General features: G+C 39.9%; 40 protein-coding genes and 4 tRNA genes. 24 read left to right on the forward strand and 20 right to left on the reverse strand.

The window, feature by feature from the left end; genetic code table 11:
- A partial coding sequence (locus tag HR060_RS16350; protein ID WP_174198709.1) for an integrase core domain-containing protein occupies window positions 1-209 on the forward strand: 209 nt, incomplete at its 5' end.
- Window positions 210-634: 425 nt separating this feature from the next.
- On the opposite strand, the gene HR060_RS16355 is transcribed toward HR060_RS16350, so the two are convergent.
- Window positions 635-790, reverse strand: a complete 156-nt coding sequence (locus HR060_RS16355) for a hypothetical protein (protein WP_174201366.1) — start codon at window positions 788-790, stop codon at window positions 635-637.
- 86 nt (window positions 791-876) lie between these two features.
- Entirely contained in the window at window positions 877-1,635 is a 759-nt protein-coding gene (locus tag HR060_RS16360; protein ID WP_174201367.1) for a sulfite exporter TauE/SafE family protein, read from the reverse strand.
- A 114-nt stretch (window positions 1,636-1,749) separates the two neighbouring features.
- Between HR060_RS16360 and smrA the strand changes: the two genes are divergently transcribed.
- Complete coding sequence (gene smrA, locus HR060_RS16365) at window positions 1,750-2,337, forward strand: DNA endonuclease SmrA (protein WP_174201368.1); 588 nt, start codon at window positions 1,750-1,752, stop codon at window positions 2,335-2,337.
- Window positions 2,338-2,527: 190 nt separating this feature from the next.
- On the opposite strand, the gene HR060_RS16370 is transcribed toward smrA, so the two are convergent.
- The 4 genes from HR060_RS16370 to HR060_RS16385 form a co-directional block, all read right to left on the reverse strand.
- Window positions 2,528-3,091: a hypothetical protein gene (locus HR060_RS16370; RefSeq protein WP_174201369.1), complete on the reverse strand. Its 564-nt coding sequence runs from the start codon at window positions 3,089-3,091 to the stop codon at window positions 2,528-2,530.
- A 279-nt stretch (window positions 3,092-3,370) separates the two neighbouring features.
- Window positions 3,371-3,754, reverse strand: coding sequence for a DUF2237 family protein (locus HR060_RS16375; RefSeq protein ID WP_343044260.1), 384 nt, complete (start codon window positions 3,752-3,754; stop codon window positions 3,371-3,373).
- A 281-nt stretch (window positions 3,755-4,035) separates the two neighbouring features.
- Window positions 4,036-4,707 (reverse strand): hypothetical protein, encoded by a 672-nt coding sequence (locus tag HR060_RS16380; protein WP_174201370.1) that lies wholly within the window; start codon window positions 4,705-4,707, stop codon window positions 4,036-4,038.
- A 314-nt stretch (window positions 4,708-5,021) separates the two neighbouring features.
- Window positions 5,022-5,165, reverse strand: a complete 144-nt coding sequence (locus tag HR060_RS16385) for a hypothetical protein (RefSeq protein WP_174201371.1) — start codon at window positions 5,163-5,165, stop codon at window positions 5,022-5,024.
- 224 nt (window positions 5,166-5,389) lie between these two features.
- Here HR060_RS16385 and HR060_RS16390 point away from each other — a divergent pair, with 224 nt between their 5' ends.
- Both HR060_RS16390 and HR060_RS16395 read left to right on the forward strand, forming a co-directional pair.
- Entirely contained in the window at window positions 5,390-6,766 is a 1,377-nt protein-coding gene (locus HR060_RS16390) for an alkaline phosphatase (protein ID WP_174201372.1), read from the forward strand.
- Window positions 6,767-6,872: 106 nt separating this feature from the next.
- The gene (locus tag HR060_RS16395; protein WP_174201373.1) at window positions 6,873-9,557 is read left to right on the forward strand and encodes a bifunctional acetate--CoA ligase family protein/GNAT family N-acetyltransferase; all 2,685 of its coding nucleotides are present in this window, start codon (window positions 6,873-6,875) and stop codon (window positions 9,555-9,557) included.
- Window positions 9,558-9,611: 54 nt separating this feature from the next.
- On the opposite strand, the gene tyrA is transcribed toward HR060_RS16395, so the two are convergent.
- Window positions 9,612-10,586, reverse strand: coding sequence for a bifunctional chorismate mutase/prephenate dehydrogenase (tyrA, locus tag HR060_RS16400; RefSeq protein ID WP_174201374.1), 975 nt, complete (start codon window positions 10,584-10,586; stop codon window positions 9,612-9,614).
- A 133-nt stretch (window positions 10,587-10,719) separates the two neighbouring features.
- Window positions 10,720-11,790, reverse strand: a complete 1,071-nt coding sequence (locus HR060_RS16405; protein ID WP_174201375.1) for a 3-deoxy-7-phosphoheptulonate synthase — start codon at window positions 11,788-11,790, stop codon at window positions 10,720-10,722.
- A gap of 351 nt (window positions 11,791-12,141) precedes the next feature.
- On the opposite strand from HR060_RS16405, the gene HR060_RS19515 reads away from it, so the two are divergent.
- Both HR060_RS19515 and HR060_RS16415 read left to right on the forward strand, forming a co-directional pair.
- A complete protein-coding gene (locus HR060_RS19515) occupies window positions 12,142-12,516 on the forward strand; it encodes a VanZ family protein (protein ID WP_174201376.1) in 375 nt (124 codons plus the stop codon).
- On the forward strand, window positions 12,506-13,411 hold the full coding sequence (locus HR060_RS16415) for a ketopantoate reductase family protein (protein WP_174201377.1): 906 nt from the start codon (window positions 12,506-12,508) through the stop codon (window positions 13,409-13,411). The genes HR060_RS19515 and HR060_RS16415 overlap by 11 nt, the downstream gene beginning before the upstream one ends.
- On the opposite strand, the gene HR060_RS16420 is transcribed toward HR060_RS16415, so the two are convergent.
- On the reverse strand, window positions 13,408-14,190 hold the full coding sequence (locus HR060_RS16420) for an ABC transporter ATP-binding protein (protein WP_174201378.1): 783 nt from the start codon (window positions 14,188-14,190) through the stop codon (window positions 13,408-13,410). The two genes, HR060_RS16415 and HR060_RS16420, sit on opposite strands and share 4 nt — an antisense overlap.
- A gap of 81 nt (window positions 14,191-14,271) precedes the next feature.
- Here HR060_RS16420 and HR060_RS16425 point away from each other — a divergent pair, with 81 nt between their 5' ends.
- A complete protein-coding gene (locus HR060_RS16425) occupies window positions 14,272-14,961 on the forward strand; it encodes a YIP1 family protein (RefSeq protein ID WP_174201379.1) in 690 nt (229 codons plus the stop codon).
- A complete protein-coding gene (locus tag HR060_RS16430; RefSeq protein ID WP_174201380.1) occupies window positions 14,962-15,855 on the forward strand; it encodes a DMT family transporter in 894 nt (297 codons plus the stop codon).
- Here the strand turns inward: HR060_RS16430 and HR060_RS16435 are convergent.
- Genes HR060_RS16435 through gshA form a run of 3 tightly spaced genes read right to left on the reverse strand, consistent with a single transcriptional unit; the run spans window position 15,852 to window position 18,783 of the window.
- Window positions 15,852-16,532, reverse strand: coding sequence for a hypothetical protein (locus HR060_RS16435; protein WP_174201381.1), 681 nt, complete (start codon window positions 16,530-16,532; stop codon window positions 15,852-15,854). The two genes, HR060_RS16430 and HR060_RS16435, sit on opposite strands and share 4 nt — an antisense overlap.
- A 35-nt stretch (window positions 16,533-16,567) precedes the next feature.
- The gene (locus tag HR060_RS16440) at window positions 16,568-17,185 is read right to left on the reverse strand and encodes a transglycosylase SLT domain-containing protein (protein ID WP_174201382.1); all 618 of its coding nucleotides are present in this window, start codon (window positions 17,183-17,185) and stop codon (window positions 16,568-16,570) included.
- A gap of 20 nt (window positions 17,186-17,205) precedes the next feature.
- On the reverse strand, window positions 17,206-18,783 hold the full coding sequence (gene gshA, locus HR060_RS16445) for a glutamate--cysteine ligase (protein WP_217434958.1): 1,578 nt from the start codon (window positions 18,781-18,783) through the stop codon (window positions 17,206-17,208).
- A 209-nt stretch (window positions 18,784-18,992) separates the two neighbouring features.
- Between gshA and HR060_RS16450 the strand changes: the two genes are divergently transcribed.
- Window positions 18,993-23,276, forward strand: coding sequence for a response regulator (locus tag HR060_RS16450; protein WP_174201383.1), 4,284 nt, complete (start codon window positions 18,993-18,995; stop codon window positions 23,274-23,276).
- Window positions 23,277-23,291: 15 nt separating this feature from the next.
- On the opposite strand, the gene HR060_RS16455 is transcribed toward HR060_RS16450, so the two are convergent.
- The 6 genes from HR060_RS16455 to HR060_RS16480 form a co-directional block, all read right to left on the reverse strand.
- Window positions 23,292-24,254, reverse strand: coding sequence for an NADP-dependent oxidoreductase (locus HR060_RS16455; RefSeq protein ID WP_174201384.1), 963 nt, complete (start codon window positions 24,252-24,254; stop codon window positions 23,292-23,294).
- A gap of 9 nt (window positions 24,255-24,263) precedes the next feature.
- Entirely contained in the window at window positions 24,264-25,187 is a 924-nt protein-coding gene (locus tag HR060_RS16460; protein ID WP_174201385.1) for an alpha/beta fold hydrolase, read from the reverse strand.
- Window positions 25,188-25,221: 34 nt separating this feature from the next.
- Window positions 25,222-25,914: a M50 family metallopeptidase gene (locus HR060_RS16465; RefSeq protein WP_174201386.1), complete on the reverse strand. Its 693-nt coding sequence runs from the start codon at window positions 25,912-25,914 to the stop codon at window positions 25,222-25,224.
- 1 nt (window position 25,915) lies between these two features.
- Window positions 25,916-26,608, reverse strand: a complete 693-nt coding sequence (gene tsaB / locus HR060_RS16470) for a tRNA (adenosine(37)-N6)-threonylcarbamoyltransferase complex dimerization subunit type 1 TsaB (protein WP_174201387.1) — start codon at window positions 26,606-26,608, stop codon at window positions 25,916-25,918.
- Between the two features lie 15 nt (window positions 26,609-26,623).
- The gene (yoaA, locus tag HR060_RS16475; RefSeq protein WP_343044261.1) at window positions 26,624-28,528 is read right to left on the reverse strand and encodes a DNA repair helicase YoaA; all 1,905 of its coding nucleotides are present in this window, start codon (window positions 28,526-28,528) and stop codon (window positions 26,624-26,626) included.
- A gap of 80 nt (window positions 28,529-28,608) precedes the next feature.
- Window positions 28,609-28,863, reverse strand: coding sequence for a hypothetical protein (locus tag HR060_RS16480; protein WP_174201388.1), 255 nt, complete (start codon window positions 28,861-28,863; stop codon window positions 28,609-28,611).
- Between the two features lie 276 nt (window positions 28,864-29,139).
- Between HR060_RS16480 and HR060_RS16485 the strand changes: the two genes are divergently transcribed.
- The gene (locus tag HR060_RS16485; RefSeq protein ID WP_174201389.1) at window positions 29,140-29,364 is read left to right on the forward strand and encodes a hypothetical protein; all 225 of its coding nucleotides are present in this window, start codon (window positions 29,140-29,142) and stop codon (window positions 29,362-29,364) included.
- Between the two features lie 45 nt (window positions 29,365-29,409).
- On the opposite strand, the gene uvrB is transcribed toward HR060_RS16485, so the two are convergent.
- Together uvrB and HR060_RS16495 are read right to left on the reverse strand one after the other, a co-directional pair.
- Window positions 29,410-31,431: an excinuclease ABC subunit UvrB gene (uvrB, locus tag HR060_RS16490; RefSeq protein ID WP_174201390.1), complete on the reverse strand. Its 2,022-nt coding sequence runs from the start codon at window positions 31,429-31,431 to the stop codon at window positions 29,410-29,412.
- A 14-nt stretch (window positions 31,432-31,445) separates the two neighbouring features.
- Window positions 31,446-32,834, reverse strand: coding sequence for an MATE family efflux transporter (locus tag HR060_RS16495; protein WP_174201391.1), 1,389 nt, complete (start codon window positions 32,832-32,834; stop codon window positions 31,446-31,448).
- A 1,912-nt stretch (window positions 32,835-34,746) separates the two neighbouring features.
- On the opposite strand from HR060_RS16495, the gene HR060_RS16500 reads away from it, so the two are divergent.
- The 14 genes from HR060_RS16500 to HR060_RS16565 all read left to right on the forward strand — a co-directional run bounded on the left by HR060_RS16500 (window position 34,747) and on the right by HR060_RS16565 (window position 45,733).
- Window positions 34,747-34,823: transfer RNA gene (locus HR060_RS16500), tRNA-Asn, on the forward strand.
- A gap of 25 nt (window positions 34,824-34,848) precedes the next feature.
- Window positions 34,849-34,925, forward strand: a tRNA-Asn gene (locus HR060_RS16505).
- A gap of 25 nt (window positions 34,926-34,950) precedes the next feature.
- Window positions 34,951-35,027: transfer RNA gene (locus HR060_RS16510), tRNA-Asn, on the forward strand.
- Between the two features lie 25 nt (window positions 35,028-35,052).
- Window positions 35,053-35,129, forward strand: a tRNA-Asn gene (locus HR060_RS16515).
- 250 nt (window positions 35,130-35,379) lie between these two features.
- Window positions 35,380-37,302, forward strand: a complete 1,923-nt coding sequence (locus tag HR060_RS16520; protein WP_174201392.1) for an EAL domain-containing protein — start codon at window positions 35,380-35,382, stop codon at window positions 37,300-37,302.
- A 148-nt stretch (window positions 37,303-37,450) separates the two neighbouring features.
- A complete protein-coding gene (gene rsxA / locus HR060_RS16525; RefSeq protein WP_174201393.1) occupies window positions 37,451-38,035 on the forward strand; it encodes an electron transport complex subunit RsxA in 585 nt (194 codons plus the stop codon).
- Window positions 38,032-38,595 (forward strand): electron transport complex subunit RsxB, encoded by a 564-nt coding sequence (gene rsxB / locus HR060_RS16530; protein ID WP_174201394.1) that lies wholly within the window; start codon window positions 38,032-38,034, stop codon window positions 38,593-38,595. Before rsxA ends, rsxB begins: the two co-directional genes overlap by 4 nt.
- 9 nt (window positions 38,596-38,604) lie before the next feature.
- Window positions 38,605-41,208 (forward strand): electron transport complex subunit RsxC, encoded by a 2,604-nt coding sequence (gene rsxC / locus HR060_RS16535; protein ID WP_174201395.1) that lies wholly within the window; start codon window positions 38,605-38,607, stop codon window positions 41,206-41,208.
- A complete protein-coding gene (gene rsxD / locus HR060_RS16540; protein ID WP_174201396.1) occupies window positions 41,208-42,269 on the forward strand; it encodes an electron transport complex subunit RsxD in 1,062 nt (353 codons plus the stop codon). The genes rsxC and rsxD overlap by 1 nt, the downstream gene beginning before the upstream one ends.
- Window positions 42,266-42,883: an electron transport complex subunit RsxG gene (gene rsxG / locus HR060_RS16545; protein WP_174201397.1), complete on the forward strand. Its 618-nt coding sequence runs from the start codon at window positions 42,266-42,268 to the stop codon at window positions 42,881-42,883. The genes rsxD and rsxG overlap by 4 nt, the downstream gene beginning before the upstream one ends.
- 1 nt (window position 42,884) lies before the next feature.
- The gene (locus HR060_RS16550; protein WP_174201398.1) at window positions 42,885-43,592 is read left to right on the forward strand and encodes an electron transport complex subunit E; all 708 of its coding nucleotides are present in this window, start codon (window positions 42,885-42,887) and stop codon (window positions 43,590-43,592) included.
- Window positions 43,593-43,651: 59 nt separating this feature from the next.
- Window positions 43,652-44,332, forward strand: coding sequence for an endonuclease III domain-containing protein (locus HR060_RS16555; protein WP_174201399.1), 681 nt, complete (start codon window positions 43,652-43,654; stop codon window positions 44,330-44,332).
- Window positions 44,333-44,400: 68 nt separating this feature from the next.
- Window positions 44,401-44,790 (forward strand): lactoylglutathione lyase, encoded by a 390-nt coding sequence (gloA, locus tag HR060_RS16560; protein WP_217434960.1) that lies wholly within the window; start codon window positions 44,401-44,403, stop codon window positions 44,788-44,790.
- A 58-nt stretch (window positions 44,791-44,848) separates the two neighbouring features.
- Entirely contained in the window at window positions 44,849-45,733 is an 885-nt protein-coding gene (locus HR060_RS16565) for a TIGR01777 family oxidoreductase (protein ID WP_174201401.1), read from the forward strand.
- The last annotated feature ends 409 nt before the right edge of the window (window positions 45,734-46,142 follow it).

Here is a 46,142-nt window from a genome sequence, read left to right on the forward strand (position 1 = left end):
GTTCAATGACAGATGGTTATGACTGCTATCAAAATGCACTGGCTGAGAGAGTAAACGGTATTCTTAAAAACGAATACTTGTTAATGAAACCAAATAACCTAAATGAGGCAAGGGAAATGGTAAAACAATCAGTCGATTTATATAATCAACAAAGGCCACATTCGGCCTTAAAATACAAAACGCCCGATGAAATTCATCAGGCGTTTTAATCAAAAAAGTGTCAACCCATACTAGGATGGGTCAACAACTGACTTTGCTGCGACCTATTCCTCTTATTTTACTTCATTTTCCCCTCGACAAGCACTGAATGAAGAGTGGCTTTTACTTTGAGGCTATAAACTATTTTTTTACTAACAAGCTACTGATTTTATTAACAAGAGAGTGATCGAACACAGTCGCTCATTGCGTAATCATGTACGTCAATAGACAGCTTGTTGATTTTGTGGGGATAAAGCGACTTCCTCAGCATAAGCTAAGCCGATTATTAGGCTTAGCTTTTTTTTAATCGCAACACAGGCAAGCCCAAACAAACAGCCACAACACTCGTTATTCAGCATTGGTAAATGCTGAAACCGCATCAAAAGCGTTATCTCTTAAATCCTTTTTAAATGGCGAGCTTTAGCGCTTAGACCAATTAAGTTTCGTTGTAGTTTTTTAATAACTCTTCAACATCTTTTTCCATTTTTCGGATCATGACGACCAATTTATCCACCGCTTCTGCATCAAGTGATTGATTTGACGATTGAAATTGACCATCAACTTGATCTAACTGAATGGGTTTATCAAACATACATTAACTCTTAAAGTAATTGTCTCTAATCACTTTATCGGAATGTATTAAACAAACTTAACCTAAGTTACCAAAGAGAAACACTTTTATGTAAATGCTTTGAACAACAAGCCAATACCCACACTTATGGTCATCACCTCAAAGCTGCGCTTAACGAGTTTATTGCCTTTTGCCAGCGCAAGGTGAGCACCGAGATAACCGCCAAGTAAAGATCCTAAAATTAAAGCCGGTAACCAATCCCATTTTACTGACTCTAAAAGAGCCAGTGTTAATGCCCCAGTACCATTCCAAAGTATGCCCACCATGACTAAGGTGTAAGATACGGCGCGGGTATAGCCCATACCAAACCAATAAATCAGCCACATAGTGACAAAAAGCCCGGTGCCGGACGTCAGCGAGCCGTTTAAAACGCCAATAATAAATAAACCCAGCGCCCCAATTAGGTAACCCTTTACGTGCCTGTTTTTATCCTGCTCAGTCATGCCAAGTTCGGGTTTCAAAATAGAGTAAACACCTAAACCTATGGTTAATATGCCCAAGCTAATAAGTGCGACATTGGTTGGAATAGACAAAATAACACTGGCGCCTAACACCACGCCTGGCAAAGCGCCAGCAATCATAATGGTCACCAATTGCCATTGATAGCCACCATTTTTTAAGTGTTTAACCGATGCGCCTAACCCCAAAGCTACTGAGGCTATTTTGTGCGTGGCCAATGCCACGCCAAATGGCAGGCCCATAAAAATAATGGCTGGTAATTGCAACAAGCCTGCACCGCCACCTGCAAGCGAACTCAAGGTGTTAGCAATTAAGCTTATGATAAAAAGAAATAGATGTTCGAACATGAATGTATTGTTTATTTTTGTTAGCTTTGTCTAGTTTACATGAGCCAAAAGCTTGAAAATAGCGTTTAAAGACCTTATGTAGACAGTTATAGGCAATTTTGATTAGAAGTTATCATGTCTGATACACAAGATGAATGGGCACTCTTTCAACAAGAGATGGCCGATGTCAAACCACTCACCCAAGACAAACAAAATTTAACCAACAAAACAGAGCCCAGCTTAGCGCAACAAGCGCGAAAGGAAGCGGCCGAACAAGAGCTGGAAGACGACCCTAATAATTTATCAACGGAATACATCGAACCGGTCGACCCTTTTGATGTTATTGAATACAAAAAAAGTGGTGTACAAGAAGGTGTATACCGCAAACTTAGGTTGGGCCAATACCAAATTGATGCCAACTTAAACCTGCACCACTTTAGTGTGAGAGAAGCAAGAAGGGAGCTGTTTAACTTTATTCAAGAAAGCTACCAAAAAAGTATTCGTAGCTTATTGATTGTTCACGGAGTCGGCAAAGATTCAAAACCCTACCCCGCCGTACTAAAAAGCCATGTAAACAAATGGCTAACCGAAATGGACTGTGTTTTAGCTTTTCACACCGCAATAAAAGCCCATGGCGGCTATGGTGCAACTTATGTGTTGCTTAGAAAAAGCGAAGAGAAAAAGCGTGAAAACAGAGAGCGCCATTTAAAAAGAAGAGCTTAACAAGCGACCAAAAGCACTATGCCTTTCAAACCTCAAACAGAATGCCTCTGTAACCTATAAGTATTCTGTTTCCTCTAAATACCACACGATGACTGATGCTAGACTAAAAAAGCAAACATATATCAAACTTCAGTATCGTGCTTATGTAACCAGACTCTTCAAAACCAGATTTAAGCACCGCTCTCGGATGCTAGCACTCAGTCTCAAGCTTAGTTATGATAATTGACAATGGTGACGGTGTCACAGAATTATCCAGTTTACCCAAAGAGTCAACGTAAACATCTTGTACATATTGCACTTTGATATTCTGCCCAACGGTTAACGGTTTAAGTCCTAAATGTCTATTAATAAGCCCTTGTTTTGGGTCTCCGTCTCCATAATATAATTGGGTTTGATCAATTATGAATTCAGTATATCTACCACCTAAAACGATATGCTTTACACTCCCTGCTACCATTTTATATTCTCCGGCGTTTAATTTATCCAAAATTAATTGAAAGTTGGCTTTTGGACGCGGAATACTGTCGAAGTATATTGCAAAATTAACACCCCAAAACATTAAACAAAATATAGGTAGTCCCGACCAAGGTAGATTGCTCCCTCTCATTTTGTAAACCAAATAGAATACTGGAAAAGACACTAACACAATTGCAATAACCATATATTCAAATTGATTTTGCAATGGCCAAGTCATAGAGTTCATACCTGCATTTTGAATGTCATACAGTGTGCAGAAATTATCAATCTTTCTCATTTTTACTTACTTAAAAACTATGAAAAATAACTTAGAGTCAGGTCTTGAAACTTGCATTATTTAACAGCCCAATAAGTTAGTCTAATCTTTACCAACGCAATTTCTTCACTCGTATTTTTTGCTCGAAAGCAATAATGGGATTTAAAGGCCTGAATGAAAAAGCACTACAGAGCTTAAATCGACCATCACCATCGCGCTGGTGCCTAAAAGAGAATTTAAAAAGAAATGGTGCAAAATGAAAGACCTGATCTTAGAGTTTTCGTGTTACTTAAAATATTGCTAGTTCTTTCTGGCGCAGGCGATAAGCATTTCTAAATCAACGATTTTTAACGACTCAAAAGCAGTGGCTTCTAAAATAACTTGTGGAGCTTTGCCCGCTTCATAAGCTTCTAACCATCGCAATGCGCATAAGCACCATTTATCACCGGCTTTTAAGCCGGGGAAATCATAGTCAGGCATAGGCGTGATCAAATCGTTACCTTTACTTTTGGAAAATGCGAGGAATTCATCAGTCATGATTGCGCAGATTACATGACGGCCTTGATCGTATTTATCTGTTCGACAAAAACCGTCACGATAAAAGCCCGTTTTAGGTTCAAAACAACAAGGTATTAAATCATCACCTAACACATTTTTATTCATAATATCTGGATATGTGGACATTAGATTAAACAATGATAGATGATTAAAAGAGCAGCTAATACATACTAAATCTAATGTTTTTACCTACAAGGTCTGAAGATAACCCCATTTCTCTTTTCATGTTTTAGGTAATTACTGGCGATGTACCAGATGGCGAATAGTGCTAATCAAAGGTGATGGTACTACTGGTATAAAAGAGGCGGATAGCTTTTTAAAAGCCAGCGCAATTCTACACAAGTCAGCATCAACCATTAACCAATCCAACATTCATGCAAAATGAAAGACCTGACACCAGAGTTTTTTTATTGCCCTAAGTGATAAAGCTCTATGCAATCTTTTGCCTTACCGCCATTTTCAGGTAATGGACCAACCCAACCACCCGGCATCCCCCCAAGTCGATAACAATCGAGCACTCTTTGACAGATCGGGGAATGTTCTAGCCCACCAAACACAGCAGCCTTCACAAGCAATAATATATGCTCTTGAACAACATTAGGGACAACAAGCTTAAAGATATAATTAACGTTATTTTCGGTTAGGTTGAATTTATTCTGTAAAGAAACACTGTAATCACTATAACGTTTCATAAGTTTGAGTATCTGATTATTAACAGGAGTTTCCGTTTTATCTGCAACCCCTTTTATTAATTCCCAATACAGCTCCTTAACTTCAAGAACTTCGTTATATGAAGGGAAAACCCCTTCATACATAATTCTAGATTCTTCTTCACCTAAAATATTAGATAGATCTCGAAAGCTCCACTTTTCAGGATCATCATAATAGTACCCAGGTGTTTGAATTCTCATATCGAGATTTATTGGATCGGAAAAGATACGAAAGCCTTCGGTATTTTCAGGTATCTGGCTTTCTACAAATAATCCTTGTAAAAAAGCAGAGCTATCAATAACCGCTTGAATTTCAGTTAATTCAGTTTTTAACTTAACATCATCAATTGTTTGAAAATCTAACAGCATTGCGGCTTCCTCCTATCTATTGCAGGGAACAATACTTCTATCCAACTATCAGTTGAAGCAAAACTACGGGTGCTGGTCTTTTATTTTGCTGCGCTGCTTCTTCTACTTCTTATTGAATAACTCACACAAATAAACGCTTAGCTTTCCACATTATTAAAAACCCAAAAGCACTGATTTTGTGATTAATGTTTTGCTAAAAAAGCGTAAAGAGAAATAACAAGAAAATCGAGATGGGTGTTAAAAAGTGTAAGTTCAGTGCTTTTAACGTCCTAGAAATGAAAAAACCAGCTCAATTGAGCTGGTTTTTAAATTTTTTACTTACTTTTCGCATCATCCTGATGCACAACTACTTGCGCTTCCAAGTCGGCATTCGCGGTATTAAATAACGCAGATACAGCCATAACCAACACGATAAACGCTACAGTTGAGAGTTTAGTCCCAGGTGAAGCTTTGTTCATGGTAGCACCGTACTTCTTTGTTCTTTTTATTATTTTTTACTGCAATTCAAATTGACGTGTGCCAACTCGAATTAAAATGATGTTAAAAGAAGTTACAAAAAATGACAATACGTTATATTTAATATTTTTAAGTTTTTTCGCAAAAATGTCGTACAATTTCGTCGAAAATGCACTGTTCAGACCAGTAACTGACTAGAACCCGTAAAAACAAACAACTTAGACACATGAATTTAACATTTTTAAAACATTTAACGGTATTGACCTTAATTTTCAGTTTCATCAGCCAAAGCGCTTTAGCCCAAGAAAAACCGAAAAATATTATTTATCTCATTGGTGATGGTATGGGCCCAGGTTATATCAGTGCTTATCGCTATTACAAAAACCAGGTAGCTGATCAGACACTATCCCCCACCCTGTTTGATCAATATCTTGTCGGCACCGCTTCAACTCGACCAAAAGACGAAACTTGGGTTACCGATTCAGCGGCAAGTGCAACGGCATTATCGACAGGGATAAAAACTTATAATGGCGCAGTAGCAGTCGATGCTGAGCAGCAACCATTAAAGACGCTTTTTGAACTCGCCAAAGAACAACAAATGCGCACAGGTTTAGCCGTGACATCATCTGTCACTCACGCTACACCGGCAAGCTTTTATGCTCATCAAAAAAGTAGAAGGCAAGCAGAAGAAATTGCCACTTGGTTAATTGATAATTCTTTTGCTAAAAAAGGCGCACCTATTGTCGATGTTGTACTAGGTGGAGGTGAAAAGTACTTTAACTTACCACAAAGGCATTTATTGAATGAGCTAAAAGCCCTTGGCTTTTCACATGTCAGCCAATTACCTCAGTTATCAGAGGTTAAACAGCCACCGGTTATTGGCTTATTTGCCGAAAATGGTTTGCCATCGGCGCTTAATTCAAGCACCGCATTTTTAGCTGATATGACAACTTCAGCTTTAACGCTACTTAATACTGATAATAAAAATGGCTTTGTTTTATTAGTTGAAGGTTCACAAATTGACTGGTGCGGTCATGCTAATGATATTGCGTGTACCATGGCTGAGATGCAATCGTTTGAGAACGCTTTTGAAGTTGCACTGAATTTTGCCAAACAAGATAAACAAACGTTAGTGGTATTAACGGCAGATCACGATACTGGCGGTTTATCGGTAGGACGAGAGAAAAAGTACGAATGGCACTCAGATAAAGTCGCTAAAGTAAAAATGACGGCAAGAGCATTCACCGAGCTAAACCTAAAAGCAGATTATAGTGAATCAACCACGGGCCAATTAATTGAGCAAGCGTGGAATGAGCATATTCAGCTACCTTTAACACGTGACGAGCTGACGCCGCTGGTTAAAGCGTATGCAGATTTTAACAAGGCCCAAGACAAACAAGATAAGTCACTGGCCTATAAGCAGTTTAACGATCATGTAAAACACGTTATCAACCGCCAAACCAATACAGGCTGGACAACGCGCGGACATACCGCTAATGATGTCGGCGTTTTTGCTTTTGGACCTACGAGTCAGATCTTTGTTGGTCATCAAGACAACACAGATATCGCAAAAAAACTACATTCTCTTGTTTTAGCGCAATAAAGGCCCATTCTTAACTGGTTTATCCAGGTTAACTTGTCTAAAATTTTCAATAACTTGTATTTTTTAGTGAGCCTTATTGGCTCACTATCGCTTGAATGAGATCCTAATGAGCTTAAAACAAATTGACAGTCTTCTTCGCCCAAGCTCTGTAGCCATCATTGGTGCATCAAATAAGCCTTATCGCCCTGGTTTTACCGTGATGCGAAACTTACTCAAAGGTGAGTTTGATGGCCCTATTATGCCTGTTTCTCCCAAATACAAAGCGGTCAATGGTGTGCTGGCTTATCAATCTATTGCCGACTTACCTTTAACACCCGATCTTGCCATTATCTGTACTAAAGGCGAAAAGGTACCTGGCATTATCGATGAGCTTGGCCAAATTGGTGCTAAAAATGCGATTGTGATCGCCGCAGGCATGGGAGAAACTTTTCTCGAAGATGGCACTAACGCCTTAGTTGTGACACTTAAAAAAGCTAAAGAATACAAGATGAGTATTCTAGGCCCTCATTGCTTGGGTATTATCGTGCCTGATTTAGGCTTAAATGCTAGTTATGCCCACGTACCGGCTGCTCAGGGCAAAATTGCTTTTGTTTCTCAGTCTGCCGCTATCTGTAATTCCATATTAGATTGGGCGCAACAACGCAAAATTGGCTTTAGCTATTTTGTTTCACTCGGTGATGCGAGCGATATCGACTTTGCCAGCTTAATTGATTTTCTCGGCCGAGACCCTAAAACCCAATCTATCTTGCTATACGTGGATAGTATCAAACAAGGCCGTAACTTTATGTCAGCGGCACGAGCGGCCTCTTTCACCAAACCGCTTTTGACCATCAAAGGCGGTCGATACCTGCATTATATCGAGCAAGAAGCCACGCGAAAGCAGACTCCAGATGTCATTTACGATGCAGCCTTTAGACGTGCGGGCATGTTACGCGTAGAAGCCTTACAAGAGCTTTTCGCTGCGGTAGAGACACTCGCCCATGGTAAGCCCCTTCGCGGTGAACGTCTCGCTGTGCTGGGCAATGGTTTTGGTCCTAATGCGATGGCGATTGATACGTTAGTCAAACGCGGTGGTCGATTAGCTAAATTAGAAGATGAAACAAAACAAGCGTTATCGGAGTTAGTACCCGCATCTTTTACCGCCGGTAACCCGATGACTTTGCTGGGCGATTCGATGCCAGCTATCTATGAAAAGGCAGTCGAGATCCTGATTAAAGATGCTAATGTTGATAATTTACTCATTCTTCACTCACCCAGTGCACTTAACCCAGCAGAAGTTTACGCTGACCATATTATCTCTGCGGTCAAACGGTCCAAGAGTGCTCGGGTCAATGTATTAGTCAGTTGGATTGGTGAAACATCAACGGTAAAGGTCAGAGAAAAGTTCTCTCGGGCACGTATTCCCTCATTTCGATCGCCCGAAGGTGCAGTCGGTGCATTTATGCACATGGTGCAATACAGACGTAACCAAAAGCTCCTATCGGAAACGCCTGAGTCTATTCCATCTCAAATGAGCTCAAGCCCTAAAAAAGCCAACGAGCTTATTCAAGAGTCGTTAACACAAGGTTTGATCTCACTTGAAACCGATGAAGCGGCGCCAATTTTATCTGCATACGGCATTCGAACGGTTTCTACAAAAATGGCAACAACCAAAGAAGGCGCACTCAATATTGCCGATAGTTTTGGTTACCCCATTGCGTTGAAAATTTCTTGCCCAGACTTACCACATAAATCAAAAGCTGGTGGTGTGGCACTGAACCTTGAATCAAAAGATGAAGTGAGCCTTGCGGCTGATAGTATGTTGCAACACGTTAAAGACAATGAGCCAGATGCTAAAGTAGAAGGTTTTATTGTACAACGTATGCTTAGACGCGCCGGAGCGCATGAATTGCGTATTGTGGTTAAAAGTGACCCGGTATTTGGCCCTGTCATTTTACTTGGCGAAGGTGGCCAAAACTGGGATATTCACCGCGATGCCGTTGTTGCTTTACCACCACTGAATATGTCTTTAGCGAGATACCAAGTCATACAAGGGCTGGCAGAAGGTAAGCTACGTGATCGCCACATGGCTAAACCATTAGATAGGCAAGCACTTTCACTCTTCTTGACACAAGTCAGCCATATGATCGTCGATAACCCAGAGATCATCGAACTTGATATTAACCCAGTACTTGTTCGAGACGACACGTTAACCGTACTTGATATGTCGATGCGTTTAACGGGCGACCCTAGTAACTTTATGCCGTTAGCGATTCGCCCTTATCCTAAAGAGCTGGAAGAAAAGTTTGAATTAAAAACGGGCAAAAAAGTACAGCTGCGCCCTATTCTGCCAGAAGATGAGAAGAACCATGAAGCGTTTGATGCATCACTTAGCAAAGAAGATAGATACAAACGCTATTTTGGAGAGGTGCCGACCTTCTCGCACGAGCAGCTAGCTAAACTCACCCAGATTGACTACGACCGTGAAATGGCTTTTATCGCCGTTGCCGATAAAGACGATGGTACCAGTGAAACCTTAGGTGTTGTGCGTGCGCAAATGGACCCGGACAATATTGAAGCCGAATTTGCCATTGTTGTGCGTTCAGACATGAAAGGTACTGGCTTAGGTAAAAAGCTAATGGTTAAAATTATTGATTATTGCCGTGCCCATCAAACTAAGATGCTGACAGGTATTACCATGTTAGAGAACAATGATATGGCGGGTTTAGCTAAGCACTTAGGCTTTAAAATCAAGCGTGATTTTGAAGAAGGTGTCATTAACATGACGTTAGTTTTCGAAGAAGAAAACTAATTGAATTGGATAACAAGCCAGTGCTTAACACTGGCTTGTCATTTTAAAAGATACTTATTTATTCACTCGGTTGTGAGCCGCCTCTAACATCAAACGACTTTCTTCTAAGAAGTGGCCAGCAAAATCACCAAACCAAGCTCTGACATTGGCAAATTGCTGTTTAAATTCATCTTTACTGCTGATTTCCAATAACTGAATACCTTCTTGATACCTATCGGTATAGCGCTTTAACAGCGCAAAGTTATCTGGATTTGAGAAAATAATATCGGCGTATAACTGAGAATCCTGCGCAAATAACCGCCCTACCATCGCCAGTTCGAGTCGATAAATAGGCGAACTAATTGCGATCAGCTCTTTCAAACATGGATCTTCTTCTTCTAAATGCAAACCATAAACAAACGTTGAGAAGTGGCGCATAACTTGGATAAACGCCATGGCTTTATCATGTGAAGCGGCCGTTGTTTCGTGCAATTTAGCTTGTTGTAAAGAAAGCTCTTCAAGTAACCATTGATAAGCTTCTGGTTGACGGCCGTGACAATAAACCACCACTTGATCATGGATATCGCCCACATCAGGACCAAACATGGGGTGTAAACCAACTACCGGGCCTGTGTGACATTTCATCATTGCCTGAAGGGGTTTGTCTTTGATACTGGTGAGATCAGTTAACACCGCATCTTTAGCAATATACGGCACTACTTGCTCGATGACTTGTTCAGTAAGGTTAATCGGTACGGATATAACAACCAGCTCTGCTTGTGCCAGACCTTGGTGAGTCGCTAAATCATCGCCTTGCTCAACAATACTGACTTCATGACCGTGTTGCTTAAACAAGCGAACAAATAAACTACCTAAGCGACCACCACCACCGACAACTGCAATGCGTTTGTGCAGTTTCTTTGCTTTTAATTGTTCCACAACTTGCGTATGCAACGCCTGTTTGTGGCTTGCTATTAATGAACGTTTTTCCTGCTCCAATATTTGGATTTGTTCGTTAATCGCATCAATTTGCTGCTGATAATGAGTCATTTAATAAATCACCTAATTTAGGTTATGTAATTAGCATTACTTGACTATAAAAACGTAAAAACCCCTTCATTATGGCAGATAATTTCAGCCATAAATTGAAGAGGTTTTAACAGAAAAAAGAAAAAGTTAGTGACTAGCTAACACGCGCTTTTAAAGGTGCAGCTAGTTTTGCTGCCATCTCGCGTAATAATTTTTCTGTTGTTGCCCAATCAATACACTTATCTGTGATTGAAACACCGTACTCTAACTCAGAGAAAGGCTTGTTTGAACCTTGATTGCCCGCGTTAATATGGCTTTCAAGCATGATACCGATAATAGAACGGTTACCTTCAGCAATTTGACTGGCAATATCTTGTGCAACGAGTGGTTGACGGTTGTGATCTTTACTTGAGTTACCATGGCTACAATCAACAACTAAAGCTAACGGTAAACCCGCTTCAGCTAATTTAGCTTCACACTCAGCAACGTTAACTGAATCATAGTTAGGCTGCTTACCACCACGTAAAATCACGTGACCGTCTGGGTTACCTGACGTTTTAATCACAGCAACCTGACCTTTTTGGTTAATACCCATGAAGCTGTGACCACTTGCCGCTGCTTCTAAGGCGTTGATTGCTGTTGTTAAGCTGCCATCTGTACCGTTTTTGAAACCTACTGGCATAGATAAACCAGAAGCCATTTCACGGTGTGTTTGTGATTCGGTAGTACGAGCACCAATTGCAGACCAAGCAAATAACTCAGCTAAGTATTGCGGGCTGATTGGGTCAAGTGCTTCGGTAGCCATTGGAATATTCATTTCGGCTAGTTGGATAAGTAATTTACGTGCTTTGCGAAGACCCGCTTCGATATCGAATGTACCATCAAGATGTGGGTCATTAATCAAACCTTTCCAACCCACTGTAGTACGTGGCTTTTCAAAATAAACACGCATTACAATATATAAGTCTTCACTTAACTCTTCGCTAAGAGCTTTTAATTTTTTTGCATAATCTAAAGCAGCATCAGTATCGTGAATAGAACAAGGACCAGAAATAACCAGTAAACGGTGATCACGACCGTGAACGATATCTGAAATAACCTGGCGAGAGTTTGAAATCTCGTTTAGTGCCTGTTCTGAGATTGGTAATTCTTTTTTAAGTTCTTCTGGCGTTAAGATGACTTCTTCAGCATTAACGTGAACATTGTTTAAACTATCTTTAAGCATTTGAGATCCGTGATAAAAATCAGTTAAGAAAAAGCAGAGTCCGAGGGTTAACCGGATCTTACACTCGTCAATACAATGCGGTGTTATTTATCGTTGTTATTGGCACTGTATAGCTTAAATTACACTTAGCAATAATAATAAAATTATCAAAATGTAATATTGGCTTGATTTTTACAAGTTTAAGGACTTATCGCAAGGATAAATTTATTCTACTTGGTTATAAAGGCATCCAAAAGCACTGTACGGCGGCTATTTGGTAGTCAAATCTGTAAACTTGGGCTTGATTTAGGTTGCGTTTTATTGATTAAAACAAGGATAATAACTGCACAGCTTATTTAATGATTAAACCTTGTGACTCGTCGTATTTTCAGTGGCCTGTTTTTCACCGCCATTATTGTTCTTACTCTGCTTTTTCTTCGTGATGTTGGCCCGGCATTAAAAAAAGTGCCACATATAGATAAAATTCTTCATTTTCTGATTTTCTTTGGTTTGAGTTACATCGCCCATCGCGCGTTTTCTCATCCAATCTGGATGAAGGTGGCTCATTTAACTGCCTATGGTGCGTTTGTCGAAATTGCACAATCGTTCAGACCGAATAGACAAGCGAGCTTTGCCGACTTAGTCGCTGATTTTGTTGGTATCATTTGCTTTTTTGCCTGTTGGCACTTTTATCAAAAACACAAGAACCGAAAATCACTCTCAACTGATGCACTCAATGATGGATAACACTATCCATATTTTAGGTATGGGGGCGATTGGTAGTTTAATTAGCAGCCAACTTAAACGTCAGCCAGTAAAAGCGATTAACATCGTCAGACGTGAAATATCTGCAAAGCTTGAATTTACCCCGTACCAACAAACAAAACCAACTCACATCAAGCTAAACACCTGTTTAACACAGCAGTTGGAATTGAACTCGGTGCAAACTTTACTTGTGCCTTTAAAAGCCTTTCAAGTAAAAACGGCTATTGAGACGATGCTGCCTTACCTAACACCCGAAGCTGTAATTGTCTTGATGCATAATGGGTTAGGCTGTAGAGAACAAATAAAAGATATATTGCTTGATACGCATACCATTGTCAGTGCAACGACAACACATGGGGCGTTTAAGCCCAGTGATAATGAATTGATTCATACAGGGCTTGGGGAAACTCGCCTAGGCTTGCTGGTCAATAACCAAGAGCAAGAAAACCTAGCCAAACTTTACTTAAACCCTTTTCTATCTGGCTTTTCACCTTGTCATTGGGACCCAGAAATTGAACGAAAGTTATGGTTAAAGCTAGCCATCAACGCCTGTATTAACCCTATCACTGCATATTTCCAAATTAAAAACGGCCTTGTTTGTGAAACGCAGCATCAAAAGCTCATTGATGCTATTTGCCAAGAAGTTGTTCACGTCGCCAATTGCAAAGGGGTTCAATTTGATAAACAAGAACTCATCAAAACTGTTATCAAGGTTGCACAAGCAACGGCTGAAAACTTTTCTTCAATGAACCGAGATGTGTTTTATAAAAGACAAACTGAAATCAATTATATTAATGGTTATATTGTGGCCTTGGCTAACCAGTACCAAATTGACGTACCAGCCAACCAAATGATGCTAGAGTGGATTAAAAACTAGCGACTACTTTGCATTAACTTGAGCACTGCGGGCTGCAAAGTAGATTCATTTGCACTTTGTTTAAGCTGCGTTAGATCACCTTCAAATACGGCCTTGCCACGTTCGATAATGCAAACCCTATCGCAAAGCCTCTCTACCTCATCTAGATGATGAGTAGAAAAAATAACGGCTTTGCCCTGTTCTTTTAATTGAGCCATAAATTGCAATACGACTTCACATGCAGCGATGTCTAAGCCCGTCGTTGGCTCATCGAAAATGACATAATCAGGTTGGTGGATCACAGCGCGTGCAATCGCGACTTTTTGTTTCATCCCCGTTGAGTAGTCTTGATAACGACGATTTAAATAATCGCCCATATCCAAAGCTTGGTTTAAATTGGCCAATGAAGCTTCAAATTGCTCGTCATCCATACCAAATAATTTGGCAAAATACTGCAGGTTTTCAAGCCCGGTTAATTTGTCATATAAGCCAGTAGACCCCGATAGAAAACCTATTTTTTTTCTGACAGTGGCTTTGAATTGGTGAGCGTTTTGCTGTTGATATAAAACTTGGCCTGAATCGGGCGATAACGCAGTTGAAAGAATTCTTAGCAAACTGGTTTTACCAGCGCCATTGGCACCGAGCAGCCCGAGTATTTCCCCTTGCTGACAGCTGAAATTGACATTATCGAGTACGTTAAAAAATCGACCATAAATTCTAGGGTCTGATTGATTTAATTGGTTTACGCGTTTTGCATCTTTAAGAGGAAAGCGCTTACAGACTTGTTCTACCTTGATCATTAAGTACCTAAACCCGATATTGTGGTAACTGCTATTCGCAGGTTAAAATCACTGCCAAGATTACCATATAGCTAAGAATAAATGTCTGCTTTTGAAAGAATAAATCAACTCATCAAGCGCCCTAAACACGCTTTTAATCAATTTGAAACTCATCCTGTAAGCGCATGGTTTCCTTTTATTTTAATTTGCGCCACCGTCATTGTTTTCAACCTTGGTTACTATGCTTACATAGATATCAACTGGTTGTACGAACACAATATACAAATGATTGCTGGTGACTTAAGTCCAAGTGAACAAGAACAAATAAGACATGTATTCCCAAGTGGAGAAAGCCTGAAATACAATGCGCTTATCGGTGGTGTCGTCGTTTTGATATTGCAAGGCGCTATTATCGCCGCGTTGATGAATTTACTGACTAAGTTCGACCCCGAAAATACCGATAGCTTTACCGACTGGCTTGGCGTAATTTGGTGGACACTATTACCTGTTATTCCACAGTTGTTTATTGGTCTACTCGTTCTGTTAATTATTGGCAGCGAACGTATTGAGCAAGCAGATTTATTAATTACCTCACTCAATCAGTTGGTTGGCTTAACCCCAAAAGATACCCTTTACAGCTTTGTAGTTGGCATTGATTTGTTCAGCCTTTGGTCATACGTTTTGTTGTTTTATCTCATTTGTGCACGAACCAAGTTAGCCAGTTCATTGTGCTTGACCATTGCACTGTGCCCATTACTAGTTGAGCTGTGCATACATTTACTGATGAGTTAAATGAAAAGCCAAAAAGTTGCCATTACATTAGCACTGGGTGCGACGGTCCTTTGGTCAACCGTCGCAACGGCGTTTAAACTCGCCCTAAGTGAGTTTACCCCGCTACAACTACTCGCTATTGCTAGCGTGACATCTTGGTGTATTTTTTTGACCATCAACCTTTATAAAAAAAACACTCTCACGCAATTAGTTGAAACATTTAAACTTAACGCTAGCTATCTGATAGCTGCTAGCTTAATCAACCCTTTAATTTACTATTGGGTGTTGTTTCAAGCCTACGACTTGCTGCCCGCTCAAATTGCACAAAGTCTCAATTACACTTGGTCTGTCACTTTCTGCATCTTATCAGCGCTTATTCTCAAACAAAGTATTAAGCCTATTGAGTGGATAGCGCTATTACTGGCGTATTTTGCTGTTTTCATTATATCGAGTGGTGGTACCCATGGTGATTTATCTTTGCTTGGCATTAGCCTTGCGCTAGGTAGTACTTTGTTGTGGTCAAGTTATTGGATAATCAAACAAAAAATAGACGTACCAGCTGAACAAAGTTTGTTGATTTGTTTTAGCTTAGCGGCACCTTTATTGATTGTTTTAAGTGCTATTTTCTCACCTTTTCAACTCAGCCAATTCAGTGAATTAAAAGCGCTTAGCAGCGCGATTTACGTTGGATTTTTTGAAATGGGTATTACGTTTTTACTTTGGTTAGCCGCTCTAAAAAAAGCGCACAGACCGGCGCCAATCGCGCTGTTAATTTATTTGTCCCCTTTTATTTCGCTGGTCTTGATAAGTCAGATATTAGGTGAGCAGATAGCGCCAACAACCCTTTACGGCTTAGCGATTATCGTCTTTGCTTTGATATTACCTAAACTCGGCAAAAAGGAAGATGGCAATTAAAGCGCCATCAGGTTAGAGATATCAAAATACAGGTCAAATTCATCACCAGTTGCCGCTTCAACGACTTTTAACTGATCATAAACCACATCTTTGTGCAAAATGTACTGACGAGATTTAACTTGTAACTCCATCAGTAAAGTAAAAGCGTGTAAATCATCATAGCAATAAGCGACAAAAGCCGTTTCAGGGCTACGACCATTGCGCTGTTGGCCTAATGAACGCATGATGCTATCGACCATATTACTGTGGAAGGTATGTTGATTGGACAAACCTAGGTTCTGCGCACAAAGCATGGCAGCAAAATGAGCGCTCAAGTTGATATAGCTGATAGAAAGTGCCTGATTAGCCATTTCATAACACGCTTGATGCTGACCAAGATCGACTAATTCAAATAAGTTCTGTTCGTTTTCAAACAGGTATTTGAGTAGCTTCTCTTCTCTTAATGTCATGGCATAAGCATAACGCAAGTCATTGATGGTTTGCTGCCATTGCTCTTGAGATAAAGCAGCTTGCCCATCTCTAACAGCATAGACTTTTTGCACTTGTTGCTGGTAATTAAACTCAGCTTGTTGTTCATCGTTAGCTTGTTGAGTAGAAGTACAAGCTTGAAGAAAAAGGCTTAAAACAACAAAAAAAACGGGCTGCTTATGACTCATAAGGCGGTACAACAATTTCATAAGCATTCCTGTATTACTGATTCTTACCGGGCTAGTTAAGCAAAAAATAGACGCCAAAGCCAGCTTGAATCTAAGTTATCTTGGCAACCCTTTAATTGTGCACCATATTTTTCTGCACGTTTTTTCACTCGCCATGACACTTTTTTCAGCCAAGGTTTTTTATTAAACGTTTTGCGCTTATAACCGCCCCAACCTTCGTGGTAATTGAGATATTGGTTGTACGCATCCCATTTTGATACACCATTAATGCGTTGTGTTTTCGAGATAAACCACCCCATAAAATCGATGGCATCCGCAAAATCATCTCTATCTGCCCAACCATTGTCCGTTTCACGTGTGTAATCATCCCAAGTTGCCGTTTTCGCTTGTGAGTAGCCATATGCAGAACTCGCACGGCCGATAGGAATGAAACCTAAAAACCATTCCATAGGAGGTTGAGCATCAGACTTGAAAGAACTTTCTTGGTACATCATGGCCATGGGGACATGAATAGGTACACCCCAACGATCATTTGCATCTTTTGCAGCATCGTACCAATCGCGATTTTCATAAAAGATTTCACAAATATTTTCAGGGCTCTTAGGGGGTGCAGTGGCACAGCCCGTTAACCCTGCCGTTATCATGGCTAATAGTAAAACCACTTTTAATTTCATGGCGTACCCGTTCCTTTGTATTATTGGTTTTGTGCGCGTTGAAAATAATCTGCTAAAAACTGGTCAAAATCGACATTATCACTTTGTTCAACAGCAACTTGTCTGTCGGCCGAAGCGCTCGCTTCGGTGGCGAGCACATGCTCATCAAACACCGAATAAGCTTGGTTATCAGCAACTTGTCGATAATGTGCTGCCAGTTGTAGGCCCAGTTCAACACTATCCATATTTTGTTCTTTCATCATGCTCAATAGTCGAGCAGATGGCGTCAGTTCACTATCACTGAATTTTGCCAATGCGTGATTAACCGCATCCATATATGGAGAGTTAGCCACATTTCGATCGAAAATTTGAGCCAATGCGATCAATTCTTGGCATAGTTGCTCGCCCCACTCTTGTAAACTAATTGGTGTACCTGATTTTTCCAGCATTAAGCCAGGTTTGCGACCCGTTAAAATGACTTTTTGCATATTACTATCAAGCACAGTTTGCTCATTTAAATCGATTGCTGGTGAATCATTAGCTGCACACCACACCAGTAATAAATCAATAAATCGCAATTGCTTTTCATTAACACCGACTGGCGAGAACGGATCAATATCAAGCGCTCTTACTTCCATATATTGAATGCCTTTTCTGGCGAGTGCTTGAGTAGGTGTTTCACCTGATGCCGTCACGCGCTTGGGGCGTATTGGCGAGTAAAATTCATTTTCTATTTGCAGCACATTGTCGTTAAGCTGGCGATAATCGCCATCAACTTTAACGCCAATATGACTAAATGCCTCAGAAGGTAAGTTAATCGCGTTGCGTAAGCTTTGGATGTAATCAGATAAATCATTGTATTGAATATTGAGATCGCCCTGCTCGCTATTGGTATAGCCTAAATCACTGAGTCTCAATGACGTTGCGTGAGGTAGATATAAAGTCCCCTTTCCTAGCTGGCTAAACGGATAATTTGAACCTTTGCCATCGATAAAAGATTTACACAAAGCAGGCGATGCACCAAACAAGTATGGCAATACCCATAAATGTCTTTTTAAGTTGCGTATTGTCGCTAAGTAACCGGCTGATATTGCATCTTGGCTATGTTCAACATTGTTAATATCAGACCAGTTTTGCCAAAAAGCATCCGGAAAAGAAAAGTTAAAATGAACACCTGCAATAATTTGCATCATGCTGCCATATCTGTGTTTTAAGCCTTTTCGGTACAAGGTTTTCATTTTGCCTATATTCGAATTGCCGTATTGTGCAATTTGAATATCGTCTTCACCGCCAACAAAACACGGCATACTCATAGGCCAGAGCCATTGCTCGCCAATGTTATCGAGCGTGTATTTATGAATATCCTGAAGCTGAGACAGGCTCACGTTTAAATCACTCTCAACAGGGGTGATAAACTCTAATAAACTTTCAGAATAATCCGTGGTGATGTACTGGTGAGTTAAGGCTTTACCTAATGATTGAGGGTGCGTGCCTTGGCCTAGGTGCGCATTTTGCTCAATGCGCAATGCTTCGCGTTCTATGCCTCGTTGAAAACCCTTGAAAAATGATGCGTCTTGTTGGGATAAAAACTCAATATGTTCCTGCAAACGGGTATTCAAAATAACTTACCTTATTGTCTGACCTAGGGCCTTTTTATTGTAGCCATGATATAAGGTTGAATAGATTTTTTTCAAGCACACTCACGATTAATCTAAGAATACTTCCGTTAAAGAGTGACTTAACGCAACTTATTCGTGCATAAACCCATCAGAAACACTAATCTTATTCTGTTCATAACAAAAATAAGGATAAAAATATCAGTGGCTTTATGCCAATTGATATTTTAGCCACTTCAGTACTGACGGGGATGATAAACCAGCCTATGACGTTAAACGTTAAAAACAATACGTTTGCTATTTACCTGAAGCGATTTTTACTCGTTGGCATACTTCCTTTGCTTTCATTTTTATATATTGAGAGACAACTTACCGAAAGCGACTTTAAAACCGAAAGGTTTGAAAAGCTCATTAAACAGAATCAATATGTTGCAGATAAAACAGCGATTTTCCTGCAAAGCCAGCTCAATCAGTTAAATATTTTTAGCCAATATAAATTATTGGAAAACTATCTATCTGAACCTTACTCTGAATCGAACCAATTACAGCTCAACAGCTTGCTCAGCAAAATAGCCAATAATGCAGAAAACTATGTTATTTCAGCGGCTTTATTTTCAATCGATGGTATGCCTCTGGCGAGCAGCGAAGGCATATCCAAGCGTTCAATTAAACACCAAGCTTATTTCCAACAACTATTAGATAGCGAAAAAAGCCAAGTAAGTAGTTTAAATCGAACTCCAAACGGGGATAGATTTCACCTGTTAGCGCCCGTTAAAGATTCCAACAACACCATCATTGGTTCATTGCGATTTACGTTGGATTTACAAACCTTAGTCAAACTATTACCTGAGCTTGAAAATCAACAAAATTGGTTGATGTTAAATAAACAAAATAAGTTATTACTGCATTCAACTAATGACAGAGCTGATTATTTAAATCGTTTCCTTGGTATGGACAGTAACGCCTTTTTGAATGGCTTGGATGCAAAACCAAATAAACAAATTGGCTTGACCAAAGCCGGTGTTCGCAATTTAAAACTACAAAACAGTGTCATAGAGGCTGTTTGCATTGCTAGCCCTATTCCTCAGCTAAATTGGCAACTGGTCTACATTGAAGACTTAGATAAATTTTACCAACCACTCAGTAATCACCAATACAGAATTTTACAACTGACACTTAGCGTATTAGTGCTGAATTTAATATTAATTGCCTTGTTATCTCACCAACTCAGTCTGCCAATAAAACGCACTCATGAGCGATTAAAAAAACTGTTTGTTGGCAATGCTAAAATTGATGAGCTGGCAATTAACCGAAACGAAGTGGATTCGTTGCTGGATTTTGCTGCGCATATCGAAACTCGATTTAAACAACATAATCAATCGATTAAGCAGCAACAAGTGGCACAAGCTAGAGTGCAGCAGCTGGCCAATCAAGGTAGTTTTGAAATCAATCTTCAAACCAACACAGTATCTTGGTCAGATCAATTATTCAAAATGCTGCATTTTGAGCTCGCCAGCGATTGTGAGTCCCTCGACAATATCTTAATGAGGTTTGATGACAACAGTCAAAATGCCATAAATGAGGCAATAGATTCCCTTACACAAACGGATAAAACTCAAACCTATGAAAATGAGTTTTCAATTTACACGCCGCACAAAGAACAAAAAATAGTGTTGTTGCAATTAGCTCGTGCGAATAATTATGAAAACCAAAATGTGATCACAGGTTTGATCACTGATATCACCACAACCAATGCCAACTTAAAACAAGTTAGGCTTAGTGCAGATCGCTTCTCGACCATTATTAAAGCAACTGGCGATGCATTATGGGATTGGGATGTCACCAATCAAAGTATGTATTTAAGTGCCCAATGGTTTGCGATGTTAAACTTCCCTGCCAAAGGTGCTCAAACCAAAGTCGATACTTTTTTAAATCAAATTGCATCTGAAGACATTGACTTAGTTAACAATAATTTAGCAGAGGCATTTAACTTCGAAAATAAGCACATTCACGTTGAATACCGCATGTTGACCCAAGATAAACGAGTCATCTGGGTGCTGACACGCGCTGTCGTGGCACAAAGAGACCACATGGGGAAACCCACTAGAGTCGTCGGTATCAATATCGATATTTCGCAGCGTAAAGGCAAAGAGCAAGCAATGCGCAGCTCTAATCAAGAACTGGAAAGCAGAGTTAATGAAAGAGCTCAACAATTGGAGAGTGCCAACCAAAGACTCATTCAAGCTAAAGAAAAAGCAGAATCAGCCAGTCAGACTAAAAGTGTATTCCTTGCCAATATGAGCCATGAGATCCGCACGCCGATGAATGCCATTATAGGTTTAACTAACCTATGCATGCGTACCGAGTTAACCGATAAGCAATACCAGTATTTAAACCGAATCCACCAATCATCAGAAACCTTGCTAGCTATTATCAATGATATTTTAGATTTCTCTAAAGTCGAAGCCGGCAAGCTGAGCATAGAAAAAACCAAGTTCAATTTAAACGCCGTTCTGGCAAATTTAACCGATTTATTTGCCGATAAGGCCCATGAAAAATCACTAGAATTTTTGATCGATTGTGAAGTGGATGTACCTTTTAATTTAATTGGCGATCCCTTACGGGTCTCCCAGATATTGCTGAACTTATGTAGCAACGCAATCAAATTTACTCATCAAGGGCATGTGATTGTCACGGTTTCGTTAATTGAAAGTAATGACAAACAAGTCAGCATAAAATTCACTGTCAGTGATACAGGGGTAGGTTTATCACCAACCCAACAAACCAAGTTGTTCAATGCTTTTACTCAAGCGGATACCTCAACGACCCGGCAATATGGTGGCACAGGTTTAGGTCTTGCCATCTGTAAACAGTTGGTTGAATTAATGGGTGGTGAAATAGGCGTAACAAGTCAAGAGCAGCAAGGCTCTGCATTTTATTTTCAGCTTAATTTTGAACTCGATGATAACCCTGATAATCGATATCAATTACCTGAAAAATGGATGGCTGAACAATCGATTTGGGTTTATGACAGCCATCAAGAAACGCAGCTTGCTTTGGTTAAATCACTTAATGCATTTGGCTTTAATGCAACGGGTTACCAGCAAATGAGTGATATGAATACAGCATTAGCATCTACCTCAAGCCAAGCACCTGCCCTTTGCATTTTGGACTGGAATGAAAAAGCGAGCAGCGACTTTTATCAACAGCTAACAGCATTAAATCTCACCTCAAATTGCAAAGTGATTGCGACCAGTAATGATCACTTAGCCGATCACGCTCATCCAAGTGATGTGATATTTGCCCATAAACCCATCTCAACGATTCAACTGTTCAAGATTGTCACGCGTGCGCTACAAGAAAAGCCCATCAGTGAAAAACGAACGAACCAAGATGCCAACAAATTGGATGTAATGTTTAATGATTTACCCGTATTACTTGTCGAAGATAATGAAATAAATCAAGCAGTCGCAAAAGAGCTACTAATGCAATATGGCATTAATGTCACTATTGCCAACCACGGTCAAGAAGCCATTGAGCTGCTAAACAACCATGAATTTCACATTATTTTGATGGACTTGCAAATGCCCATATTAGATGGCTTTCAAGCAACCAAACAAATAAGAAGTAACCCGATTTGGCAGCACTTACCTATTATTGCAATGACAGCCAATGCAATGAGCAGTGATAAGGAAAAATGCATCGCTATTGGTATGAATGAACATATCGCCAAACCGATAGACGAGAATAAATTAATAGAAACCATTTTAAAGTTTAGTGACAACCGTTATCACAATGCAAGATTGAGTAAGCCCAAGCAAAAGGAGTCAATAATGCAGATGGAAGCTAGTTCAAGCTCAGTAAAGTGGGATGAATTACCACTGATAGACAGTGAGTTTTGTTTATCTCAATTAGGGGGTAACCAAGCCTTACTAAAGCAGCTGCTTAACAAATTTTGCCAAGACTTTGCCGACTTTACTGCCATTATCGAAAGCAAGCTAGCCGGTAGGCAAGTCGACGAAATTGAACAAAAAACCCACTCATTAAAAGGTGTTGCCGGTAATTTAGGGTTAAAACGTCTACATTATCTAGCGGACAAATTAGATAGGATGTTAAAGCAAGCGAGCTTTGAGCCTCAATCAGCAGAGTTTATGAGCCAGCTAAATAAACTATCGTCAGTATTGGCCAGCACAGTAGAAACAGTGAAACAACAGTTCTTAACGGCTCAAGATCAAGTAACCCAAAGCGAGAGTAATTTAACCGCCGACGAACTTGATAAAATCATAAAAACGGCGCAAAGCTTACTCGATGCTGTAATCGCAAATGACTTTATTAATACTCAAGAAGTTGAACAGTTTATTAGCCAACTGCCAGCGTCATTAGAACAAGAATACCAAAGTGATTTATTAGATAGTTTTTTAAGTTTTGATATGCCAAAAAGTGAAAAGCAGCTCGGTATATTATTAACCGAGCTGAATAAGTTAAGTACTCAATGAATGCTGCCGATAAAACTAATCGAGCATTAAGATGGTTTTACCTGCAACTTTGCTCTGTTCAACAATTTGATGAGCAATTGCTACATTTTGAATGCTTTCAGTTTGGCCAATGTAAACGTTAATTATCCCTTGTTTTAGCCAATCAGCTAATTGCTGAAGTTGATTTTGATTACTTTCAACTAAAAAGTTAGTCACATTGATGGCTTTATCTTGCCCTAAATCTTTAAGTGCTTGAGCGGTAATAGTGGGCAAAGTGATATAGCTTTGTGCCGAATCGAGCATAGCTAACACAGCCAAACTAAAATCACCACCAACACAATCAATCACCTTGTCAATTTTAGCGACGCAATTAGGTGATAAATTACCTGCGTCAAGCCATTGCCAATTTTGACCTATACTCGCGCTTGAAAGCAGCTGACGTTTCGCTTCAGACCCAGTTACCGAGACATGTGCACCTTTGTACTCAGCAATTTGAGCAGCGATATGACCTACCCCACCGGTTGCACCGAGTACCAGTACATTATCACCAGGTTGAATATTTGCGTTTTTAATTGTGGCTTGGTAAGCCGTTAATCCAGCCAAAGGCAGTGCTGCAGCACTAAGCGTGTTCACGCCATCAGGCACAGCGAGTACTTCGTCTAAATTAACCACTACATATTGGCTATAAGCGCCTCCTTTAAAAGGAAAGCCTATCATGCCAAAAACCAATTTACCGACCCAGTCACTCAACTTTGGGTCGCCAACTGCGGCGACTACACCAGACATGTCATAACCTGGCGTCCAAGGTAGCTTGTCTTTATTTTCTTGAGCTGCCCAGCCTAGCCCAGCGCGAGTTTTACAATCGATAGGGTTTACAGATGCCGCGATCGTTTTGATTAATACTTGCTGCGGATTTATTGAAGGCAGCTCAAGCTCATCAATTCGAAGGACATGACTATCACCAAAAAAAGGAATACTGATCGCGTTATATAAAGACATAAAAACCTGCTATTGATTATGATTTAACTGGCTGTGAAATTTCATTATACGTGCCAACACTTGTTCGGGTTTTTCCATGTGAACATGATGACTGCCCTCTATTACAGCATACTGCATATTTTTAAACTTGTACTGCCTATGCTCAAAAGCTTTTCTAATTGTCGGCTCACCTTCTGAAGCTAAAATAACATTAATTGGACACGTTATTTTTTCAATGATTTGATGTGCTTGAACGTCAGTTAGCCTAACCGGCGACAAGGTTTTCAGTTTACTGTCGCTTGCCCAAGACCACCCAGTAGCATCGTTTCCAGTCATAGCGCGTTTGATTAAAAGTGACGCCAAGTGTTCTGGAATTTGACTGTGGAATGCTCTGGCTCTGATGATGGCATCTAAAGATGAATAATGTTTTGTTTGTGAGTTAGAAATCGCTTTTCTTGAGTCGAACGCTTGACGAATTTGCTCTGTAACATCAACCTCACTCGTATAGGGCCCTGCCGCGTCAAGCATCGTCAAGCTCGTTACTTTTTCTGGATACAACCCTGAATAAACCGAGCCAACAATACCGCCTAGAGAATGACCGATGAGATGACACGGGTTTAGCACAAGTACCTCTAATAATTCAGAGAGTTCATAAACCCAATCAATAAAGTGATAGTGGCTATCTTCGCTTTTGTGCTGACTTAAACCATGGCCTGCAAACTCAATAAAATAGATATCGTTCTCAAAACTATCAAGTTGGTTTAATTGCTCTATCAAGGGTACATAACTGGCATTGTTATCAAGCCAACCATGAAGCACAACCCAAGGTTTTGTTGCTCGTTTTTTAGTTTTGTTTGCATGGCAATATTGCCAGTAACTAATTGTTAAACCCTTGATATCGATATAGCACTGGTTTACCCCTTGGGGTAATTCAACCTTGTCATTGTCCTTCATGTTGGGCTTCCGTCTAATGGCACATGGCAAAAAATTAAGTTTTTTGTACTTGCTGATATATTTTATACAAACAGAATAAGGCAAAGCTAAACCAAACCATCACCCAAATAAACTCAGGTATAAAAGACATCCGAGCCAATGTTGCGCCATCACCAATTTGCCTATTGTCGATTAGATAAAGCGGGCTTTGAATTGCATCAATCAGAACGTTAAGTGCTATAAACTGAAAACATAATGCAAGTAACCTGTTATCAACTTTTAAATAGCAACTTGCAAATAATGCAATTAACACCAGTTGAATTAATAGGGTTAATAAATCAGATGTCCAGAAAATCAAGCTCACTAACAGAAGTAAAATTAGGCCTAAATTGACCAGTTTGATCAAGGTATTGGAGCCAGAAGTCTGCAATTTTGAGCTACTCAGTGCCAAGGTATAAAGCACATACCCCAGTAGTGACGCGCCAATATAACCGGAAAAAGTGACTATAAAATTAATCCCACCCGATGTAACACATAAACCACTACCATCCGTATCAAGTTGAATATAATGGATATTACCGCCGGTTAATAAAGCGGCTAAGCCATGGCTAATTTCATGAAAATAAGTGGCCAGCCAGGTAAGAGGTACCTGAACCCAAGGCAAGTTTTGCAGCAATAAGCTCAAAGCCAACAACACAAAAAAGTGAATTCTTGCATTATCAGCTCGCCATAAACGACTGTTTGGCATCTTAGCCTTTACCAGGTAGCTTTTTCCAAGTGACTTCATTGCGAAGGTAACTTGGAGAGATTTTTTCGGCTTCAACCCAAGCATTTTCATTTGCTTGTGCCAGATAGGCGATATCAATTGCATGTGGAAAAACGACTTGCTCTGATACCTTGGCATTAATTTGCGCTGATAACTCACTTTGGTATGTTTGCCACCCAGTTCCCACACCTGCCCAATCGGTATCGGTCGATAACGAGCCCAGTGCGCCTACAGGAGCGGTTACAGCTTCACCGATAACTTGTTGAATTTGTCCGAGTTTACTAACTTGAAATGCCCCAAGATAAATCTCGGACATTCTGGCATCAATGGCACAGATAATATTCTGGCTTTGCTCTTGTCTAAAGGCACTATGCGCCATTGCCGCTAGAGACGATACAGGAGCTACGGGTAACTTTGCACCATAAGCTAGTCCTTGTACAATACCAGTAGCAATGCGAACTCCGGTAAAACTCCCCGGACCTGCGCCAACCGCAATTGCATCGATTTGATTGAGCTTAAGCTGAGCTTGTGCCAATAATTTATCAACCATAGGTAAAACGCGCTGGTTGTGCTCTCTAGGACAAATATCAAATTCTGAATAGACATTGTCTTGCGTTAAAACGGCAACAGAACAGGCTTCTGTAGAAGTATCAATGGCTAAAATTCGTTTGCTCATAAGTATTAACTCAAATTATGCTTTTAAAAAATCTAGTGCTGTATCTAAACTACGCGTACGTTTCATCGCCGGTAAGCTTTTTACAAAAGTAGCACCATAATGACGGGATACGATCCTCGGATCACAAATAATTAAGACTCCGGTATCTTCCACATCTCTAATTAAGCGCCCAGCGCCCTGCTTTAAGGTGATCACCGCTTGCGGGATCTGAACGTAGCTAAAAGGATCAAGCCCTTTTCGTTTACAATTGTCAATGCGTGCTTGATTGAGTGGATCATCAGGAGCCGTGAAAGGTAGCTTATCAATCATCACACACTTTAAGGCATCGCCTCTTACATCAACACCTTCCCAAAAAGCCCCCGTTGCTAAAAGAGCCGCCTCATCTTGCTCTAAAAAGAGGTTTAACAACTCGCGCTTTCCACATTGCCCCTGCACTAAAATATCCGTATCTAGCTGTTTTTTAAGTGCTGTAGCAACCATATTCATCATCCGATGACTGGTGAATAACAAGAAACAGCGTCCCTGACTGGCCTTGATCACGCGCTTTGCAATATTTATCAGGCTAGAGAGTGCTTCTCTGTCATTAGGCTCAGGAATTAATCGCGGGACACATAGCATGGATTGTTTTGGGTAATCAAAAGGGCTGTCTAGCACCAATGACTCGTAATCTTTCAAGCCTAATAAATCAGTAAAGTGATCAAAACCCTCATTGACTGCTAACGTAGCTGATGTCATCAACCAAGCCTGTTCTTTTTCTTCTCTTATCGGAGCAAACTTATCGGCAACAGACAATGGAGTCAGGTTTAAACTCAGGTGATGAGGTGTGGTTTCGTACCACAAACTGGCATCGAGTTGCTCGAGTTCATTCACTTTATCTAACACAGCTCGAAGATGGGTAATACGCTCAAAACAGGTATCGATACCTTTGGTTCGGCCTAGGCAGTTTTTGATGACTTCATAGCTAAATTGCAGGGTTTCTTCAACTTTAGTGACATGGGTTGAAAAAGGTTCAATGATTGCTTTTTCTCGCCAATTACCTTTTTCTACATCGATGGGAAACTGCAGTCGAAAGTCTTTACCCACACGAGATAGTTTCTCAACCACCTTAGCTAATTGCTTCACATCGGTTAATTCTGTGCGGTATTCAAGTTCAATATCTCGGCTTAGTTCTAATAATTGACGGGTTGAAAAGCGCTCGCCAAAATATTCACAAGCAATATCAGGCAGCTGATGTGCTTCGTCAAAGACCACCACATCCGACTCAGGCACTAATTCGCCAAACCCCGTATCTTTAACGGCCAAATCAGCAAAATATAAGTGATGATTGACAACGACTAAATCGGCGTCCATCGCTTTTTTACGCGCTTTAACTAGGTAGCAATCTTCATAATCTGGGCAATCTCTACCAAGGCAATTATCAATTGTGCTGGTGACAAGGGGAAAAACGCGAGAGTCTTCATTAATAGTGGTCAACTCACCAATATCACCCGTTTTAGTTCGGGTAGACCAAGTCCTTACTGTCTTGAAATCTTGCTTTAGACTTTTGTCGGTAATTTGTTGTGCATCGTCATTAATTTGCAAACGATAACGGCATAGGTAATTAGCACGCCCTTTTAACAAAGCACTAAAGCGTTTTGAAGACAGCGCTTTAATAATTAACGGTAAGTCACGGTGATAGAGCTGTTCTTGAAGTGCTTTGGTACCGGTGGAGATAACAACTTTTTTATTACTGAGCAAGGCTGGTACAAGATAGGCAAAAGTTTTCCCTGTCCCCGTCCCTGCTTCAGCAATTAATAGCTGTTTTTGCTTGATGATTTTTTCGAACGATTTGGATAGTTCAATTTGCGCATCTCTAGGCTGATAACCATCAATAGCTTGTGCTAGTAAGCCATCTTTTGCAAAAGCCTTAGAAACTGTCACTACAACACACCTTATCCTTCATAAACAGGCACGCATTATACACTTAAACCGAGCCAAAATGCACAAAGCAAAAAGCGTGTTTATGCCATAATATCAATGTGTTTTGTTTGTTTTTTAGCTTTAGCATCCTCTTCATTATCATCTTGATAAGGCGCCTTGTGGTGCCTTAAAACATAATGGCTTAAATCCGTATTCGGCCTATCTTCAGAGGTTAAATCATTTTTACTTTTTGCCTCTTTTTCTACTTTTTTAATGTTCAGCCGCTCAGGTTTGAGCTTGTTTTGTATAGCTCGAGGCATAAAAGGGATAAGGACATCAGTTGTAATTAACATCATTTCCTCCTAAGCACCTAAAAAATAAAGACTTATAAAGATTATCGGCAAAGAGCAGTAAACATTCAATTTTACGTTTTTAACAACGAAAATGAATATGCATAAAAAACAAGAACTTAGTTTTTAGTTAGTGAGTTTATTCATAAGCAACTTAATTTATAGTGCCAATTGCTCTAAATGAACCTAGGTCAGGTTCTAAACTTATAAGCGAGTAGGCCGATTTACAGGCAGTCTTTGCCAGATAAATTGCTTAGCTTTAAGTTCTTGAGGAGACAAAGAATGAATTCTGTTGTAAGAATCCAAGCACTGACTTTGCCCAATATGGATTGCCGTTTTGATGATACTCAGGCACATATGTTTTTAGAAAAAATGCTCTTACCGTTAGATGTACAAGATCAAATTTTAGCCGCCATCAATAGCCGAAGTACCAGTTCGCTAGAGCAATTAGCTTATGAAATTGAAATGGCGATGGAGTCTCATATTCCTGAGTTTTTAGGTCATTGATGTATTTAGGCCCATCACAAATTTAATGGGCCCGATGAGTAGTTGTTATGATTGCTTGATAATTTGCTGTTGCAACTCATGCACCTGATCGCGAAGTTTAGCTGCTTTTTCAAATTCTAAATTACTTGCAGCTTCATACATTTCACTTTCAAGTGCTTTGATTTCTTTGGTTAATTCATCAATGCTCTTAGCTTGATATTTACCTTTTGATTCAGCAACTTTTCTCAATTTGACCTTTTGGCCGCCTGCGCCATCGTCTTCATGACCTACATCCATTACATCAGTAATTTTCTTATTTAAACCTTGCGGCGTAATACCGTGTAACTCGTTGTGGGCTTGTTGCTTTTCACGGCGGCGGCTAGTTTCATCCATTGCTTTTTGCATAGAGCCTGTCACTCTGTCTGCATACAAAATAGCATGGCCATTAACGTTACGGGCCGCACGTCCAATAGTCTGAATAAGTGAACGCTCAGAACGTAAGAAACCCTCCTTATCGGCATCTAAGATGGCAACAAGGGATACTTCTGGCATATCCAAGCCTTCTCTGAGCAAGTTAATCCCAACCAGTACATCGAACTTACCCAACCTCAGATCACGAATAATTTCCACTCGCTCAACCGTATCAATGTCAGAGTGTAGATAACGCACTCGAACTCCATGGTCATTTAAATAATCTGTTAAGTCCTCAGCCATTCGCTTGGTTAACGTCGTCGCCAATACACGCTCATCCTTTGCTACGCGAAGGTTTATCTCAGATAAAAGATCATCTACTTGAGTGGCAACCGGTCGTACTTCAAGTGTGGGGTCCAATAAACCTGTAGGTCTAACGACCTGTTCTGCGACTTCGCCATTGGACTTTTCTAATTCGTAATTACCAGGAGTAGCCGATACGTAAAGCGTTTGCGGTGAAACTTGTTCGAATTCTTCAAATTTCATCGGCCTATTATCAAGTGCTGATGGTAATCTGAAACCGTATTCAACGAGGTTCTCTTTACGTGACCTGTCGCCTTTGTACATGGCGCCAATTTGCGACACCGTCACATGCGATTCATCGATAATGAGTAATCCATCATCAGGAAGGTAATCAAATAACGTAGGTGGTGGCTCACCCGGTGCACGACCGGATAAATAGCGTGAATAGTTTTCGATACCAGAGCAATAGCCAAGCTCTACCATCATTTCAATATCAAATTGAGTACGTTGACTAATTCTTTGCTCTTCTACCAGTTTGTTTAAAGATAATAATTGCTTCTTTCTATCGGCTAACTCGTCTTTGATATCATCAACAGCAGCCAATATTTTTTCACGTGGCGTAACATAGTGTGTTTTTGGGTAGATGGTCGTGCGAGCAAGTGTTTGTTTCATTTCACCTGTTAACGGATCAAACTCACTGATTCGCTCTATCTCTTCATCAAATAACTCAACTCTTACACCATCTCTTTCTGAATCTGCTGGGAAAATATCAATAACATCACCTCTAACGCGATAAGTACCACGCTGAAACTCGATATCGTTTCGAGTATATTGCAGTTCAGCTAAACGCCTTAAGATAGCTCGCTGGTCAATCAAATCACCCTGTCTTAAATGCAATAGCATTTTGAGGTATGAGTCCGGATCACCAAGGCCATAGATTGCTGAAACAGAAGCGACGATCACAACATCACGCCTTTCCATTAATGCTTTCGTTGCAGATAATCGCATCTGCTCGATATGATCATTAATAGATGCATCTTTTTCGATAAAAGTATCTGTTGAAGGCACATATGCTTCAGGCTGGTAATAATCGTAATAAGAAACAAAGTACTCAACCGCGTTATCGGGGAAAAACTCTTTCATTTCTCCGTAAAGCTGTGCTGCAAGCGTTTTGTTATGTGCTAATAATAAAGTCGGTCGATTGAGCTCAGTTATCACATTGGCCATAGTAAATGTTTTACCTGAGCCTGTTACACCGAGTAAAGTTTGATGGGCAAGACCGGCATCAAAACCATCAACTAGCTGCTCGATCGCTTTAGGTTGATCGCCTGCTGGTTGGTATTGCGAACTTAATTTAAATAACTTATCCGACATATATCACACTTTTATTAAGATTTACTTGGCACTTCTTGTGGCGCTTGATTTAACTGGCAGTTTTTCATCTGTCTGCTAAACCAAGTAAAAGATAAAATGGCCATTAGTAGGTTTGCGATCACCCCACCAACAAATAAACCGTGAATATCGGCAATAAGGCCACCGAAATATGAAAGGGGTAAAAAGAAAACAAACAATCTGAAGACACTCAGTACTAAAGCATGCATAGGTTTGTGCAGTGCATTCAATGAAGAATTAGTCAGGATCACAATTCCCTGTAGACCATAAGCCAGTGGCATAATCCAAATAAACCAAGTAATTAAATCAATCACCTGTTCGTCCGATGAGAAAGCACGCGCAATCGGCCAAGCTAAAAATAACAACAATACATAAGTACCAAACTGCCATGCCATGACAAATTTACTCACAGATAAGTAAGCTTGTTTGATTCGGTCTATTTGTCCTGCACCATAGTTCTGACTAACAAATGGCGGTAAAGACATAGACAACGCCAAGACAACCATAGATGCAATCGATTCAATTCTATTTCCTACACCAATGGCAGCAACCGCTTCTTTACCATAGGTTGCAACAATTGCCGTTAGAATCGCCATAGCAATAGGTGTCAACATGTTTGCGCCAGCGGCAGGTAAACCTATTTTCATGATGTCGCGACCAGATTGAATCAACTCACGAATATAAGGTAAGCGCTTGAACATCAGTTTTCTTGAATAAGCAAGAATGTATACGATAGCAAATGTGCCAATTACCCAAGAAATCAAACTCGCTAACGCGGCGCCTTGCATACCTAAAGCGGGTATAGGACCGAAGCCAAAAATAAGAATAGGATCCAATACAGCATTGATTAAGCCGCCCATCGCCATTACTTGACTAGGCGTCTTGGTATCTCCCGAAGCTCTTAAAACACTATTACCCACCATGGGCAAGACCAAGAAAAGACAGCCCATGTACCAAATTTCCATGTATTGCTTGATATAAGGAAGGACTTCATCCGTAGCACCAAGCATTCTAAAGAGGGGGTCGATGGTGAAATAGCCAATGAGACATAAAACAGCGACAAAGATAACCGACAGTGTTAATGCAGAGTTCGCATGCTTTTTAGCCAATAATTTATCTCCCTGCCCTAACGTTTTAGCTATGACAGCAGATGTGCCTATACCTAGACCTATCGCTAGGCTTATAACGGTAAAGGTAATAGGGAAGGTAAAGCTAATAGCAGCCAGTTGTACTGTTCCCATAAAACCAATAAAGAGCGTGTCTATTAGATTAAATGACATCAGCGCAATCATGCCTAATACCATAGGAATGGTCATACTCTTTAATGTGGATTCAATAGGACCATTGAGTAAATCATGGTGAGGATTTTTTTTAACTGACGACATTGATTGACTTAAATTAGGCTAGGAAAAGGAAAAGCTGGATATTAAAGGACATATTCTATTCGAGTTCTAGCAATAAGCCTAATTAATTTATCAGTTCAAAAAGCCATTCTAGCGTGAAAATCGTCAAGCAAATTAGAGTTATTAATAAATGTAACTAACATTCTGTGTCAGCTAAATGAAGCAAGATGACCTCGCTGAAAAAATACAAGGAAAGATCTGACTTTTTTAGAAAAAATAATCAATTTGTAAAATTAATGCACAACAAAGGGGCATAAAGATCTAAAGCGGACATTTTTCAAACAGTTTAATTAAAAAAACATCAAGAATCTCACAAGCACTTGATTATTAATGACTTTTTATTTTTTATAAAAAAATCGTAAAAATAGTATTGACACAGTAATGACGCGCCTTAGCGGATTGTATTCAATTTAACCCACACAGTTATCCACAGAACAAGTGGATAACGCGCGCAAAGCCTTATTGCTACTGAGTTGAGGTAAAGTAGGTAAAATATTTGGAAACAAACATAGACATTTTGTCTATTTTTAAACCTATGTGACAACTTGATTAAATCTAAATGACAAACCAACTTCATTTGGATTGAAAATAAAGTAAATATCACTCGCCCAAAAAACAAATACCAAAACAAGTGAGTTATATGTTTTATTCACATCCCTCATCATCAAAAGAGGTAAAAACAACAAAAAGCTCAAAAAACAACCTTTAAATTAAGATAAAACAAACAGGGATGTTAACAAGTGGATTATTTACTATTTCTTGTTGTTTTATTCACCAAATGAACTAACAAACTCGCAAGAAATTGATTTAAAAAAACTTTTCAAACAACCTTTTTCACTAAAACAGGTTATAACCAATTCACCAATATCTTTTTCACACAGTTACCCACAGATACAGTGGATAACAAAATTACCAATTCCGAAAGTAATAAACACAGACGTTTTAACTTCAATCACTCACTAATAGAGATACAACCTGATGAGCTGTAATAAATTACCCAACAGCAGTCAGCAGTACACTATTAATTAAGCATTGTATGCAAATCTTAGTAAGGCTTTTTTGAAGTGGTTATGGTAGTAGGAAGGCTGATAAAGTGGCAAAAGTTGCTTTTAGTAATGTAGTGGGTAATGCAAGTTCGCACTTGGTTAGGCTTCCAGTCTTTTTAGCTAATGGAGCAATTTGCTGAGCGTGTAGCTAAAACAAGGCCATGGTTTACCTGAAACACAATAAAGAATAATTAAGCCTAGTAAGTGGTGATTGTGTTGCTCTATTTAAACCTTCTAATTAGGAAATAGCGTTGAACCCGTTTTTGCAGTTTGATGTTATTTCAACATTCACGATTTATGACCTACCGTAATACTTTAAATAGCTCTGAGCTAGAGTTTCTGATTGCATTAGGTTTGGACATTGATATTGTGAGCTTGTAGGAGTGGCCTCCAATACAAAGAGTAGCAAAGTAGCCAGATTCACTTTTCTATTTTCCTATTTCCTATTTCCTACTTGATAAAAGTAACGACAATTATAGAGAGGTGAGCTTTGTAGCTATTTATTAATAGTAGGCTCGATTACAGCCATACTTTTTTCTGTAGATATATTTAAGAGTGATGATTCACTTATAAAGCGCTTTTAATTAAATAATGTCCCCTACTCTTTATGATTTTTATACCCAAATTAAAAGCTGAATAAGATGAAGTCGATATTAGCCAAAATTAATTTCAAATCAAATCCTTGCAAAAATGCCTAAAAGGCTAAAAAGCTAACAAAAACAGAATCTTTCCCATACAAGAAGTACATTTTTCAAGCGAACAGTCAAAAACATTAAAAATATCTTAAAAACTTTGTTGACAGGTTTAGCCGACATCATTAATATGCGCCCCCGTTGACGCGACAAGCTTCCCCCTTAGCTCAGTTGGTTAGAGCGACGGACTGTTAATCCGCAGGTCCCCCGTTCGAGTCGGGGAGGGGGAGCCAAATCGCACAACGAAAAAAACGATGTTCCCCCTTAGCTCAGTTGGTTAGAGCGACGGACTGTTAATCCGCAGGTCCCCCGTTCGAGTCGGGGAGGGGGAGCCAAGTCGCACAACGAAAAAAACGATGTTCCCCCTTAGCTCAGTTGGTTAGAGCGACGGACTGTTAATCCGCAGGTCCCCCGTTCGAGTCGGGGAGGGGGAGCCAAATCGCACAACGAAAAAAACGATGTTCCCCCTTAGCTCAGTTGGTTAGAGCGACGGACTGTTAATCCGCAGGTCCCCCGTTCGAGTCGGGGAGGGGGAGCCAAGTTTTTCATACTTGCCTCCTACTCTATTTCATACTTTCAATACCTTTACAAAGCAACAACTTGTAATTCACTCTTATTAACTGCTTTAACTAGACAAAATCTTTAAAAAAAATTATCTTTATCTCAACGCTAAGTTAAGTTATCGAACTTTAAAAACAGATAACTGAAGTAAAACCTCGCATTCACAACAATAATAATATCTATCCAGTTCCTATAATAGTGGATGAACTTAAACGGAGTACCTAGGGAATGAGTATCTTTAGACGCTTATTAGTCCGAAACCTGATCACTTTCCTGATATTAGTTTTCTCATTTATGTTTACTTTTTGTTTGATCGTTTCAGATCACATTAATGAAAAACAAAATCAACATAGCCAAATATTAAAACGCATCATAGACAGCTACCAAATTGTTGATGCCAAAGTCTTGGCAAAAAACTTAAAGGCCTCTTTTGATTATTCGCAACTTACGATAAAAGATGGTCAAGGTGCCTCTTTGTATAGTTATCAAGATGATGGTGCATCAAGCTCGTTAGGGCATACCCTGCTAAGTAACCTATCCTACTTACCTGAAGAAAAAATGGTACGTAGTAAAAAACACGAATTAGCCATTACTTATCAATTGCGATTCAAACAAGAGCTCAATTTATTTGATAGCACTTTCTACTCTTCTCTTCTGATCACCCTAGTCGTACTTATCTTACTGAGTATATCTATCAGGCAACTTATTCAACACATTGTTAGACGTTCTGTCGCTAACATCTCCAATATGCTTAATAATTTAAGTAAGGAAGAAGATAGTGATGCCGTCATTCAAAGCTTGCCTGAAGAGTTTCTTCCTTTAACAGAGTCTTTGGAGCAGTTACAAAGTAATTTCGAAAAGAAACTTTCAGTCACCAGAGCTACTGCGGATAGTTATAAAGTTAACGCAACCAGAGATGAGTTAACGGGACTTAAAAATAGAATCAGTTTTGTCGAGTACTTTGAAGAAAGGCTACAAAATATTGATAACTTAGATTTCGGTACACTTGCGGTTACACGTGCCACTGAGTTAAACGCAATCAACCAAAATAGAGGTTACAGCGCCGGTGATGAATATATCACAGAGCTTGCCAATACAATTCAACGCGTGGTTAACACTTACCAAAATGCTGAAGTTTATCGTTTAAATGGCTCTGATTTTGCGGTACTTCTACCAAGCGTAACTGCCAAAGAAGCTGAAAACTTTGCCATTAACTTGCAAGGTCGCTTAGGCGAACTGCAACAAAACATTGAAACAGACTCTATTGCTTACACAGGTTTAGTCGCCTATGAAGCAGGGCGTCCACTCGGTGAGCTATTAGCATTAACAGACACTGCGGTTTGTATTGCTCAAACGAAATACGCCAATGCGTGGCATATTCAAACTGATATATCAGTACTTGAGAATGTCAGTGCAAAATACGGTAACCAAAACTGGCGTGAAGTTATCGAGCAAGTGATCGATAACAAAAAAGTAGTGCTCTATTATCAGCCGATTCAACCGACCAACAAAAATTCAAAAGTTTATTCAGAAGTACTGGCCCGCTTTACTAATGAAGATGATCAGGTTTTACCAACCGCTTCATTTATCGCGATGGCAGAAAAAATGGATAAGATCATCTTTGTTGATAAACTCATTGTTGAGCAAACGATGAACCTAATCCAAGAGCGTGGCTTACAAAGCCAGTATTTTGGTATCAACATTACTTCCAAATCTGCGCATGACGAGCAATTTGCTATTTGGCTTGAACGCAGATTACTACGTGACCCAGCAATTGCCTCTAAAATTGTATTCGAAGTAACTGAGTTTGGTATGCAGCAAAACATGTCTGCCTCTAAGCGCTTCCTCGATATGGTTCACAGAACGGGTGCTCGTGTTACCGTAGAGCGCTTTGGTATGGGGATGACATCATTTAAGTTCTTCAGAGACTTAAAACCTGACTTTATCAAAATGGATGGTAGCTATAGCCGAGGCGTTGATGAAGATAAGAATAATCAATATTTCTTACGAGTTATCGTCGACCTCGCTCACCGTTTAGGGGTTAATGTCATCGCGGAAAGTGTTGAGACGCAAGAAGAGAAACACGCGCTTGAACAACTCTTTGTTGATGGCACACAAGGTTACTTTATCGGCAAACCCGTCGAATTTTAATAAAACGAAAACCTGCCCTCGGCAGGTTTTTCTTTTTTGGCGATAAAATGCAGTAAATCCCTACCCTACATAAGTTGTTAAATACTTCATAAAAAAGGATAATAGCGGATTATTTGATCTGATTATATCGCCACTGCATTTAACCCTTATGACTGAATATATCCTGCTTTTACTGGCCACAGTATTAGTAAACAATTTCGTCTTAGTAAAATTTCTCGGCCTCTGCCCTTTTATGGGGGTTTCGGGTCGTGTTGAGACGGCTGTCGGCATGTCGCTGGCGACTACATTTGTATTAACACTCGCTTCATTTACCAGTTATTTAATTAATAACTACATACTACAACCGCTGGATCTTACATTTCTACGAACTCTGTCTTTTATTCTAGTGATAGCAGTGGTTGTACAATTTACAGAGATGTTACTACATAAAACCCAACCAACACTTTATCGTTTACTCGGTATTTTCCTACCACTCATAACCACTAACTGCGCTGTTTTGGGTGTAGCCCTATTGAATGTTAACGAACAACACAATGCCATCGAGTCAATTATTTATGGTTTCGGTGCTGCAATCGGCTTTTCGTTAGTATTAATTTTATTTGCCGCTATTCGAGAGCGACTCGCTGCCGCTGACATTCCGAAATCATTTCAAGGCACTGCTATTGCAATGGTAACCGCAGGTTTAATGTCACTCGCATTTATGGGCTTTACAGGATTAATTAAATTGTCATGACCCTAATTAGTGCACTTATCGTATTAGGCGTATTAGCGCTTATTTTTGGCTCTATTTTGGGCTACGCGGCTATAAAATATAAGGTTGATGCCGATCCGCTTGTCGATCAAATAGATGAGATATTACCTCAAACTCAGTGTGGTCAATGTGGGTATCCAGGTTGTAAACCTTATGCTCAAGCCATTGCAGATGGAGACGACATCAATAAATGTCCACCAGGTGGTGATAATACTATTCACAAGATAGCGGATCTAACGGGTAGAGAATATACCCCACTTGCAGGTACTGAAAGTGATGATGTCGCAGAGGAAGTCAAAAAAGTCGCTTACATCCGAGAAGATGAGTGCATTGGGTGCACTAAATGCATTCAGGCTTGTCCAGTAGATGCCATTGTTGGCGCATCTAAAGCGATGCACACAGTCATTACGGATGAGTGTACTGGATGTGATTTATGTGTAGACCCCTGCCCTGTGGATTGCATTGACATGCTACCTTTAGCGCAAACGACACAAAGCTGGAAATGGCAACTAGACGCCATACCTGTTAAGCAAGTTCACTAGGAAGTTAAAGTGGCTCACTCATTACTAGAAAAAATTAAATCAGGTGTTCTGTGGGACTTTCCCGGTGGCGTTCATCCACCAGAGCGCAAGTCAATGTCAATCACAGATTCAGTTGATACATTGCCGCTAACCGATTACTACTATGTGCCATTGAAGCAACACATAGGTGTGTACAGTGAATTAAGAGTTAAAGTCGGTGACAAAGTAAAAAAAGGCCAAGCTTTAACCTTTTCTAACCATAATATGGCCGTGCCAGTTCATGCACCAACGTCAGGTGAAATCATTGAAATTGGCGAACATGTTTCATCTCACGCCTCTGGTATCCCTGAAAAAACAGTAACTATCAAATCTGATGGTCTAGATGAAAGTATCGAATTACAACCGCAATCACACTTTCATACTCAATCTAAAGAAAGCATCATCAAAGCCTTGCAAGAGGCAGGGATAACAGGCTTAGGTGGTGCAGGTTTCCCTACTCACGTAAAACAACAAGCACAAGATATTGAATATTTGCTTATCAATGGTGTGGAGTGTGAGCCTTATATCACTGCCGATGATATGTTAATGCGAAACTATGCAGATGAGATAGTACACGGTATCGAAGTGCTTGCTCACTTGCTAGAGCCAAAGCTGGTAGTGATTGCCATTGAGGATAATAAACCAGAAGCAATAGCAGCGCTCGATGAAGCATGTAAAGACAAACAGCAGTTTATTGTAAGAAAGATCCCAACCAAATATCCAGCTGGTGGAGAAAAGCAACTTATTCAAGTCCTAACAGGTAAACAAGTACCAAAAGGCAGCCCACCTGCTGCTTTAGGTATTGTTTCGCAAAACGTAGGTACTTGCTATGCGATTTACAAAGCAATATACACGGGTGAACCACTCATTGAACGAATAGTAACGATCACGGGAGAAAACCTCGATAAGCCACAAAATGTATGGGCTCGTATTGGAACTCCCGTTGAACACCTCTTGAATACGGCCGGTTATCATCCAGAAGATATCAATGCACAAAAGCTGGTAATGGGTGGCCCAATGATGGGCTTTAATCTTCACTCAGCTCAGGTACCTGTGACTAAAAGTACCAACTGTATTATTGCACCAACTCAACAAGAACTGCCGCCAGCACCTCCAGAAAAAGCATGTATACGCTGTAGTGATTGTGCTGATGCGTGCCCTGCATCTTTACTGCCACAGCAACTTTATTGGCACAGTTCAGCCAAAGAATATGACAAAGCACAGGATTTAAACCTATTTGATTGTATTGAATGTGGAGCCTGTGCATTTGTATGCCCAAGCGATATTCCTCTGGTTCAATACTATCGACAAGCAAAAGCAGAAATACGCCAAGCTGAAGTCGAGCAAGAAAAAGCGGAACAGGCAAAGAAGCGATTTGAAGCAAGAGCAGAACGTCTTGAAAAAGAAAAAGAAGCACGGCTAGCTAAACACAAAAAAGCAGCTGAGAATCGCAAAAAAGCAATGCAAAGTGACCCAAGTGCGCAAGATAAAGTAGCAGCGGCACTTGCTAGAGTCCAAGCTAAAAAAGCTGAGCAAACTGAGAACAACACAGATAGTGCTCAAAGCACGGTAAAATCTAAAGCAGAGCAAGCCATTGAACTTGCCAAGGCTAAACGCCTTGCAAAACAGGGCGAAACGAAAACAAGCGAAGAATTTTCGAATACTAACGATAATGAAAACGCAAGCGACAACAAGTCTAAAGCGCAAGCTGCTATCGAGCGCGCCAAAGCAAAACGCTTAGCCAAACAAGCTGCTCAGGCACAAGCTGAAAACACCGAAGCTGATGCGAATATTACAGGTGCACAAAATACAACTGACGCTCAATCAGATACTAAAGCAGATACGAAGTCAGTTGCAAAAGCGGCTATTGAGCGCGCCAAAGCAAAACGTTTAGCCAAGCAAGCTGCACAGACTCAAGCTGAAAATACCGAAGCTGATGCGAATACTACAGGTGCACAAAATACAACTGATGCTCAACCAGATACTAAATCAGTTGCACAAGCGGCTATTGAGCGCGCCAAAGCAAAACGCTTAGCCAAACAAAATGCACAGGCCCAAGCTGAAAATACCGAAGCTGATGCGAATACTACAGGTGCACAAAATACAACTGACGCTCAATCAGATACTAAAGCAGATACGAAGTCAGTTGCAAAAGCGGCTATTGAGCGCGCCAAAGCAAAACCCTTAGCAAAAGAGGCGCAGCAAATTCAGACAGAGCATGATGAAGCTAACGCAAGTGAACCAAAATTAGAAGAAAATAACGATAAATCGCTACAAGCTGCATCTTCCGCAAGTGACACTAAGGCGAAAGCACAAGCGGCAATAGCTAAAGCGAAAGCTCGTCGTCAACAGTCTGATGATAATGCTGAAATGAATAATGCAACGCAAGCAACTCATGAGCATGTAGATATTAGCTCTGATAATAAAGCGAAAGCCCGCGCTGCTATAGAAAGAGCAAAAGCGAGAAGGCAGCAAGCAGAACAACAAACAAATGAAGCTGCTAGTGTCGAAGAAAACGACCACGACAGTGAACAGAAAGTACGTATTAAAGCCGCAATTGCTAAAGCAAAAGCGAAAAGAGAACAAGGCCAATAATGAGTTTTAAACTAGCTAGCTCTCCACATACACGCAAAAACAACAAAACAGGCAATGTAATGTTGCAAGTGGGTATTGCCTGTATTCCTGGCATCGCCACCCAAGTTTATTATTTTGGCATGGGTGTGCTCATTCAAATACTACTTTGTTGTCTAGTCGCAGTCCTGACAGAAGCCATTTGTCTTAAACTGCGAAACCGCCCTATTAAGCATTACCTAGATGATAACTCAGCGGTATTATCTGCGCTGCTATTAGCCATTTGCTTACCACCACTTGCACCTTGGTGGGTTGCAACAATTGGTACCATTTTCGCAATAGCACTGGTAAAACATGCCTTTGGTGGTTTAGGACAAAACATTTTCAATCCGGCAATGGCAGGTTATGTTGTATTACTTATCTCTTTCCCATTATCCATGACATCTTGGTTGCCGGCCGCCAGCTTGATCCAGTATGACCTTTCGATAACCGATACTTTGTATACCATTTTCACCGGTTACACGACTCAAGGTTATTCCGTTAGTCAACTTATTGCAGATATTGACGGATTTACTATGGCCACACCTTTAGATGCGGTTAAGACGGGCATCACTGCAGGCTATACCAGTGATGAAATATTAGCAGGCAACCTATTTGATAATGGCTCTGGTATCGGTTGGATGCAGGTCAATATTGCCTATTTGCTAGGTGGCTTATATTTACTAAAAACTAAATTTATAAAATGGCAAATCCCTGTGTCTTTCATAGCCAGTTTGACCTTCTTTTGCCTATTAGCACAAGGTGTAAGCACAGATACTGTAGCACCTGTTTGGATACACCTAACCTCTGGTGCGACTATGTTAGCCGCATTTTTTATTCTTACTGATCCTGTATCTGCATCGACAACTAACAAAGGTCGCTTAGTATATGGCGCGCTGGTTGGCTTTTTTGTATTCGCCATCAGAACTTGGGGTGGCTACCCTGATGCCGTTGCTTTTGCTGTTTTACTGGCAAATATGTGTGTTCCATTGATTGACTATTACACTCAACCGAGAGTTTACGGCCATACAGAGGTGAACAAATGATAAAGCAAGTAAAAAAATCAAGCTTGGTATTAGCCGCCTTTGCATTAGCTTCAACGGCATTAGTAACATTGGTGCACATCTTTACCGCTCCTAAAATTGCAGAGCAACAAGCATTAGCGCAAATTAAAGTACTTGATGAAATTATTGATAGGGAAAGCTACAACAATGATTTAGCTAACGATTGCGTCATCACTTCTGATGAAAATGGTAAAGCAATCAAGGTTTTTAGAGCAAGAAAAGACGGTATACCTGTGGCGATAGCAACTGAGGTCATCGTACTCGACGGCTATAACGGCCGAATGGATTTAATTCTGGCACTTGATATCAACTCTAAAGTATTAGGTACGCGTACTACCTTCCATCAAGAAACCCCAGGCCTTGGGGATAAAATTGAAATTAAACGCTCAGATTGGATCACCAAATTCAATGACAATGAAGTAAATGGTGAAGATGATTCTCGCTGGGCAGTCAGAAAAGATGGCGGTATGTTTGATCAATTCACAGGTGCAACGATTACACCTAGAGCTATTGTCAAAGGACTAAAGCGCACCATTTTATGGCATCAGCAAGAACAAGGTAATTTGTTCGATTTAACCAGCAACTGCGAGAAATAATATGACACCTATTCAAGAGCTAAGCTGGCAAGGGCTTTGGAAAAACAATCCTGCATTGGTACAAATGTTAGGCTTATGCCCTCTTCTCGCCGTTACTAATACAACTATTAACGGTTTGGGGTTAGGTATAGCAACCTTATTTGTAATGATAAGCTCAAATATCACCGTTTCGATTGTCAGAAACTGGGTTCCAAGTGAAATTCGCATTCCAGTGTTTGTGATGATCATTGCATCATTGGTTACCATTATCCAACTCTTAATGAATGCCTATACATATGAACTGTATCAGACATTAGGTATCTTTATTCCACTTATAGTCACCAATTGCGCCATTATTGGTCGTGCAGAAGCTTTTGCATCTAAAAATAATATTAAATTATCTGCAATAGATGGTTTGATGATGGGGCTTGGTTTCTTATTTGTATTAGTCATATTGGGTGCCATACGCGAAATATTAGGTTCAGGGACGCTGCTTGCAGGCGCAGACTTGCTTTTAGGCCCAATAGCGCAAACATGGACTGTCGAGATATTCAGAGCGGATGAATCTTTTCTGGCTGCAATATTGCCACCAGGTGCATTTATCTTAATGGGCTTGATCATTGCCGTTAAAAATATGTTGAACAAGCGTATTGAAAAGTTAGTCGTTGGTGAGCAAAAAACACAAAAAGCAGAACGAGTCAGAGTCACCGCTGATAATATCTCTAGTTAATCACTTCTCTTTATTAATTTAAGTGATTACAAGTTCTAAAACAGTGTTGAGTATTTAGCATGGAAAAAACCATTACTAAAAAAGAAAAAGTATCGGCAATCATCAATATCCTTGATGATTTATACCCAGAATTACCGATCCCACTCGATCATAAAGATCCCTATACATTGCTCATTGCAGTTTTACTCTCTGCCCAATGTACAGATGAAAGAGTTAATCAAATTACACCAAAATTATTTGCTCGAGCGGATAACCCTTTTGATATGGTGCTACTTACAATTGATGAAATAAAGGCCATTATTAAGCCATGTGGTTTATCTCCAATGAAATCAAAAGGGATTTGGCATTTATCAGATATGATCATCAAACAACACAATGGTGAAGTACCGCAAGATTTTGCTGCATTAGAAGCGATGCCGGGCGTTGGTCATAAAACGGCATCAGTGGTGATGGCACAAGCTTTTGGTGTACCCGCTTTTCCTGTTGATACACATATTCACCGGTTAATGTATCGCTGGGGCTTATCAAATGGAAAAAGTGTTGAACAAACAGAAAAAGATGCAAAGCGCTTATTTCCAAAAGACAGGTGGAATGGCCTACACCTACAGATCATCTACTACGGAAGAGAGTACTGCCCTGCGAGGGGTTTTTCCTTAGATAAATGTATCATCACACGTGAGTATGGTCGTAAAAGCTTTATTAATGAAGTTCTAAAAGAACAAGCAAAAAAGAAAAGGTAATCACTCGATTACCAATAAATAAGCTACACAACTATTCAATTACAGTCATTCATTCTAAAGGTTCAATGATGAGATTAATGCACACTATGTTAAGAGTTGGTGATTTAGACCGCTCTATTAGTTTTTACACTAATATTTTAGGCATGAAAGAACTTAAACGCAGTGAGAATGAAGAGTACAAATATACTTTATCATTCCTTGGCTATGACAGTATCGAGTCATCAACTGTACTTGAATTAACTTATAATTGGGGTATTGATAGTTATGATCACGGCCAAGCTTATGGACATATAGCAATTGGCGTAGATGATATTTATACAACCTGCCAATTATTAAAAGACAAAGGTTGTGTTATTAGCCGAGAACCGGGTCCGGTTAAAGGTGGAACAACAGTAATTGCTTTTATCAAAGACCCCGATGGTTACAGTATTGAACTTATTCAAGAAGGATCTAACTAGTTTAATACCTCGTACTGATCTATGCTTTATTAATCAACAAGCTAGGTTAGCAAAATAAATGAACATATTAATCACAGGTGGCACTGGTTTTATCGGTCGCTACCTTATTCCCTATCTTTCAGAGCACTATCCAAGTGCAAAAATTGCAATTCTAACAAGACAAAACAAGTCATCTACCTCATCTAATGTTCGTTACATTAACTCACTATCTGGCGAATACGGCTTCGATATCATTATCAACCTAGCTGGTGAACCAATTGCAGATAAACGTTGGACTGCTGAGCAAAAAGCCACAATAGAAAATAGCCGGTGGGATACAACGAAACAACTCGTTGAATTTATCAACAGCTCTGAAGAAAAGCCTCAACTATTAATCAGTGGCTCTGCAATTGGTATATACGGAAATACAGGCTTAGAGCCTGTAAATGAAGAGCATGATTGTCAAGCTGATGACTTCGCCGCAAACCTATGCAAAACATGGGAAACAATCGCATCTGCAGTGACGAATCAATGCCGAGTAGTATTAATAAGAACAAGCGTCGTTTTAGAAAAAGATGGTGGTGCGTTGGCTAAAATGCTAATGCCATTTAAGTTTGGCTTAGGAGGCCCTATTTCAACTGGTGAACAAATGATGTCATGGATACACATGAAAGATATGATACGAGCTATACATCACATCATAGAAACACCTAGCCTGTCAGGTCCGGTCAACATGGCAACTCCAAATGCAATTAACAATTTAAAGTTTACTAAAGCGCTGGCTTATAACGTTAACAGACCAGCGATTTTTACCGTTCCTGCGTGTATATTAAAAATGTTAATGGGTGAATCATCTAGTTTATTACTAGATAGCCAAAACATTTACCCAGATAAATTAATCAATTCCGGCTTCAATTTTAAATTCGACAAAATTGAATGCGCTTTAAAAGATATTATTGACTAGCCGATTGTTTAAACATTTGATTTAGGTAGTTCAACTCTGCGGAATTTAAGCTGGGTTTAACTAACGTGTGCTGAACATTTGATATTGCTCAGCTCTGGTAATAGTTAGTGATTACTTTATCTGCACGTCTATTAATTTCATCAATTGTTAAAGTTTGCATCATTGCTTAACCTTAAAAATAAAGTCAAAAACTATACTTTACGACTTAAGGAAAATGAATAAATTCCAATTTTTACAGAACTTAACGCTAACTTGTTATACCTAGAAGCTTAAATAAAAATGAGAATGTAGAAAAGCAAAAAGCCCGTTACTTTCGTAACGGGCTTTTCTTCAATAGGAGTCTGGCAGTGTGCTACTCTCACATGGGACCTCCCACACTACCATCGCCGCTATTAGGTTTCACTTCTGA

Origin of the sequence: Marinifaba aquimaris (assembly GCF_013328345.1) — a bacterium.
Lineage (GTDB): Bacteria > Pseudomonadota > Gammaproteobacteria > Enterobacterales > Alteromonadaceae > Marinifaba > Marinifaba aquimaris.

Coding starts and splice junctions, on each gene's coding strand:
- gloA (WP_217434960.1), top strand. CDS start 44,401: ATGAGATTAATGCACACTATGTTAAGAGTTGGTGATTTAGACCGCTCT.
- HR060_RS16485 (WP_174201389.1), top strand. CDS start 29,140: ATGAATTCTGTTGTAAGAATCCAAGCACTGACTTTGCCCAATATGGAT.
- HR060_RS16480 (WP_174201388.1), bottom strand. CDS start 28,863: ATGATGTTAATTACAACTGATGTCCTTATCCCTTTTATGCCTCGAGCT.
- uvrB (WP_174201390.1), bottom strand. CDS start 31,431: ATGTCGGATAAGTTATTTAAATTAAGTTCGCAATACCAACCAGCAGGC.
- rsxG (WP_174201397.1), top strand. CDS start 42,266: ATGATAAAGCAAGTAAAAAAATCAAGCTTGGTATTAGCCGCCTTTGCA.
- smrA (WP_174201368.1), top strand. CDS start 1,750: ATGTCTGATACACAAGATGAATGGGCACTCTTTCAACAAGAGATGGCC.
- HR060_RS16420 (WP_174201378.1), bottom strand. CDS start 14,190: ATGATCAAGGTAGAACAAGTCTGTAAGCGCTTTCCTCTTAAAGATGCA.
- HR060_RS16395 (WP_174201373.1), top strand. CDS start 6,873: ATGAGCTTAAAACAAATTGACAGTCTTCTTCGCCCAAGCTCTGTAGCC.
- HR060_RS16555 (WP_174201399.1), top strand. CDS start 43,652: ATGGAAAAAACCATTACTAAAAAAGAAAAAGTATCGGCAATCATCAAT.
- HR060_RS16415 (WP_174201377.1), top strand. CDS start 12,506: ATGATGGATAACACTATCCATATTTTAGGTATGGGGGCGATTGGTAGT.
- HR060_RS16460 (WP_174201385.1), bottom strand. CDS start 25,187: ATGAAGGACAATGACAAGGTTGAATTACCCCAAGGGGTAAACCAGTGC.
- tsaB (WP_174201387.1), bottom strand. CDS start 26,608: ATGAGCAAACGAATTTTAGCCATTGATACTTCTACAGAAGCCTGTTCT.
- HR060_RS16450 (WP_174201383.1), top strand. CDS start 18,993: ATGCCAATTGATATTTTAGCCACTTCAGTACTGACGGGGATGATAAAC.
- HR060_RS16380 (WP_174201370.1), bottom strand. CDS start 4,707: ATGCTGTTAGATTTTCAAACAATTGATGATGTTAAGTTAAAAACTGAA.
- rsxB (WP_174201394.1), top strand. CDS start 38,032: ATGACCCTAATTAGTGCACTTATCGTATTAGGCGTATTAGCGCTTATT.
- HR060_RS16385 (WP_174201371.1), bottom strand. CDS start 5,165: ATGAACAAAGCTTCACCTGGGACTAAACTCTCAACTGTAGCGTTTATC.
- HR060_RS16430 (WP_174201380.1), top strand. CDS start 14,962: ATGAAAAGCCAAAAAGTTGCCATTACATTAGCACTGGGTGCGACGGTC.
- HR060_RS16550 (WP_174201398.1), top strand. CDS start 42,885: ATGACACCTATTCAAGAGCTAAGCTGGCAAGGGCTTTGGAAAAACAAT.
- rsxD (WP_174201396.1), top strand. CDS start 41,208: ATGAGTTTTAAACTAGCTAGCTCTCCACATACACGCAAAAACAACAAA.
- HR060_RS16360 (WP_174201367.1), bottom strand. CDS start 1,635: ATGTTCGAACATCTATTTCTTTTTATCATAAGCTTAATTGCTAACACC.
- HR060_RS16440 (WP_174201382.1), bottom strand. CDS start 17,185: ATGAAATTAAAAGTGGTTTTACTATTAGCCATGATAACGGCAGGGTTA.
- tyrA (WP_174201374.1), bottom strand. CDS start 10,586: ATGACTCATTATCAGCAGCAAATTGATGCGATTAACGAACAAATCCAA.
- HR060_RS16455 (WP_174201384.1), bottom strand. CDS start 24,254: ATGTCTTTATATAACGCGATCAGTATTCCTTTTTTTGGTGATAGTCAT.
- HR060_RS16355 (WP_174201366.1), bottom strand. CDS start 790: ATGTTTGATAAACCCATTCAGTTAGATCAAGTTGATGGTCAATTTCAA.
- HR060_RS16435 (WP_174201381.1), bottom strand. CDS start 16,532: ATGAAATTGTTGTACCGCCTTATGAGTCATAAGCAGCCCGTTTTTTTT.
- HR060_RS16520 (WP_174201392.1), top strand. CDS start 35,380: ATGAGTATCTTTAGACGCTTATTAGTCCGAAACCTGATCACTTTCCTG.
- HR060_RS16425 (WP_174201379.1), top strand. CDS start 14,272: ATGTCTGCTTTTGAAAGAATAAATCAACTCATCAAGCGCCCTAAACAC.
- HR060_RS16375 (WP_343044260.1), bottom strand. CDS start 3,754: ATGTCCACATATCCAGATATTATGAATAAAAATGTGTTAGGTGATGAT.
- HR060_RS16465 (WP_174201386.1), bottom strand. CDS start 25,914: ATGCCAAACAGTCGTTTATGGCGAGCTGATAATGCAAGAATTCACTTT.
- HR060_RS16495 (WP_174201391.1), bottom strand. CDS start 32,834: ATGTCGTCAGTTAAAAAAAATCCTCACCATGATTTACTCAATGGTCCT.
- rsxA (WP_174201393.1), top strand. CDS start 37,451: ATGACTGAATATATCCTGCTTTTACTGGCCACAGTATTAGTAAACAAT.
- HR060_RS16405 (WP_174201375.1), bottom strand. CDS start 11,790: ATGCTTAAAGATAGTTTAAACAATGTTCACGTTAATGCTGAAGAAGTC.
- HR060_RS16565 (WP_174201401.1), top strand. CDS start 44,849: ATGAACATATTAATCACAGGTGGCACTGGTTTTATCGGTCGCTACCTT.
- HR060_RS16370 (WP_174201369.1), bottom strand. CDS start 3,091: ATGAGAAAGATTGATAATTTCTGCACACTGTATGACATTCAAAATGCA.
- HR060_RS16390 (WP_174201372.1), top strand. CDS start 5,390: ATGAATTTAACATTTTTAAAACATTTAACGGTATTGACCTTAATTTTC.